This is a genomic window from Pseudobacteriovorax antillogorgiicola (assembly GCF_900177345.1).
Classification (GTDB): Bacteria; Bdellovibrionota_B; Oligoflexia; order Oligoflexales; family Oligoflexaceae; genus Pseudobacteriovorax; species Pseudobacteriovorax antillogorgiicola.
Genome location: NZ_FWZT01000035.1, coordinates 1 through 55,889 on the forward strand (window position 1 = coordinate 1; position 55,889 = coordinate 55,889).

The 55,889-nt window shown below is 44.2% G+C and carries 67 protein-coding genes; 54 read left to right on the forward strand and 13 right to left on the reverse strand.

All coding sequences use genetic code 11. The annotated features are described in order from the left end of the window. Nucleotides 1-480 precede the first annotated feature (480 nt). Nucleotides 481-792, forward strand: coding sequence for a hypothetical protein (locus tag B9N89_RS28990; protein WP_132325585.1), 312 nt, complete (start codon nt 481-483; stop codon nt 790-792). A gap of 112 nt (nt 793-904) precedes the next feature. Here B9N89_RS28990 and B9N89_RS28995 read toward each other — a convergent pair whose 3' ends face one another. The 3 genes from B9N89_RS28995 to B9N89_RS29005 all read right to left on the reverse strand — a co-directional run bounded on the left by B9N89_RS28995 (nt 905) and on the right by B9N89_RS29005 (nt 2,600). Next, complete coding sequence (locus B9N89_RS28995; RefSeq protein WP_143478296.1) at nt 905-1,138, reverse strand: hypothetical protein; 234 nt, start codon at nt 1,136-1,138, stop codon at nt 905-907. A 323-nt stretch (nt 1,139-1,461) separates the two neighbouring features. Beyond that, the gene (locus tag B9N89_RS29000) at nt 1,462-2,295 is read right to left on the reverse strand and encodes a hypothetical protein (RefSeq protein WP_234996193.1); all 834 of its coding nucleotides are present in this window, start codon (nt 2,293-2,295) and stop codon (nt 1,462-1,464) included. A gap of 116 nt (nt 2,296-2,411) precedes the next feature. Beyond that, nucleotides 2,412-2,600, reverse strand: coding sequence for a helix-turn-helix domain-containing protein (locus tag B9N89_RS29005; RefSeq protein ID WP_132325591.1), 189 nt, complete (start codon nt 2,598-2,600; stop codon nt 2,412-2,414). A 139-nt stretch (nt 2,601-2,739) separates the two neighbouring features. On the opposite strand from B9N89_RS29005, the gene B9N89_RS29010 reads away from it, so the two are divergent. Continuing rightward, nucleotides 2,740-3,966: a DNA cytosine methyltransferase gene (locus tag B9N89_RS29010; protein WP_132325593.1), complete on the forward strand. Its 1,227-nt coding sequence runs from the start codon at nt 2,740-2,742 to the stop codon at nt 3,964-3,966. A 260-nt stretch (nt 3,967-4,226) separates the two neighbouring features. Here the strand turns inward: B9N89_RS29010 and B9N89_RS29015 are convergent, their stop codons facing one another. The 4 genes from B9N89_RS29015 to B9N89_RS29030 all read right to left on the reverse strand — a co-directional run bounded on the left by B9N89_RS29015 (nt 4,227) and on the right by B9N89_RS29030 (nt 8,523). Next, nucleotides 4,227-5,909, reverse strand: coding sequence for a GmrSD restriction endonuclease domain-containing protein (locus tag B9N89_RS29015; protein ID WP_132325595.1), 1,683 nt, complete (start codon nt 5,907-5,909; stop codon nt 4,227-4,229). A gap of 232 nt (nt 5,910-6,141) precedes the next feature. Continuing rightward, complete coding sequence (locus tag B9N89_RS29020) at nt 6,142-6,744, reverse strand: tyrosine-type recombinase/integrase (RefSeq protein WP_132325597.1); 603 nt, start codon at nt 6,742-6,744, stop codon at nt 6,142-6,144. A 268-nt stretch (nt 6,745-7,012) separates the two neighbouring features. After that, entirely contained in the window at nt 7,013-7,756 is a 744-nt protein-coding gene (locus B9N89_RS29025; protein WP_159455722.1) for a cation efflux transmembrane domain-containing protein, read from the reverse strand. Between the two features lie 167 nt (nt 7,757-7,923). After that, nucleotides 7,924-8,523 carry a master DNA invertase Mpi family serine-type recombinase gene (locus B9N89_RS29030; protein ID WP_132325601.1) on the reverse strand — a complete coding sequence of 200 codons (600 nt, stop codon included), beginning with the start codon at nt 8,521-8,523 and terminating at the stop codon, nt 7,924-7,926. 175 nt (nt 8,524-8,698) lie between these two features. On the opposite strand from B9N89_RS29030, the gene B9N89_RS29035 reads away from it, so the two are divergent. Then, on the forward strand, nt 8,699-11,575 hold the full coding sequence (locus B9N89_RS29035; RefSeq protein ID WP_132325603.1) for a Tn3 family transposase: 2,877 nt from the start codon (nt 8,699-8,701) through the stop codon (nt 11,573-11,575). 363 nt (nt 11,576-11,938) lie between these two features. Further along, on the forward strand, nt 11,939-12,601 hold the full coding sequence (locus B9N89_RS29040) for a hypothetical protein (protein WP_132325605.1): 663 nt from the start codon (nt 11,939-11,941) through the stop codon (nt 12,599-12,601). A 50-nt stretch (nt 12,602-12,651) separates the two neighbouring features. Here the strand turns inward: B9N89_RS29040 and B9N89_RS29045 are convergent, their stop codons facing one another. Continuing rightward, nucleotides 12,652-12,990: a hypothetical protein gene (locus tag B9N89_RS29045; RefSeq protein WP_132325607.1), complete on the reverse strand. Its 339-nt coding sequence runs from the start codon at nt 12,988-12,990 to the stop codon at nt 12,652-12,654. A 614-nt stretch (nt 12,991-13,604) separates the two neighbouring features. Between B9N89_RS29045 and B9N89_RS29050 the strand changes: the two genes are divergently transcribed. The 5 genes from B9N89_RS29050 (at nt 13,605) to B9N89_RS29070 (ending at nt 18,368) form a co-directional block, all read left to right on the forward strand. Next, the gene (locus B9N89_RS29050; RefSeq protein WP_132325609.1) at nt 13,605-14,495 is read left to right on the forward strand and encodes a ParA family protein; all 891 of its coding nucleotides are present in this window, start codon (nt 13,605-13,607) and stop codon (nt 14,493-14,495) included. Beyond that, entirely contained in the window at nt 14,495-15,322 is an 828-nt protein-coding gene (locus B9N89_RS29055) for a ParB/RepB/Spo0J family partition protein (protein WP_132325611.1), read from the forward strand. The genes B9N89_RS29050 and B9N89_RS29055 overlap by 1 nt, the downstream gene beginning before the upstream one ends. An 89-nt stretch (nt 15,323-15,411) precedes the next feature. Next, complete coding sequence (locus B9N89_RS29060) at nt 15,412-16,449, forward strand: hypothetical protein (RefSeq protein ID WP_132325613.1); 1,038 nt, start codon at nt 15,412-15,414, stop codon at nt 16,447-16,449. 7 nt (nt 16,450-16,456) lie between these two features. Next, entirely contained in the window at nt 16,457-17,620 is a 1,164-nt protein-coding gene (locus B9N89_RS29065; protein ID WP_132325615.1) for a hypothetical protein, read from the forward strand. A gap of 478 nt (nt 17,621-18,098) precedes the next feature. Further along, nucleotides 18,099-18,368: an HU family DNA-binding protein gene (locus B9N89_RS29070; protein ID WP_268808948.1), complete on the forward strand. Its 270-nt coding sequence runs from the start codon at nt 18,099-18,101 to the stop codon at nt 18,366-18,368. Nucleotides 18,369-18,397: 29 nt separating this feature from the next. On the opposite strand, the gene B9N89_RS29075 is transcribed toward B9N89_RS29070, so the two are convergent. Together B9N89_RS29075 and B9N89_RS29080 are read right to left on the reverse strand one after the other, a co-directional pair. Next, nucleotides 18,398-18,715 (reverse strand): hypothetical protein, encoded by a 318-nt coding sequence (locus tag B9N89_RS29075; RefSeq protein ID WP_132325619.1) that lies wholly within the window; start codon nt 18,713-18,715, stop codon nt 18,398-18,400. Beyond that, the gene (locus tag B9N89_RS29080; RefSeq protein ID WP_132325621.1) at nt 18,712-19,506 is read right to left on the reverse strand and encodes a hypothetical protein; all 795 of its coding nucleotides are present in this window, start codon (nt 19,504-19,506) and stop codon (nt 18,712-18,714) included. The genes B9N89_RS29075 and B9N89_RS29080 overlap by 4 nt, the downstream gene beginning before the upstream one ends. A gap of 608 nt (nt 19,507-20,114) precedes the next feature. Between B9N89_RS29080 and B9N89_RS29085 the strand changes: the two genes are divergently transcribed. The 30 genes from B9N89_RS29085 (at nt 20,115) to B9N89_RS29220 (ending at nt 40,975) form a co-directional block, all read left to right on the forward strand. Beyond that, complete coding sequence (locus B9N89_RS29085; protein ID WP_132325623.1) at nt 20,115-20,360, forward strand: hypothetical protein; 246 nt, start codon at nt 20,115-20,117, stop codon at nt 20,358-20,360. A gap of 20 nt (nt 20,361-20,380) precedes the next feature. Beyond that, nucleotides 20,381-21,550, forward strand: coding sequence for a hypothetical protein (locus B9N89_RS29090; protein WP_132325625.1), 1,170 nt, complete (start codon nt 20,381-20,383; stop codon nt 21,548-21,550). A 629-nt stretch (nt 21,551-22,179) separates the two neighbouring features. Next, on the forward strand, nt 22,180-23,133 hold the full coding sequence (locus B9N89_RS29095) for a PD-(D/E)XK nuclease-like domain-containing protein (RefSeq protein ID WP_132325627.1): 954 nt from the start codon (nt 22,180-22,182) through the stop codon (nt 23,131-23,133). A gap of 2 nt (nt 23,134-23,135) precedes the next feature. Beyond that, complete coding sequence (gene bet, locus B9N89_RS29100) at nt 23,136-23,864, forward strand: phage recombination protein Bet (protein WP_132325629.1); 729 nt, start codon at nt 23,136-23,138, stop codon at nt 23,862-23,864. Beyond that, a complete protein-coding gene (locus tag B9N89_RS29105) occupies nt 23,848-24,264 on the forward strand; it encodes a single-stranded DNA-binding protein (RefSeq protein WP_132325631.1) in 417 nt (138 codons plus the stop codon). The genes bet and B9N89_RS29105 overlap by 17 nt, the downstream gene beginning before the upstream one ends. Continuing rightward, complete coding sequence (locus B9N89_RS29110) at nt 24,261-24,524, forward strand: hypothetical protein (protein ID WP_132325633.1); 264 nt, start codon at nt 24,261-24,263, stop codon at nt 24,522-24,524. The genes B9N89_RS29105 and B9N89_RS29110 overlap by 4 nt, the downstream gene beginning before the upstream one ends. A gap of 60 nt (nt 24,525-24,584) precedes the next feature. Next, nucleotides 24,585-24,860, forward strand: coding sequence for a hypothetical protein (locus B9N89_RS29115; RefSeq protein WP_132325635.1), 276 nt, complete (start codon nt 24,585-24,587; stop codon nt 24,858-24,860). 60 nt (nt 24,861-24,920) lie between these two features. Continuing rightward, nucleotides 24,921-25,721 (forward strand): hypothetical protein, encoded by an 801-nt coding sequence (locus tag B9N89_RS29120; protein WP_132325637.1) that lies wholly within the window; start codon nt 24,921-24,923, stop codon nt 25,719-25,721. Between the two features lie 26 nt (nt 25,722-25,747). Then, on the forward strand, nt 25,748-26,137 hold the full coding sequence (locus tag B9N89_RS29125; protein ID WP_234996194.1) for a RusA family crossover junction endodeoxyribonuclease: 390 nt from the start codon (nt 25,748-25,750) through the stop codon (nt 26,135-26,137). After that, nucleotides 26,119-26,409, forward strand: a complete 291-nt coding sequence (locus tag B9N89_RS29130; protein WP_132325641.1) for a hypothetical protein — start codon at nt 26,119-26,121, stop codon at nt 26,407-26,409. Before B9N89_RS29125 ends, B9N89_RS29130 begins: the two co-directional genes overlap by 19 nt. A gap of 79 nt (nt 26,410-26,488) precedes the next feature. Then, the gene (locus B9N89_RS29135) at nt 26,489-27,295 is read left to right on the forward strand and encodes a hypothetical protein (protein WP_132325643.1); all 807 of its coding nucleotides are present in this window, start codon (nt 26,489-26,491) and stop codon (nt 27,293-27,295) included. 98 nt (nt 27,296-27,393) lie between these two features. Next, a complete protein-coding gene (locus B9N89_RS29140) occupies nt 27,394-28,263 on the forward strand; it encodes a hypothetical protein (RefSeq protein WP_132325645.1) in 870 nt (289 codons plus the stop codon). 163 nt (nt 28,264-28,426) lie between these two features. Continuing rightward, nucleotides 28,427-28,621, forward strand: a complete 195-nt coding sequence (locus B9N89_RS29145) for a hypothetical protein (protein WP_132325647.1) — start codon at nt 28,427-28,429, stop codon at nt 28,619-28,621. 156 nt (nt 28,622-28,777) lie between these two features. Continuing rightward, a complete protein-coding gene (locus tag B9N89_RS29150) occupies nt 28,778-29,062 on the forward strand; it encodes a hypothetical protein (RefSeq protein WP_132325649.1) in 285 nt (94 codons plus the stop codon). Nucleotides 29,063-29,078: 16 nt separating this feature from the next. Next, nucleotides 29,079-29,228: a hypothetical protein gene (locus B9N89_RS31610; RefSeq protein WP_159455724.1), complete on the forward strand. Its 150-nt coding sequence runs from the start codon at nt 29,079-29,081 to the stop codon at nt 29,226-29,228. After that, nucleotides 29,225-29,497: a hypothetical protein gene (locus tag B9N89_RS29155; RefSeq protein ID WP_132325651.1), complete on the forward strand. Its 273-nt coding sequence runs from the start codon at nt 29,225-29,227 to the stop codon at nt 29,495-29,497. The genes B9N89_RS31610 and B9N89_RS29155 overlap by 4 nt, the downstream gene beginning before the upstream one ends. A gap of 115 nt (nt 29,498-29,612) precedes the next feature. Next, nucleotides 29,613-30,089, forward strand: a complete 477-nt coding sequence (locus B9N89_RS29160) for an AcrIF11 family anti-CRISPR ADP-ribosyltransferase (RefSeq protein WP_132325653.1) — start codon at nt 29,613-29,615, stop codon at nt 30,087-30,089. Nucleotides 30,090-30,124: 35 nt separating this feature from the next. Then, the gene (locus B9N89_RS29165; RefSeq protein ID WP_132325655.1) at nt 30,125-30,493 is read left to right on the forward strand and encodes an Aca2/YdiL-like domain-containing protein; all 369 of its coding nucleotides are present in this window, start codon (nt 30,125-30,127) and stop codon (nt 30,491-30,493) included. Nucleotides 30,494-30,505: 12 nt separating this feature from the next. Further along, nucleotides 30,506-31,171, forward strand: coding sequence for a hypothetical protein (locus tag B9N89_RS29170; protein WP_132325657.1), 666 nt, complete (start codon nt 30,506-30,508; stop codon nt 31,169-31,171). Then, on the forward strand, nt 31,143-31,778 hold the full coding sequence (locus B9N89_RS29175; protein ID WP_132325659.1) for a hypothetical protein: 636 nt from the start codon (nt 31,143-31,145) through the stop codon (nt 31,776-31,778). Before B9N89_RS29170 ends, B9N89_RS29175 begins: the two co-directional genes overlap by 29 nt. 805 nt (nt 31,779-32,583) lie before the next feature. Continuing rightward, nucleotides 32,584-32,709 (forward strand): hypothetical protein, encoded by a 126-nt coding sequence (locus B9N89_RS32215; protein WP_268808947.1) that lies wholly within the window; start codon nt 32,584-32,586, stop codon nt 32,707-32,709. A gap of 492 nt (nt 32,710-33,201) precedes the next feature. Continuing rightward, the gene (locus tag B9N89_RS29180; protein ID WP_132325661.1) at nt 33,202-33,762 is read left to right on the forward strand and encodes a hypothetical protein; all 561 of its coding nucleotides are present in this window, start codon (nt 33,202-33,204) and stop codon (nt 33,760-33,762) included. Nucleotides 33,763-33,850: 88 nt separating this feature from the next. Then, on the forward strand, nt 33,851-34,090 hold the full coding sequence (locus tag B9N89_RS29185; protein ID WP_132325663.1) for a helix-turn-helix transcriptional regulator: 240 nt from the start codon (nt 33,851-33,853) through the stop codon (nt 34,088-34,090). Between the two features lie 177 nt (nt 34,091-34,267). Next, a complete protein-coding gene (locus tag B9N89_RS29190) occupies nt 34,268-34,669 on the forward strand; it encodes a response regulator (RefSeq protein WP_132325665.1) in 402 nt (133 codons plus the stop codon). Nucleotides 34,670-35,074: 405 nt separating this feature from the next. Next, nucleotides 35,075-36,466 carry a trypsin-like peptidase domain-containing protein gene (locus B9N89_RS29195; RefSeq protein ID WP_132325667.1) on the forward strand — a complete coding sequence of 464 codons (1,392 nt, stop codon included), beginning with the start codon at nt 35,075-35,077 and terminating at the stop codon, nt 36,464-36,466. Nucleotides 36,467-36,480: 14 nt separating this feature from the next. Then, nucleotides 36,481-36,735, forward strand: a complete 255-nt coding sequence (locus B9N89_RS29200) for a hypothetical protein (protein ID WP_132325669.1) — start codon at nt 36,481-36,483, stop codon at nt 36,733-36,735. A 40-nt stretch (nt 36,736-36,775) separates the two neighbouring features. Next, nucleotides 36,776-37,735, forward strand: coding sequence for a hypothetical protein (locus tag B9N89_RS29205; RefSeq protein ID WP_132325671.1), 960 nt, complete (start codon nt 36,776-36,778; stop codon nt 37,733-37,735). A gap of 361 nt (nt 37,736-38,096) precedes the next feature. Then, nucleotides 38,097-38,735, forward strand: a complete 639-nt coding sequence (locus B9N89_RS29210; protein ID WP_132325673.1) for a DNA-binding protein — start codon at nt 38,097-38,099, stop codon at nt 38,733-38,735. Nucleotides 38,736-38,997: 262 nt separating this feature from the next. Beyond that, nucleotides 38,998-40,782 (forward strand): hypothetical protein, encoded by a 1,785-nt coding sequence (locus B9N89_RS31765; protein WP_200820818.1) that lies wholly within the window; start codon nt 38,998-39,000, stop codon nt 40,780-40,782. Continuing rightward, nucleotides 40,775-40,975, forward strand: a complete 201-nt coding sequence (locus B9N89_RS29220) for a hypothetical protein (RefSeq protein ID WP_132325675.1) — start codon at nt 40,775-40,777, stop codon at nt 40,973-40,975. The genes B9N89_RS31765 and B9N89_RS29220 overlap by 8 nt, the downstream gene beginning before the upstream one ends. A gap of 396 nt (nt 40,976-41,371) precedes the next feature. On the opposite strand, the gene B9N89_RS29225 is transcribed toward B9N89_RS29220, so the two are convergent. After that, a complete protein-coding gene (locus B9N89_RS29225; RefSeq protein ID WP_159455725.1) occupies nt 41,372-43,084 on the reverse strand; it encodes a methyl-accepting chemotaxis protein in 1,713 nt (570 codons plus the stop codon). Between the two features lie 568 nt (nt 43,085-43,652). On the opposite strand from B9N89_RS29225, the gene B9N89_RS29230 reads away from it, so the two are divergent. From B9N89_RS29230 to B9N89_RS29245, 4 genes are read left to right on the forward strand one after another with little or no spacing between them, the layout of a single operon-like run. Next, on the forward strand, nt 43,653-44,243 hold the full coding sequence (locus tag B9N89_RS29230; protein WP_132325679.1) for a hypothetical protein: 591 nt from the start codon (nt 43,653-43,655) through the stop codon (nt 44,241-44,243). Then, nucleotides 44,236-46,107: a phage terminase large subunit family protein gene (locus B9N89_RS29235; protein WP_132325681.1), complete on the forward strand. Its 1,872-nt coding sequence runs from the start codon at nt 44,236-44,238 to the stop codon at nt 46,105-46,107. The genes B9N89_RS29230 and B9N89_RS29235 overlap by 8 nt, the downstream gene beginning before the upstream one ends. Further along, complete coding sequence (locus B9N89_RS29240) at nt 46,104-46,310, forward strand: hypothetical protein (RefSeq protein ID WP_132325683.1); 207 nt, start codon at nt 46,104-46,106, stop codon at nt 46,308-46,310. Before B9N89_RS29235 ends, B9N89_RS29240 begins: the two co-directional genes overlap by 4 nt. Then, the gene (locus B9N89_RS29245) at nt 46,307-47,764 is read left to right on the forward strand and encodes a phage portal protein (RefSeq protein WP_132325685.1); all 1,458 of its coding nucleotides are present in this window, start codon (nt 46,307-46,309) and stop codon (nt 47,762-47,764) included. Before B9N89_RS29240 ends, B9N89_RS29245 begins: the two co-directional genes overlap by 4 nt. Before the next feature lie 37 nt (nt 47,765-47,801). Here the strand turns inward: B9N89_RS29245 and B9N89_RS29250 are convergent, their stop codons facing one another. Together B9N89_RS29250 and B9N89_RS29255 are read right to left on the reverse strand one after the other, a co-directional pair. Continuing rightward, nucleotides 47,802-48,350 carry a hypothetical protein gene (locus B9N89_RS29250; RefSeq protein ID WP_132325687.1) on the reverse strand — a complete coding sequence of 183 codons (549 nt, stop codon included), beginning with the start codon at nt 48,348-48,350 and terminating at the stop codon, nt 47,802-47,804. Continuing rightward, nucleotides 48,322-49,251, reverse strand: a complete 930-nt coding sequence (locus tag B9N89_RS29255; protein ID WP_132325689.1) for a hypothetical protein — start codon at nt 49,249-49,251, stop codon at nt 48,322-48,324. The genes B9N89_RS29250 and B9N89_RS29255 overlap by 29 nt, the downstream gene beginning before the upstream one ends. 525 nt (nt 49,252-49,776) lie before the next feature. Here B9N89_RS29255 and B9N89_RS29260 point away from each other — a divergent pair. Genes B9N89_RS29260 through B9N89_RS29310 form a run of 11 tightly spaced genes read left to right on the forward strand, consistent with a single transcriptional unit; the run spans nt 49,777 to nt 55,830 of the window. After that, entirely contained in the window at nt 49,777-50,937 is a 1,161-nt protein-coding gene (locus B9N89_RS29260) for a S49 family peptidase (protein ID WP_132325691.1), read from the forward strand. Continuing rightward, entirely contained in the window at nt 50,927-51,337 is a 411-nt protein-coding gene (locus B9N89_RS29265; RefSeq protein ID WP_132325693.1) for a head decoration protein, read from the forward strand. The genes B9N89_RS29260 and B9N89_RS29265 overlap by 11 nt, the downstream gene beginning before the upstream one ends. Further along, the gene (locus B9N89_RS29270; protein WP_132325695.1) at nt 51,338-52,390 is read left to right on the forward strand and encodes a major capsid protein; all 1,053 of its coding nucleotides are present in this window, start codon (nt 51,338-51,340) and stop codon (nt 52,388-52,390) included. Next, on the forward strand, nt 52,391-52,681 hold the full coding sequence (locus B9N89_RS29275) for a hypothetical protein (protein WP_132325697.1): 291 nt from the start codon (nt 52,391-52,393) through the stop codon (nt 52,679-52,681). Next, a complete protein-coding gene (locus tag B9N89_RS29280) occupies nt 52,636-53,094 on the forward strand; it encodes a hypothetical protein (RefSeq protein ID WP_132325699.1) in 459 nt (152 codons plus the stop codon). The genes B9N89_RS29275 and B9N89_RS29280 overlap by 46 nt, the downstream gene beginning before the upstream one ends. Further along, nucleotides 53,069-53,629 (forward strand): phage baseplate assembly protein V, encoded by a 561-nt coding sequence (locus tag B9N89_RS29285; RefSeq protein WP_132325701.1) that lies wholly within the window; start codon nt 53,069-53,071, stop codon nt 53,627-53,629. Before B9N89_RS29280 ends, B9N89_RS29285 begins: the two co-directional genes overlap by 26 nt. Nucleotides 53,630-53,632: 3 nt before the next feature. Continuing rightward, nucleotides 53,633-53,821: a hypothetical protein gene (locus B9N89_RS29290; protein WP_132325703.1), complete on the forward strand. Its 189-nt coding sequence runs from the start codon at nt 53,633-53,635 to the stop codon at nt 53,819-53,821. Then, nucleotides 53,818-54,138, forward strand: coding sequence for a hypothetical protein (locus B9N89_RS29295; protein ID WP_132325705.1), 321 nt, complete (start codon nt 53,818-53,820; stop codon nt 54,136-54,138). Before B9N89_RS29290 ends, B9N89_RS29295 begins: the two co-directional genes overlap by 4 nt. Then, the gene (locus tag B9N89_RS29300) at nt 54,138-54,956 is read left to right on the forward strand and encodes a baseplate J/gp47 family protein (RefSeq protein ID WP_132325707.1); all 819 of its coding nucleotides are present in this window, start codon (nt 54,138-54,140) and stop codon (nt 54,954-54,956) included. Before B9N89_RS29295 ends, B9N89_RS29300 begins: the two co-directional genes overlap by 1 nt. After that, nucleotides 54,953-55,357: a hypothetical protein gene (locus B9N89_RS29305; RefSeq protein ID WP_132319591.1), complete on the forward strand. Its 405-nt coding sequence runs from the start codon at nt 54,953-54,955 to the stop codon at nt 55,355-55,357. Before B9N89_RS29300 ends, B9N89_RS29305 begins: the two co-directional genes overlap by 4 nt. Next, complete coding sequence (locus B9N89_RS29310) at nt 55,354-55,830, forward strand: phage tail sheath protein (RefSeq protein WP_132325709.1); 477 nt, start codon at nt 55,354-55,356, stop codon at nt 55,828-55,830. Before B9N89_RS29305 ends, B9N89_RS29310 begins: the two co-directional genes overlap by 4 nt. Nucleotides 55,831-55,889: the final 59 nt, after the last annotated feature.

The window sequence follows — 55,889 nt, forward strand, 5'->3', positions numbered from 1 at the left end:
TGGAAACCAAAAGCCGGCTGCTAACCGATGGCTCGATGGTCGCACCTGTATTCGTCAGGAGGAAAAAAAAGTTACAGACGCGCCACCAGGGCTTATCATGTTACTTTCACCAGAAGGATTTCAAAAAATCAATTTCCCTCTCATAGCCTGATCTGCGACAATCCACCAATCTCATAATATCACCCAAGATTTCGAGGATTCAAGGATGAACCCTCCGGTCTCATCTGTGCCTTCGGCAAGGAAGCTATGACGATCTACGGATTCACTTGAACCTATAAAACAAGCTACTTTTCTGCTATCCTGATATCATTGGGAATGGTGGTGTGCGCTCAGATTTCTAGTTGAGTGCTGGTTTCGGACCAAAACTAGCAGCATATCGAGACCCCCACCACTGATCGATTGAAAACAGATTTTTTCTCAAGCTTCTCGATCAAAAGTGGAATTTCTAATGGTGAATCTCAGAAATAAGGTTCTAGTTCAATGATAACACTTTTTAGAAAGAAGCTTTCTCCTAGCTCTATCAGGGAGCTGAGCGAAATCTTTGATACTTGTATTCAACATCTTGAGTCATCTACGGATTCAGATTGGTCAGAGCTGGGCGTTAAAGAAATTATTAAACTAGTACACAAGTCAAAGAAGATTCTTGCAAAAGGCAAAGCACCTTCTATGTCATCAATAAACTACCTATTCATGCCCACAGGTCCTCTGCAAGAAACAGCAATGCAGAACGGCTGGGTTGACGAATACCTAGCTCTAGCAGGTAAAGTTGACTCAATTGTTGAAAAGATCTAGCATAGGTCGAGGTAGTAATAGTTACAGTCACCAGTTCGGTTTCAAAAATCGATGTTCCTCTCCCAGCCTGATCTGTGATAATCCACCAATTTCATAATATCGCTTAAACGAGCTAGCGATCAGAGTTCAATTCTAGAAGATTTGGAGTGGGTTTCACCCAGTTCATCTCGCACCAAGATTCATTCATCTCATAAATTGAGCTGTAGTAGGTCCTTCGCTCGACTTCGCAAGCAAAGCTAGTCTTGCATAGTGGGCAAACCACAATCTTGAAGATGATGCCTTCGTGGTCAAATTCTTGTCTAATCTCTGTGTCGCATATAGGGCAATTAGTATCAGCGTAGTCCATATTCACCTCAGAGGAAGAAATCAGCCGTAGCTGCATCATCACATAACCGGCTGCCTTTCACCATATATGGATACGCCGCCGTTACAAGCAAAATCGATGAGGGGTGTGTGGTTACTACCATTTATCCGGCCTTCAGTGTGAATCGTCACTCCTATCGCTCCGGATTCACTTTTCAGAAGTGATCACTAAACAGATGTTATTTGGAAGCCAAGGCGACACGCTAGACGATCAGCAGCGAGTAAGCCCTCCCGCCTTTCGACCAAGAAAATCTGGCTAAGTTCTCAAAATATCTTGACAAATAGTGGAATCTATATTGACAAAACTCAGTTTAAAGACTCTAGTAAATCTGAAGACCACTTGCCTTCCTCAATGAAAAATCTATTTGTATATCTATCTTCGTAGGTCGGATGTTTTTCAAAGTGCTTTGAGTGCCCAAAAATAAACTGCCATTTCATTGTTCTAGAGAAGAGACAAGCACCAACGACATCAATCTCATCAACTCGATAAAATCTTTGTTTTTTGGTATCACCGTCTTCATCTGTGGAATTGCGAGTTCTCTGAAAATCAATCGAAAGCTGGTGAGAATCAAATTGTGAGATAAAGGTATCGGTGTGAATGTTATTCACATTAGATTCCTTGACTAGAGATGCGCTAAATTCATATCGAGGAACACCAGACTCTCTATATTCCTGGGGTAAGCATTTGTAAAATTCAGTGGATATTTTTGCTTTCCCTTTACGTATTGCTTCTAAAAGCCCTTGCAAGGAATCTACTGTATTCTCGGGTACAAGTCCTTTCTGAGTTAAACTCTTAAAAGAGTCAAGTAACCATTCCTCTTCTAAATATCCAGAGTCTACTAGAAAGCTAATGTACTCAGGTAAAACCCCTTTTGTCTTCGTGTTCAAGACTTGGACATTTTTACATTCCAAAGACACTTCTTGATTACTATTAAGAGTGACGTAAAAGTCTTTTTCGAAGTCTCCGGAAGCTGCTCTAAAGCCTGCTATCCTCCCATCTCTACAATAAGACTTTAGTAGTAGCTCTAAATGTTTCTCAGCAACTGCACCTTTTACAGCCATATAAGCTCTTGGGTTTTTAGAAAAAACGTCCGCTAAATCTTTATCATCTAAACCCGTCAGCTTCTCTAGTGTAATCATTTCCAGAATTTCCATGTTTTTGTCTAAATGGTCGTAGTAGCACAGCGATATCTTTCTGCTTCCTGCTTGCTCATCATACTAGGTAGGTCGAAAAATATAGTTTACGAAGCATCACTTCAATCATCGTCAAGCTCCAGAAGTTCCTCAATGCGGACGCCCAATGTTTTGCATATGATCTCAACTTTATCCAAGGTTGCGTTGTAGCCTTTTCTACTCGACATTGAATCGAGCACACTCTTCGATATGCCTGTAAGATCAGATAACTCTGATACAGTGATTTTATTGCCAGTTCTGGCTTTATACATTTGAATGCAGCTTTTTAGGTGAATCTTCACTTTTTGTATTGACAGTACAATTACTGAGGTCTATTATTTATATAATGCGGGTGTAGTATATTCTATGTTTTCATAACTTCAAGAAGATTCAATATATGTGGTTGTCAAAATGCTAAAAGCTATTAGCTTGTTTTCTGGCGTAGGCGGTTTGGACTTCGGATTCGAAGCTGCAGGCTTCAAGACTTCAGTTGCTGTAGAAATGGATAAGTACTGTTGTCAGAACATGAGGGAAAACCAAGGCTGGGTAGTCCTGGAAGAAGCAATCGAAAATGTTTCAACAGAAGACCTACTCAAAGCAGCCGATCTCAAGGTAGGAGAAGCTGATGTCTTAATCGGCGGCCCACCATGTCAACCTTTCTCAAAGATGGGCTATTGGTCTACTGGAGATTCCAAAAGGCTGTCTGACCCCCGAGCCAATACTTTGATTGAGTACCTCCGGGTCCTTGAAGAAGCACAGCCAAAAGCTTTCTTGTTGGAAAATGTGCAAGGCATGACCTTTTCTAATAAAGACGATGGCTTTAAATTTCTATTGGACGGAATCGAGGAGATTAATCAGCGTGCTGGAACCAACTACTCTAGCAACTTTAAGGTACTCAATGCAGCAGAGTATGGTGTGCCCCAGCATAGAAGTCGTTTCTTCTTGATTGGCTGTAGAGAGGGAACAGAGTTCTCGTTTCCCGAGATTACACATAAAGATCAATCTAAAGGAGAAAATGAGCTTCTTTTTGAGGGAAAGAATTTGAAGCCTTTCAATACAGCTTGGGATGCGATTGGCGACTTGCCTGATCCAAAAGACCCTACTTTAAATTTGGGAGGCAAATGGGCTGATTTACTTCCTAGTATTCCTGAGGGTGAAAATTATCTTTGGCATACCGATAGAAAAGGTGGTTTGCCAATCTTTGGTTGGAGAACTAGATATTGGAACTTCCTACTAAAGCTTTCAAAAAAACTACCTTCTTGGACAATTGCAGCTCAACCAGGTTCCGCTACCGGGCCTTTTCACTGGAATAATAGAAGACTTAGCCCTGAGGAGATGGGAAGGCTTCAAACCTTTCCAGATGGATTAACTTACTCATGCCACCTTAGAGAAGTCCAAAGAATGATTGGTAATGCGGTTCCATCTCTAATGGCAGAGATATTAGCATCAGAGATCAAATATCAGTTTTTTGGAATGAGCAAGCGTAGAAAGTACAAGTTAATGCCGAAGAAAAATGAAAAGAGGGCTATATCTACAGCCGTCCAACCTGTAGATCAGAAGTATCAAGATCTAGTGGGTTGTCATAAAGCTCATCCAGGAACTGGAAAAGGCCCAGGTGCTATTAGGCAAAGCTCTTGAAAAAGATACTAGTTGCAAGGCTTGTGAAGTGAGATAGAACTCTATCTCGAACTCCTTACTGGTGGATTCTTCTTTTATGGCTCCTTCTTTAAAGGTATTTCTCCTCAGCTCTTGAAGATTTGTTTGAGGAGAAAGCCCGCTAATAATCTTGCCAATCTCCAATGTCTTTGTAGGATCACCCTGCGTCTTTAATTTTTCGACCTCACCCCATTGGACAACCAGCCTATAAGGTATTAGGATTTAAATAGTCTAGTAGATGATCATTCTAGCTTACCGTATACCCACTTTTCTAAAATTCTACACAGGGTATCAGATCGCTTCTCAATATCGAATGTACTCACTTCCCCTTTCAGCGAGGGATCTAGGAACTCAGGAAATGAACTCAAGGATGTGAGTTTGTCCCTGATAGGCTTATTACCCAGATTCTCGTTGTTTAGCTTTGCCGGGAGCAAAAGCAGATTACCTATACTCTGAAATCCTTGCATTTTTCGAGATTCCGGGAATAAGTGTTCTATAGTCATCGATTCAAAATCAAAACATGATTCCGGTCGTAATTCAGTAAGTACTTTTTGGAGAATATATCTGACAGTCTTTTTTTGTTTAGTATTTGCTGAAGAGTACTCCAGATCTTTAAATCTAGACCTAAACTCCTCCCTTGAGGGAAGCTTCTCAAGAAGCTTTTCTTCTAGCTTTGAAACAATGACACCTTTCGAATTCGTTCCTTCTGCATCCCTAAATGCTTTTGCCTGGGATGCGTACATCTTTGATACCCCACCTGACGATTTTACCGAACAAAGTGCCGTTGAAGCAAAGTGATATCTTTCAATCAAGGAGATCGATTTTTTTGCTAGTTTTGATTTGATGTTTCTACGCTCATACTCAGCCAACACAGCCAACACAAATGGATGAGGTTGAGTAACATTAAACACATTTACTAACCCATTTAGAGATTCTTTAATTGATGAGTCTTCTTTACTCCACTCTACTGACTCAGGATTAGAAATTTTCTTGTAGATTTTTGATTCATATTCTAGACGATTCAAAAGGTCCCTTGCAGTCTCGAAGCAGCTAATTTTGTCCTGAACAGCCTTAAAAAGTTTCTTACCAGTTAAGTACGGATTGGATGATATCCAAAAATGCAACACAAAGGAGTTCACATCAAGTTTTAGTTTTGAGATTTCAGTATTGCTCTTGATAGTATTCCAAGCATCCTTAACCTCATCAAGCTTCGGATTCTGATTTGAAAGATATCGAGTTAGGTGGTTTTTTACCAAGTCTGCTGCGTCTAGAGGCATTCCTCTCGCATTTAGCGTCTCAAATATCAAATAAGCATCACCAATAGAATCTAACTCAATAAATATTACTGTGGCGTTAAGAAATTTATCTCTAATACTCTTTAAGACATTTTCTTCTTCTTCTCGATTGAAGCCCGGCATTTCTATTTGACTATCCAAATATTCACCAAGCAGCTCTACAATAAGTTCAAAGGCAATTTTTACTGTACCTTCCTCTTTTCCCAACCTTCCAGAGAAATTTGGGCTACCAAATCTCTGAATATGCTGTTGGAAATAAGGATACGATGTTTCAGTTTGCACAACAAAAGTTAAAACATTATCGATGTCTGGCTTTTCTATTAAATTATGGACACCTTTTGCAAGATTTTCATTTCTATTAGAGTTGAGCCTATTTCGAATCGCTGCCAGCATCATAGTGATTGTAGTAAGCCTTTGCTGACCATCAACAATTCCATATCTATTCCTACCGTCTCGATATACGACCATAGTACCTAGAAAATAGTTCTCCTCACCATTCCCCAGGACATCGTTCCACAGCTCCTTTATATTTTCCTTACTCCAAGAATACGGCCTCTGAAATGTCGGTATATGATAAAAGGCACTATTGAGTATTTTAGAAATCTGTCTATCCTCACCTTTGATATACAAACTAACCCCCAGTATCGGTATTAAACAGAGATATTAGGCCATCTGCTTCTCATCTACCATTATCATCAGATAACTAGAAAAAGATTATATTCAATGTTCGGGTCCTAATATCTAATTCTAAAAATGCTAGTTTCCCAATCCACACAAAGATGAGTCAATAACTTTATGATTAATAGATTTCAAAAGTTGGCCTTTTCTGACTTTATCTGGACCGCGCCACCTACTTTTCTAATCACAGCGAATTCATAAAGGCGGCCTCCACCTCGCTGTCCTGGATACCAAGATAGGAAAGCGTCTGTTTCTGACTCGAATGATTGAAAGCTACCATCAAAATCGGAAGCTCGGTTTTGAAAGTTACTCGCTGATGATAACCAAACGTCTTGCGAAGGGTGTGGCTTCCGTAGTTTCCCCGAAGTCCAATCTCATGGCACCACCCCTTGACGAGTCGATGGAGAGACTGGACCGTGAGCCCAGAACTGCTTCCTTTCCGAGAAAGAAAGAGCGGTTCCTTTTTCGAGGTGGATCGCCTGACGGCAAGATACTTTGTGAGCGCATCGAGAACAGATTCGTTCATCGTCACATGCCGTAGCTTACCAGTTTTTTTTTCACGAATTTCAAACGAGTCACCAACGCCGAGACTCTCAACTTTACCAACTGGAATCTCAAGAAGGTCCGAAGCCCTTAGAGCACTGTTGATACCGAGAGTGAATAGAGCGAGGTCTCGTGGGCTGTCTTGGAGCAGCGATTTTATCTTAGTAATGTTACTCAAAGAGCGAATCGGGTCGACTTTGATCTGACTGCCGAGCTTCGGGTGGTTCTGATTGAAGTTACTCATAAGCGATACCTGCTGATAGAATCGATAAGCGAGAACAGCTATTTTTTATTACCTGATTTAGGAACGTTATTTCAATAATTACCCTCCTAGAATCAACGCAAGCCTTGACGCCCTAGTGGTGTTATCACATCATAGTGGGGTATTTTGAGCTAGGCTGCTCTCAGCGGAAAGATAAGACGTAAGTCACCGTATTCAAGACTAAAATGAGCCACACCCCAACCCCTAAATAAGTATCCAAATATATTAGTATGTTACCTAGCCTGTAATTTCAATTTCGCCTTTTGGATAGATTCAAAATTTGTACAGCCCCCCTCATTACTATTGCACTAATGATCGAGCCCATAATGAGGTCAGGATAGTTCGACCCAGTCCAGCTAACTAGAGATCCAGCTACAATAACACCGATGTTTGCTAGAACATCATTAGCTGAAAAAATCCAACTAGCTCTCATATGCACTTCACCTTTTCTATGGTTCATTAATAGAAAGAGACACAAAATGTTCACACAAAGGGCAACTATAGCAACACTAGAAATGATGCTACCTATCGGCTCACTTCCGTAAAGAAATCTTCTCACCACTTCTACTAGTAGTCCCGCAGCCATAATAAATTGCAGATATCCACTTAATCGAGCGACGTGCTGTTTGGATGTTTTAGCTTTTCCGACTGCCATGAGACTTAGGCCGTACACACTTGCATCTGCGAGCATATCCAATCCATCAGCAATCAAACCCGCTGAACGCGAGAAGTAACCACTTCCTAATTCTACGAAAAACATAATCAGGTTAAGGAGGAGAAGTTGCTTTAGAACTTTTGACTCTTTCGCATTTTCCGACGTGAGCTCAATATTCTCAGATTCCACACTTACAGAGTCCAAAATAGTCGCTCCAAACTTTAAAGGGAGCAGTCGGTCAAGAATAATTTGAGGATCTCCACGATGAATTACCATAAGGGTGCGATTACCTAAATCGAAAACCATTTGTTCTAATTGTGTACATTCTTCGAGAGCCATTCTGATAATCTGTTCTTCTGAAGGACAGTCCATCTTTGGTATGCCAAATTTTGTCCTAAATAGATCCATCTCTATCCTTTGAATTATTAAGGTGGCCAAGGAGCTGTTAAGTAAGCTTGAGGGATTGATGTGTGAGTAGCAGAAACTCTCATCTGTTTTTTATTGGCTTAGCCAATACCTCTTGTTTTTATAAAGTTATGTACCGTCCGCCTATGTACTTCAAAAATTTTAGCAATCGATGCTATGGGAACTTTTTTCTGAAGAAGAGTACGGATTTCATTTTCTTTTCCTGATAGCTTCACGACCTTTGATAGACGACCTTTTGGACGACCAAGTTTCTTACCCTCACTCTTTTTCCTGGCAAGAGCTTCTTTGGTTCTCATTGAGATCATATTCCGTTCTATCTCCCCTGAAATCCCAAAAGCAAAGGCAAGAACTTTGGAATTGATATTATCCCCTAACTCATAACCTTCTTTGGTAGTCAGGACCCTAATATCTTTCTTCATCAGAATATTGAGGATTGCCATGACTTCGTAGAGGCTTCTCCCAAAACGGCTTAATTCAGTAGCAATGAGACTATCACCTTTTTTTAGCGAGTCAATCAACTCACCGAGCTCTCGTTCGCTTGATGGAGTCGATCCGCTAACAGCCTCTTCGACCCATTGGTCAATAGTGAGCTTTCTCTCATCCGCAAATCGCAAAATCTCGAACCTTTGGTTTTCGACGCTCTGCTTGTCGGAACTTATTCTGATATAAGCACAAATCATTTTTTGCAAATTCTCAACTAAATTGATTGAATCTTCGATTGCTCAAGTAAACCTATCAGAACTAGTTTTTTACGCCATATATAGTATAAATTTAAGGCTATTTTTTTGAGCATATAGTTGCTAGTTTAATCGAACATTTTCTTTGATCATTTTTTCCATAAAATCAGGCGCTTATATGTCGAGTGGACTACATTTATCTGATCAGGAACTTCGACTGGTTAATTCTAATAAGAAGCCAGACAGCAAATTAGGCTTCAGCATACTACTTAAATTCCTCCAGCTAAGAGGTTACTTTCCTCAAGATCACCATGACGTTCCGTTGGAAGTCGTAAGCAATATCGCTGACCAACTTGATATCAATGGAAAGCTGTTTAAGAAATATGATATTGGCAGTCGGTCCTGTCGTAACCATAAGGCCCAGATTAAGAAGTTCCTTGGCTTTCGGGATATCACAAAGCCTGATTACACTGCTCTAAATAAATGGCTCTGCAAAGAACTAAGTTTTGAACACGGTATCAATGATTTTGTCTCCGAAGCAAACAATAGGCTACTAAAGCTTAAAATCGTTGCCTCCAACCAAGATCAAATAATTAGAACAGCTAAATCTTCTCTCAATAGTTGCGAAGACGCCTTCTTTAATAAGATACATCGTAAGATTCCTAAAAGATCAAAATCTGCCATCGATGAGATTCTATCTGCAAACAGTGAGCTATCCTTGACTGAAATCAAATCTGATCCTGGAAAAGTAGGTATAGAAAGCTTGATTAAGGAATCCAAAAAATTAGCAGTTCTTCGTGAGATAGACTTACCCGATAGTCTATTCACTCAATCTATTTCCAAAAAGCATTTGATCAAATTAAAGCGCAGGCTCTCATCAGAGAGTTTGCACGAGATTACTCGTCATCCACCAAATATCAAATACAGTCTTTTTGCTGCCTTTACCCATGTTAGAATCCAGGAAATCACCGATGGCCTAGTGGACCTTCTCATTCAGATCATACACAAAATCGGTGCTAGAGCAGAGAATAAGGTTACCAAAGAGCTAGTTCGAGACTTCAAAAAAGTTAGGAACAAAGATTCCATCTTTTGTAGGGTCGCCGAGGCTGCGGTGAGCAACCCGAAAGGAAAGGTTGAACAGGTAATTTTTCCTGTCGCTAATGAAAATGTACTGAAAGACATCGTCAAAGAGCTTAAAGCTACAGGACCATTTTATAGATATAAGGTCCAAAATGTCATGAGGGCATCCTATGTTCATCATTATAGAAAGATGGTTCCTGTAATCCTCGATTGCTTAGACTTTTGTTCCAACAATAGCCGCCACAAGCCGGTAATAGATGGCATAGAGTTAATCAAGATTTATCAAGATAGTACCAAACAGATGTACTCTGATTCTGATGATGTACCGATAAACGGAGTCGTGAAAAATGAATGGATGTCGTTTGTATTGCAAGGTAATCGTATTAACAGAGCCAACTATGAATTAGCGTTGCTAGATTCCCTTAGAAGTCGGCTTAGGTGCAAAGAAATCTGGGTTCCAGGATCGTTCAAATATTGTAATCCAGATGAGGACTTACCCCAAGACTTTCATAAGAAAAGGGTTGCCTACTTTGACAAGCTTAAGCTTGACCTAGACCCAAAGGTCTTTGTAAAAGACCTTGAAAATCAGATGAGATCATCATTAACCAAGCTTAATCAGCAGATGCCCAATAACGATAGCGTAAAGATTCATAACAAAAAAGGAGGCTGGATCTCTGTCTCTCCCCTGGTTGCACAGGAAGAACCACCAAACATACTTAATCTCAAAAGAGACGTCATGGCTAACTGGCCTATGACTAATCTCCTAGACATTTTAAAGGAGACAGAGCTTAGAGTTGGCTTCACCGAAAAGTTTGAAACCGTGGGTGTCAGGGAAAGAATGGGCAAGGAAACCTTGCAGAGAAGACTGCTTCTCTCACTTTTCGGACTTGGGACCAACATGGGGTTAAAGAGGGTCTGCACAACAACGTCAATGGAGAATTTTCAAGACCTCTCATATATCAAGAAAAAGTTCATCAATCGTGACAACCTTCGGAATGCCATATCATCGGTCGCCAATGCCATCTTCGATATTAGAATGGCTGATATATGGGGTGAAGGAAGCACAGCTTGCGCCTCTGACTCCAAAAAGTTTGGTTCTTGGGACCAGAATCTCATGACCGAGTGGCACATAAGATATGGTGGGCGTGGAGTTATGATCTATTGGCATGTTGAAAAGAAGTCTACCTGTATCTATTCCCAGCTAAAAGCCTGCTCGTCATCCGAAGTAGCATCCATGATCGAAGGCATCCTAAAGCACAATACGGCTATGGAAATTGACAAGAACTACGTGGACTCCCATGGGCAAAGCGAAGTAGCCTTTGCGTTTTGCCATTTGTTGGGTTTTAAGCTGATGCCAAGGCTAAAGGCTATCAATCGTCAAAAGCTTTACCTTCCAGGGACAGGGGAGTCCGGTAACTACAAAAACTTGAAAGAAGTTCTAACACGTCCGATCAGGTGGGACTTGATTGTCAACCAATACGATGAAATGATCAAGCACATTGCAGCACTTAAGCTAGGCTTCGCCGATGCGGAAACTATCCTAAAAAGGTTTACTAGGAACAATCTGAAGCACCCGACCTACCTTGCATTTTGTGAGCTTGGAAAAGCGATCAAGACAATTTTCCTCTGCGAATATCTTGGGTCTATGGAGCTGAGGCGAGAAATTAATGAAGGACTGAATGTTGTAGAGAACTGGAACAGTGCTAATGGCTTCCTTTTCTTTGGCAAGAACAGCGAAATCGCCTCCAACTGCATTGCTGATCAGGAAATTTCTATCCTAGCCTTGCACCTGCTTCAAATATCAATGGTCTATGTGAATACGATTATGATCCAGCAAGTTCTGGCCACTCCACAATGGAATGATATAATGACTAAGGAAGATTATCGGGCATTAACACCGCTTATCTACACTCACATCAATCCCTATGGCTCGTTCCATCTCGATATGGGAAAACGAATAGCTCTGGCTGCTTAACATACTAATATATTTGGATATCTATTTAGGGAGTAAAGTCAGGGTGTGGCTGATTACAGTAGTAAATACATGATGTTACGTCTTATCTTTCCGCTGAGAGCAGCCTAGCTCAAAATACCCCAATTACAACATGTTACTGATCATTAAACAGTAGTTTTTTGTCCACCCAAAAACCCGAATATTATTCAGGACTTACGCATAAGCAAAAAACCAAGCATGCCTAGTGATTTCAGTGGGTTACAGCTACAGCAATTGCCTAAAAATCAAGCAACTTGCTCAATGCTGGTTTCCTAGTATTTACAGAAAAAATCTATAAGTATATGATTATATATAATATATAGATATTTCACCCCCGGGGGTAAAGTGGACGGAATCGAGCTTATTGCAGCAGCCAACCAGATCAGATTTGAGCCCAGAAAGCTAACCCAAGCCCAGCTCGCTGAGGAGTATGGACTCTCGCAGCAGTGGATCTCGCGTTTAAGATTCATCGGCAAGGCAGACCTCAGAACCAGAAACCTACTCCAGGCTATGACTAAGTCCACCATCAAGCGGCTTGTCGATTTCGTTCGAGGAAAGACCAAAGGCAGAACCCTCAAGACCAAGCTCGCCCTACTCGCTAGAGTTGTCCAACGGCCGAGGTCCATATCTATATATAATAGGGGGACCAAAACGCTGCAGAGATCACTACAGTCAGCACGAAACAAGCTAGCCGAAGCCATTACCGACAGGCAGTCCGCAAAGGTAGATGCTGTAGCAGCGCGAAGGGAGACTGAAGAACTGGGGCAGAAGTATCGCAAGGTCGCACGATACGCGAAGCACCTGAAGGTGTCTCTTCACAATGCACTGAAAGGTGTCGGTAGGCCTTCAGAGAAACCTTCATCTCCTCCCGACCCTAACCTACTTCGGTATGTCGATACTCTTCGACAGAAGTTTGGAGTCAGAGTTGAGCTTATCGAAAATCAAATCATTTTTGACTGCATGAAGCCAGACACTACGTTTGGGACATTAGAGAGGCTGTCTTTGTGAAAGAGTGGTTTGACAATAGACCTTCTTTCATATCTCCAAGTATGAAACGCCTACTCGGGCAATGTCCTGTCGCTTCCTGGGTGTGCAGAGAACCACGCTCTCCCTTTTCTCCAGGCCTCCTGTCTTGATCGATTGTCTGGATACTTTGCATAGATTCTTTTGGCCGTCTCATCTATGAGTTCAGGAAGTAAAAGCTCTGGGTCTATTGTTGGGTCCATCATGAGTAAGTCGAAAGCGTGGTTGAACCACCTTTGGTACTCACTTGACTCAATATCAATCGCGTACGGTGCTGTATCCAAGGTTTCATCCATGACTTCAAGAAACCTTCTCTGAAGCCTACGTCGTTCTTTAACTTTCTTCTGCCTCATTCCTTGATCTCCAAATGTCATTTGAGCTTCCTACACAAACCATATTCTACCATAGCGGATAGGGTGTTCTGATAGATAATCTTCTTGTTTGAAGGAAAGAATGGGAGGTCATGCATCTGGAATCTAGTCCGAAGCATAATTATCTCTTCCGGCTGGCTCTATGGAGGAGAACTAGGGTCGCTAATCTAAAGGAGGTCGTATTAAAGCAACCATCGATTTCATCTTTTGTTCGTGTATATAGCCTCATGACAGCAGGGACAGCCCAACTTACTCGTATCATCCGACCTACAGATGTTCACCTTTCAATCACCTAGCTCCTTATGTTCGCTGTTGATTTGCATAGTGTTTTAAGCGCTCCGTTAACCCTATGCAGCGATTGTGATGCATTGATTGAAACCAATTGGATTTTTACATGCAGATTCAGGCCAGCACTACCTAAGAGTTGGTACACGGTATACCACTTGTCAAATTGGCAACTATCTGCGGTTTGGCTCAACATATATAAGGGATATATGAGATGGGAATAGGAACTTGAGACAACTCACTATTTGAGTGCAAATAACTCGAAGTTATATTGAACTAGCTCGTTGTTTAGTTTACACTAGAAACTATCTTAAAAACTATAGGGATAGCCCATGAAAACTAGCATTATAGCGATTACGAATCAAAAGGGGGGAGTGGGCAAGACGGCTACTACGGTAAACGGCGCCGCAGCTTTTACCGAGATTGGTCTTAAGGTCTTATTGATCGACCTAGACTATCAGGCCAACGCAACTTCTTATCTCGGGTTGAAACACAAAGCCAAACAGAAAGGCCGTACAGCAAGCCAAGCTCTTCTAAAAGACCTACCCTTAGATAGAGTTGTATCGACCACCTCAAATCCAAACCTAGATGTAATAGCCGGCGATATGGGGCTTTCAAAATTATCTAGGGAGAAAATCTTGGATCCCGGTGCTGCTATGCTGTTAAAGCAGTGGCTAGAATCGAACTCAATTAGCAAGTATGACATTATTCTTATCGATACACACCCTAGCTTGGATTTGCTTTTCCAAATGGCAATGACAGCGTCGCACTATTACCTCGTTCCAATGTTTGCTGAAGCCGATCCATTTGATGGTTTGGAGTATATGTTTAACGAGATATCCCAGATCAAGATGGGGCTCAATAAGCAGCTTTTCTTCCTAGGCCTTGTGATCACAAAGTTTGATAAGGCAAATGCAACTCATAAGAAGTTTCTTTCCCTTCTAGAGGATTTTTGTAAGGAACATAAAATCAAGATTCGAGGGATTATTCCAGACTCAAAAGCAGTTGCAAGCAGTTCGAGCCTACAGAAGCCTCTTGTATGGTCAAACCCGAAGCTTCCCATAGCAAAGTCCCATATTCAACTTGCAAGAGAGCTTAAGCCGGAGATGAAAGGCGTAAGAATGGGTAGAACGCAAAAAACTCCTGCTATTGTAGAAACACCAGAGCACATTGTTGCACTCTTCGACGAAGAGCCCGTTAGCCGAAATGTGGAGGTATTTTAATGAGCGAACGCTTTAACAGCACTGCCTCGGCAATTAAGTTGTCACAGGCGATAGAAAAACTTTCGAAACTCGACTCAGGGACAGTAGTTCCCATTCCATTAGAGTACATTGATCGTTCCGAAAATATTAGACGAGAGCTGGATACTGACACAATCGAGTTTTCACAGCTTGTCGAGTCAATTAAGGAAGTTGGACTACTACAAAACCCAGTTGTCACTGTTAGCTCAGGTAAGATTTTGTGCGTATCTGGCCACCGGCGTATAGCTGCCATCGAACACTTGGGGCATAAGAAAGTTGAATGCACACTGGTCCACTTCGAGAATCTTGAGTTGAAGGACGTAGCCCAGATTGTAGAGAACACTGCTAGGAAGGGCCTTGAACCCTTCGACTTGGCAGATCAACTTCTTAACCTAAAGAACAGAGGATACTCACAAGTTAAACTCCAATCACTAATTGGAAAAAACCGGCAGGTAGTCGGACGTTACCAAAAACTAGCTCTATGGCCGAAAGAACTAAAAGAGATGGCTAAGAGCAACCGTGAAAAGTTTAATGTCAAAGCATTAATGCAGCTTTCAAGTATTAATGACCATGATGAACTCAGAGCCAGAATTGAAGAGATATTAGGAACTAAAAAAGCTTCTACTAACAAAAAGGCCAGAGTGCAAAGACTGAACGAAAGCGGTGTCCTGGACTATTGCCAAAGCCAGTCATTTTCTGAGAGTCAGACAGAGTTCCTGTTTTCCGCTCTTAGAGATCTCGGCATTATAAAGAGTAAAGCGACCGACGGAAAGTCACAAAAAGTGGTACACGGTGTACCACTTCAATGATCAGAAATGGCATCTCTGGCTAGGTTTGCCTTCGAAACTTCCCTAGCCAGAGAATATGTAAAACCCTCAAGGATGAGGATGAATACAGAATGAGTTTACACAATACAGAGTCGACATATCCAGTAGATTTTCAAAACCTCTATAGATCTGCGGACGAAAAGACAAGAGGTCGGTTCCGAGCAAGAAAGTCTTACTGGCTAAATAAGAACCACTCGGAAGAGGAAGCAATATCAAAAGCGCTAGAAGTTTTCCAGACTTCAACCACTGTGGAGATCAAGCCTATCACTTCCAAGTACGAACCAACTGAATCTGAAGTGAAAGCTGTTGTAAAACAACTCATGAGCATTCAAAACTCTGCGAAGGTGATCGACTTCCCTTCGAAGGATCAAAATGAGCAAGAGCTTCCTTCGAATCACTTTTCACTATCAAAAATACTTTCGAAGGTCACCCGATACACATTCATTAAGCTTGCTCTATATTCACTCATTGTTCCTGTGACAGCTGTAATGATTCAAGAAGCTCTAAGGTCGGCCTCGCTAGAAGAAAACTTCCTTACTTTGGTCTCTTGGGTGCTAGCAATAGTTACCGACTATATTGCTCTCGACCACTTCTCCAAGGCGAAGGAACCAATGAAGAGAGGGGAAGACCTTCTCAATCTCTCTATCGCATCGCTTATCCTTATTGCTAACTTGGTTGGGGCTTACCTTCTCTTTGGCAAGCAACTTAACCTTGAAAGTACAGCTCTCAAGTCTTCAGAAATTTCCGCTGTAGAAGCTGACCTTCAAAAAGCCGAAGGTGAAGCATCGCAGGCTGAAGCAAACTACCTTGTTAAAAAATGGCCGAAGGCAGTAGATCCTAAAACCTGCGAAGCCGGATCTTCATCGAACTGTGGGCCTATGTACGCCGCTGGCTCCAAGCAGGAAAAAGTTGCCTACATTGCTGCCAAGTCTCAGTTGGAAAAACTAAAACAAAAGCAAGCTAGCTTAATCAATTCCCACCCTAATAACTCTACCAAGACAGACTTCTGGTGGCACCTAGGCTACTACGCATTCATCTGGTTCCTTCTGTTATCTGTCATTCGACTAGAAAAGATTTCTCGTAGACGTTCCAACGCTGTTGCTGCTTGAGGTTACTATGTCTGATGAAATTCAGTTTACAAGTATAGACTTCGCTAAAGCTTATGGAATACTTTTAGATCGTACAGGCTTGCCCCACGCGATGACGACTGGCTTCCTTTTGCAATTTCTGCAAAATCCTCGCAACTATCGCGGTCGAGGCTATTCGGTAGATAGCTGCTGGGAGATATCAAATGCAAAGCTCGCAGCAGAGCTTCATCGCCGGGCCGCTTCAACTGGCTCCAACTATAAAGATGCTTGGCTGGCATTCAACTTTGTTGAACTGAACGACAAGGACTATAGCTCCTCAGTCTATATGCAAAACGGTGAGTACTTCAAGCACGGCTGTTCCAATACACATCAGATTCGGATTACCAAAGCTTTCCGTGATTTTCTCATTGCCGTGAAGAACGGTGAGGAAATCCAAGATGAAATGCTAGAGGCTTTCATACCGGGCAAAGAATATGGCAAGCGCCATTATAGAAAAAGGCGGATGAACAATGCTAATGCCAGGACATCGACTCAACGCAGATACGCGCAAGAAAATGGAACAGAGGTTCCCCCCGATTGCCTGCTTCTGACTCCTGAAGAGAGGAGGAAAAGGCTTTACAAGCGTCCTGATATTTACATTGAAAATCTGAAGCAAACCCGTCGCCCCACTCGTCGTCAGCGCAGGGAAATCAAAGGTTGGAAGCATAAGTTTCTAATTGACTACAACGTTTATGGTCTCGAAGAAGCTCTTCGAAGGCTGAAGAGATCTATGAAAGCTGCAGGCTGGGCTAGGGAGGACTATATTATCGCGGTCCTCAATATGCTTAGCAAACGTGGTACCGAGAATGATCAGCTTTTTGCGATAAACTTTGTTTTCAATAAGCCCTTCATCGACCTTGTCGATACTCTCACAGAAGAGCCTAATAAGTTGCCCGCTGCACTATCAAATCACGTTGATATGCTTCAAAGTGCAAACATTCCATCGATGGTGATCCCAAAGGTATTCTCATACTGGCTATCAAAGGTTGCGTATTCGTCCCAGCTTAAAGCTTCGATCAAAGGCTTTGTGAATCAGCTGATTCATCAAGGGCAAGCCAACCAATGGACCGAGGAGGAGCCAACGCCTCAGGCTCCAACAACTGCTCCAGCTCTCGATTTCGGTGACCTCGAATCAGGAATCCCCGACCCTTGACCAAACCGAAATCTTGCCTTTCTTTTAACTGACATGTCGTCAGCTCCGCTTCCTATTGCCTTTTTCAGACTCAGCTCTCCATAAACAATAATTTAACCCTCAAAAAGTGCCTAAGAAGCACAAAAAATCTAGCCTTGTCTCGATACCTATCAATTAACTGACAGGATCTATCAAATAGCTGATAGAAACTAAGACAGCTAACTGATAAGAAGCCATCAATTAACGGATAGGCTATGGTCAGATAAGCGATAGATTTCTATCAACTAACTGTTAGATCGATCACGTGAAAGTGTTGTGTGGTGGGGCTTTTGCAACAGTACTAAATGGTAAAGCTCGATTAAAGGCTAAATATCCGTGTAAATGATATTAAAAGCTAAATATCTCATTGCGACTGGCTGGTTTCTAAATCTAGAATTATATCTCTAACAACATTTTGTCAATGGAGAGAATTCTATGACACAAGCGGAGCTTATCCAGGATATCGCATGCTACAGGTATGACCAAAACGGATGTCAAAAAAGTTTTCGATAGCTACAAGGAGATTGGCTATGCTCATATGAAAAAACTGAAAACAGACGCTGACTTTGCTCTTCCTGGGTTTGGTAAATTCAAAATTTCACAGAGGGCGGCAAGGAAGGGGATTAACCCTCAGACTGGCGAGGCTGTAAAGATTCCAGCACGGAAGGTTCCAGTCTTTAAACCTGGTACTGAACTTAAAGAGCATATTCAGCCAAAGAATAAAAAATAGTGGAGGCCAGCTTTTGCTGGCATTCGTTGTTACATAGCTTTCAGTTGATCTACTTTTTTACGTAGATTGACCATCGCCTTAACATCTTGGGGTCGTTCGTGACCCTTAGCTACGACTAGCTTATCTTCGTCTACTGTTCGAATTTCTGTATCTAACCTGTGAGCAAGGATGTTTGTTCCTGGAATGGTAGCCTTTGCCTCTCCTGTAGCCGCTCTGAGTGTCAGCCGTCTGTCAAGGTCTCGGTATTTCTGGATACTTACCGAGAACTCCCCACCACCTACATCGCCCGCAATTGCTGCGGAACAAATACAGGATAGAATTAATGAATACAGAACAAGTAGCCTCATATGTTTTCCTTATCTCTTAGGGTTTTTATTTCATCTTTTTGTTCTTTGCTAAGGCCAAAGGCTATACACATCAAACTCATCGAAAGATCAATTCCATCTCTAGACTCATGTAACAAGGCAATATCTGTAGCTTCGTCAAAGGCCTTCCAGATAATCTTTCGGATCTTGAGAAAGCCCTCTAAATCTACCCTTTCTACCATATCCAATACTGGGCCTGAAATATTACGTTTTTCGTAAGCTAGAAAAACATCAAGCCTGGCCTTGGCAAGTTTCATACTTACTAAAGGATCTTTCCGGTCATAAAATGGACAAACAAGGATACCTTCTTCGTTCGACTTTTCAAGAACTCCGCTTTCATAAAGGAGATCTACAGTCTCACTATGATTAGGAAAGCGCTTTAGATAAGAGTCTACTTTTAAACCGCTAAATGAATACATCAGTATATGCTGAAATACTGGATCATAGAAATCTTCATTGGGGGTCCGCACAGGTCTATCCTTAGCGAAAGCCTTTGCTTTTTCTACAAGTTTTGTTAGTGATTTTGTCGAAAAAAACTTCCTGGCGATGTCCCATGCTAAGGTAGGGCATTCCAATCCTGCAATTATTGAATATATAGTTTCTTCTGATGTGTCAAAGTCTTGTCTCTCAACTGATCTCAGTGTGTTTATTGCCAACCCTGTCCTTGTTGAAAGCTTAGCCCAAGAATTGGTCTCTTTTTCTCGATGAACCAGTTCAATAGCCAACTCCAGAGGAGTCTTTTCCATAATCAGATTCCAATCCATTTTTTTCATATCAATAAAGCCTAAGTTCCCAAGGGATCGATAGCATCTTCTCTACAAAATGGCCAGGTTAATGTATCAATGGTGGGAAAATCGTGAGGTCGTTGATATAAATAGCCATATAGCCGTATTGCAAAGACTCTTCTTGCTCTCTAGAGTAGCGAAAGATAATGGGATTTTGCAGCTGTTGAAGTGAAATCTCAGGAAATCTTTGAGAAGCTCAAGCGGCGGAAAGCAGAACGAGTTGTTACTTTGGCGAGTCACTTCGAATTGCCTTCCACATGCCGCTTCCTAGGACGCTCTGGCGAGCGTTCGGAAAAGCACAAGAGATGTGCTTTCCTGAACACACACTAGTGCCGTCCGGCTGAAAATACAATCCGTCAAACAGGTTACAGACATAGTTTGACATGCGTAGTGAATACTTTTGGAGTTGTTTTACATTGCCCGTTATTCACCATGAGCAATGACGACCCGTTCTGGTTGCATGAAACGTCGCTATAGTGGGTTAAGTTCCCTCTTTGGCGTAAATCCAAAGCGCTCACCCTGATGACATTTATTTTCAGTCAAAAAATTTTTTGTTTCTCGAAAGAGTCACTCAAACTTTATGGCACGAGGCCCCTATGCAATTGATTGAGAAAATCAAATCTTGGAAAGAGTCCCACCCGTCCCGTTCACTAGCTGTTCTCGAAAGACGCACCAACGTGTCGAAAGAAAGTCTCTCGAAGCTCTTGAACGGCAAGCGTCAGGCGAGGCTTGGAACTGCAATTACGATATTAGTCGCTATCTGCGAAACCCGAACTGAGGCTGATGAAATCCTTCGCTCTGACTACGAAGAATTCGACGCGCTACACAATCTATCTGCTTAATTCCCACCACCGGAGACCCTATGGCTGCTGTTGCCACTACTGACACCCAGGCGCAAACCTTATACACCAACATTGATTTTATGAAAGCCTATGCACTTCTTTCTGAGAGGACTGCTATCTCAGATGCTGTTCTTATGAACTTCTTTTTAAAGTTCCTTCCAAGGTCGGAAAACTATAGGGGCAAAGGCTACGCCATCGCAACTAGTTGGCATATCTCAAACTCTAAAATGGCTAGTATCTTAAACAAGAGCTCTCCTACCACGGGTTCGAATTATAAGGATCAATGGCAGGCCTATGGCTTCATTCTTCTAAATGGCCTTAGCTACGAAGAGTCGGTGTATGAGCATAATGGGGAAGTCTATAAATATGGCTCTTTTGCTGCCCACAATGTTCAGCTTTCAGCTGGCTTTTTGAATTTTATGGAGAAGATCAAGGCTGGTGAAGATATTAGTGATGACGAGCTGGAGGTGTTCTTCTCAGCTCCCTCCTACGGCAAAAGAATTAGGCGTAAGCGAAGGCTTAACGTAGTTAACGCGACGAACTCCATGATCAGAAGGCGGCATGAGCAAGACGGTAGTGAGATACCAAGCAACGTTCGCTATCTTTCTCATGAAGAGCGAAAAGCTAAGCAGTTTGTGAGGCCAGACTCCTACAAGAAAAATCTCAAAGAAACCAAGAAACCAGGCCGAAGGCAGCGCCTTGCACAGGATAATTGGGAAGTTCGCTTTGCTGAGCACCTTAACGTCTACGGCACTGAGGGAGCCCTTAAAAGGCTTAAAAAGTCGATGAAGGATGCCGGCTGGGCGAGGGAAGACTACATCATCCCCGTGCTCAATATGATCAAAAAGCGCGGCGGTAGCGAGAACGATCGATCCTTCGCCATAAACTTTATCTATAGTAAGCCCCTAATCGAGATCTTTGAGACTGTTGCCGAGAAGCGAAGTGAGGCGAGTGGGGTCCTCGCGGGCTACCTTGATACGATGACACTGGCGAATATCCCAAAACCTATCATCTCAAATGCATTTTCCTACTGGCTTGAAAAGATGCCATTTAAAAGAGACGAACAGACTTACATCTCAAACTTCGTGTCTAGAAAGCTCGAAGCTGAACCTAGCCCCAAGTCTGATAGTATGCCTTCCGATCTAGTGAAAGCTCTAGACTTCAGTGATCTTGGTGTTCCGGACTTCTGATCAACCTAAAAAATGAATAGCTTTCCTGTCACTGGCATCCGCCGGCTACCTCTCCTATTGCCTAAAACATAATCCAAGCCTAAAATTTCCATAAGATCCGTCTGCCATGTGGATAAGTCTGCAATTTGTACTCGGTTTCACTGTTCTCCTTGCCAATTAACTGGCAAGTCCTTAGGACTTAACTGACAAGCCCCTATCAGTTAGGTGGCAACTGACCTAACACTTAACTGTCAATCCTAAGCCAACTAAGTGGCAAGTTCATAACAGTTAACTGGCAAAGTCATCGACCAAACCCCATAGTCAGTAAGGACTTTGTTCTCCACTAAATCTCTAAATCACCTAAATGGTATAAATTCTCTCTAAAAGATATTAAATGCTTCTCCAATATCTCTTGAGGGTAACAAGGTGATTCTCTTTTTTTGATAACAGCATTGTGCTTGCGCGAAAGGTTGTTGGGCAGGAATAGGGAATCTCAAGTTGTTCGCACTTCAACCAAATTCCGCTACCAAGTGCATGTTCGCCACTCTTCATAAAACTACTGCGACCAAATCTATAGAACCAGGGTCAACAGAAATACAGATAGTAAAAGGGTTTGAGCTTTTCAACTAAACCATTAGCTCGTATCTTCGATGAGCCATGACATTTTCTTTCTTACTTACTTTATCGAAGGAGCGTATCAATTGAGTAAACTGAGTAATTTGAAAGTCTCAAACAGCGATGTTGATACGCTTTCTCGAATACGTATGAAGGAAGGCGTCTATCGGGATCTACCCATTGAAAGCTATCATCAATCGCCAGGCTATTCAAAAACCAGCCTTTGCCAGATTGATAAAGCTCCCATCTATCTCAAAACAAAAGTCCCGCAAAAATCGACAAAGTCCCTGAATATCGGAACTGCTTTCCATGAAGCTATGGAAGGCGTTTTCAAAGATAAATATGTTGTCCATCCAGATCCTGGTGTGAATAAGACAACCAAGAGCTGGAAGGATTTTGTAAAGCGCTACCCAAAGCATATGCCTCTTAAAAGGTCCGAATACGATCAAGTCCTAGCGATGTACGATGCAGCGCGAAGCTACCGTCCATTCCAAAAGTATCATCTATCCCGAGGCTTCTATGAGTCTTCTTTCTACTGGCATGACGCTGTTACTAACTCTCTGATTAAGTGCCGTCCGGACTATATCACTCCGGACGGTATGTCTGTCATCGACTTTAAAACTACGGTTGATCCAAGTCCTAAGGGTTTTCAATACCAAGCCTATAAATATCACTACTATGTCTCAGCAGCCTTGACCCTTGAAGGAATCGAGGCTGTCACGGGCATCCGTCCGAAAGAGTATCTTTTTCTCGCCGTGTCTAACTCCGCCCCCTATCTCACCGCATTGTATCGGGCCTCGGAAAAGGAGATTGCTCTTGGCGATCACTTTATCCGGCGGTCCCTACTCACATTGAAAACTTGCCTTGAAAGCGGCAAGTGGCCGGGGCTTCAGGAAGAGATCCTGGAGCTCGGGCTTCCCTTTTCTGGACTGAAAGAGCTTCGGGAGGAGCAGGAAGTGGAAGATGAATTTATGGAATTAGTGGGGTAGCGATGGGGCATTTAGTATCTAAAACAGAGCAAGACTACATCAAGCAGCACTATGCAAAGGGGGCGACGGACCAAGAGTTTGAACACTTTATTGGTGTTTGCAGGGCGCGAGGCCTGAACCCAGCAGCAAATCAGATCTATTTTGTGAAGTATCGGAGCAAAGACGGACCTGCAAAGCCCGCCTTTATTCTCTCGATTGACTCCTTAAGACTCATTGCTCATCGAACGGGTGACTATGCTGGTTGCTCGGAGCCAATCTTTACCGATGGTGGCAAGGCCTGTACGGTTACGGTCCGCCGGAACCTAAAGAGTGGTGAGACTGGAAACTTCTCTGGCATGGCCTTTTATGACGAGCAGGTTCAGCAAAAAAACGGCAGGCCCACAAGCTTTTGGCAATCCAAACCAAGGACCATGCTCGAAAAGTGCGCCGAGGCTAAAGCCCTTCGCAAAGCCTTTCCCCAGGACCTAGGCCAGTTCTATATCAGAGAGGAGATGCCTCCTCAGTATGATGAACCAATCCAGGTCCATAAACCAAAAGCTCTAGAAGAGCCAAGGTTTAGCAAAAGCGACCTCAGTCGCAGGAAGGGTCTCAATAGAAAGCTTTCAGCCCTTGGTGTCGATCCTAGCCGCTTTGATGAAGTGGCTACCTTCCTCGATGGAACCCCTGACCGTGAACTAGGACAAAAACTAAAACTTTGGCTAAAGGAGGCCGGCTATGGCGTCAATCAATAAGGCAATCATTCTTGGCAATCTGGGTCAAGATCCAGATTTAAACTACACCGCATCGGGAGCTCCGGTGTGTACTCTAAGCATTGCAACCAATGAGACGCGCACCGATGCTGCAGGCAACCGCAAAGAAGCTAGCCAATGGCACAGGGTTATCGTCTGGAATAAGCAGGCTGAAAACTGCGCAAAGTACCTGGCTAAGGGCCGCACCGTCTATGTCGAGGGTAGAATCCAAACCAGAAGCTGGCAGGATAAGCATGGTCAGAAGCGTTACTCGACCGAAGTCATAGCTCAGACGGTTCAATTTATTGGAGGAGGGCAAGCGGAGGCTAAAGACACTGCAGCGAACTTTAATCCGCCAGCTGATGTTGCTCCAGGCGGCTACGATATGGATGTACCGTTTTGAGAAAATACTACTACTATCACTACAAGTATCTAGATAAGGTCAACGCCGCAGTTAGTGCTGAAGGATATGGTATCAGAGCCTCAGAGGGTGACTTCCCATTTGCTGATGTTCTAGGTGATTTGATGAAGCGGAAACAAGGTGGTGGCTATCCAATCGTTTGCTTCTTCTCTAAGATTTCAGAGGATGAAGCGGTGCGGATGGATTCACTTATAAGAAGTCACCAAGAAAGCAAAGTCGTTAATACTTGGTCGAATAGATAGAATAATCTAATGCAATAATAGAATAATTAAAAATCCAATGCGTGATTTGGGAGCGTAACTATGATCAGCTACGAGAAAATATGCGAGCTTAACGATGACTTTAAGCAGATCAGCGAAGAAACTATTTACGATTTCAACGAAGACGAAATCAAGGATCACATTGTTTCCATCGATGGGCAGATACAAATTATCACTCGGATCAAGAAAACCATTGGCGATGAATTCACTTCGTATATTAAGAAGCTGCGAAAGCAGAAAGAGAATATTCAGGCTGAGAACCTTCGTAGGAAAAAAGAAGAGGATAACGTCGAGATCCTAGAACTGAAAGCCTCTTGATGGGCCTATTGCGTAAGAAACAAGGCCTCGGCCTCACTATTTTAAAGGATTAGGATAGCTATGAGTATTATTGAAGTTAACGCCAAGTCAGTGCAGGTAGAAAACGAGAATCTACTCGTTGACCTAATCAAGCTGGGCGATGAAGAAGGAATGCTATTAACAGAGGCAGCGAGAATCTTCGAAGTTCAAGAGACTGCGATTTGGCAACACCTCAAAAGACACAATTTGGAATCCTCACAGATTGTCAGGACCAAGCTAAAAGAGTTGAGAAATCTAGGGGTTATAGGGCAAAGGATCAACCGCGCGACCTTTCTCCCCAAGGAAACCATAAGGGCGTTAGCTAAGGTCATCCATTCCGATTCGGCCTGGGCAATTTACAATCAACTGTGGGCCGTGGCAGAAAAAGCCTACGAGTTTCATACAAGACCGACAAACAATATTGAAGTCCTCAGGGGAATGCTTGATGAGATATCTAGCCAGAACCAACGCCTCTCCAATGTAGAGCATAGAGTCGAGGTCGAGACTCCAAGATTGGTTGAGTCTAGGATCGAGCAAGCACTAACTGACCATCAGACTTTTCCTGATGACTGCATAAGAGTTGGTGAGATCTTAACCGACTATTTTCCTGGGGTGGCAAGGGCTAAGGTCATGACCTATCTCAATGCTCTTGGCCATCCGAGGGGCAGCCATGTCCATATTGATGACAATGGCCTGCGCACGGTTTCCCACCCTTGGAAGGAGAGCGGTCTAGGTGCAGCTGCGGATAAGCTTTTCTCTGAGCGAAAGGTCTTAAAAGAAACCGCCAAAACCATCATATGGCATCACCCTCTGGCGGGGACGATGCGAGAATACAAGTATTAGAGTCAAAAACCTATTTGAGGAACCTGTTGCCTGATATCTCATTTACTGTTCCTGTCGAACCAACCCCGAAGAACTCCACCAAGTGGGGTAGGGGAAGGGCCTACACTCCAGCAAAGGTCCGAAACGCGGCGCAAGCCATTAGAGATTACATCAAAGAGAACTACCGCGGAGCCCCACTAGACGGGCCCCTTGGCTTAGATGTTGTTTATTACCGTCGTAGGCCTGCTTCGAAAAGAAAGTCCAAGGTTTGGGCAGATACCAAACCCGACGAGGATAACTATACGAAGCTCTTCAAAGATGCACTAGAGGGGATTTTATGGACGAACGATTCGCGTATCTCAGATGGGCGGTACCGAAAGATGTTTACCGATGGACCGGGAAGGATTGAGTTTAGACTATGGCAGCTTCAGGAATAGAGACGTTTCTTTCTACCATTCCCGGTGGAGTTTTCACTCTCGGCACGACGGGTCTTGGGACTGTGGTCCTAGTATCGCGGCTTGTTGTTCAGGATGTTCTCAGACGTGAGATCGATGAGGTAACCGAAGAGATCAGTGCGCTCAAGCAAAAGATCGCCGCTGCTGAACCAGTCTTCAATGCGATGGCTGGTGTGATCGAGTCTCTTCAGACCCTCAATGTTCAGGTTGCTGAAATTCGCCGCGAGATGGCTGTTCGGAATGAGCGGCGATAGATACGCCTTATGTTCACAACCACTGGTTGTGAAGTTCCTAAAAAACTTTAAAAAACTTTAACTTACAGTGAGAAGAAACATGACAAGTTTAGAAAAATCATCATTTATCGAACCCAGCCCCAAGCCTGAGCTTGATGGGAAGCTTGGCCTTTATGCTAGTGAGATTGCAGCTAGCCTAGGAATTTCAAACTCAGACTTGCGAAGGAAGCTAACTAAAAGAGGGCTTCTAGATGAGCTGGAGTTGAATAATTTGACAGCCCTGACATTTGTCAGGGCTAATGATATTAATGGCTTGCCCTTCCAAGAGTATGTCTTCACTGTGGACGCGGCGAGATTTATTGTCGCTCGTTGGAACAATGCTTTGGGCAGTGCTTATCTTTCTTTTCTGGTCCGAACACATAGTCAAGTAGAAGCTTTGGAAGAGCAAGCACGGCATGATCCGGTCTCGGCACAGCTAGCAGCTATGCTTCAAATGCGAAAGCATCAGCTGGAGCAAGATGAAAAGATCAAGCAAATCCAGCTGAACACATCGGACGAGGCCATTGATGTTAAAGTCAGAGCGGCTCTCTCCAAGGAAGACGAATTTCCTAGCGACTGCATGACGATTTCCGAAATAGCTGCAACTCACTTTCCTGGGATATCGAAAGAGATCGTTCGAGGTGTATTAAGCGGTGCGCACCATCCAAAAGGTCATTTCCAGCATAAAAATGAGAAGGGTGAGACCAATATGTCTCGGCCCTATAAAAAGGCTGGGCTTGAGTTTGTGGCTAAGCGTTTTTTCGATGAGGCGAAGATTGTCGAGGAAACACCAAAAACAATTATCAGAGTTCATCCAAGGGTGGGCGGTAGGATCTTTCAGTCAAAGGCGAAAATGAGAGCTGGTTGAACCGACAAGTCTCTCAATATGGCAGCGGAAGCATTTGGTGCCCTGACTGAAAACCGACATCAACCCTAAGCAGAAATATATTAATCAAAGGAAAAGCAATGGAAGCAGAAATAGTATCGGTAGATTTTGTGAATTCAAAGCCAATCAATCTTGACGACAAAGTCAACCTTAGGGACATCTATCAAACTCTAGCAGAGAAAGGTGGAATAGCGACAAGTATCGACTTCAACAAGTGGGCTCACAGGAAGCTTCAATACTATACTGAAAACATTGATTATTTCTCGTTCGACAAAAATGTCGAACGAGAAATTGGAGCCTCTTATCGAAAGGAAATTTCTACCACAGTTCAAGTTGCAATGGAGATCATTGCCAACGGCCATAAGGAAGCAGGGCATGAGATGCGCCGATTTTTGACTGAGTGTATCAAGCTATCGATGAAGGAGAGAAACGGTAGTTCACTCATCGACTCGGACTTGCTGTTAGACCTTGAGAAAGAGTTAAAAGGCCACTCTGTTCCTGTGGAAAGCATTTCAGAACTATTGTCTTGCTACAATGCCAAGAAAACCGCCGAGAAGAATCTTAAGCTTGTCCTGGCTTCACTCCCTTTGTCGCCTGTTCTAGACGGTTACATCAAACCCAGGCTATCTAAAGGATCGAGCGGATCAGGAAAGCCGATGACTATTGGTGCGATTTCGAGAATGTATTTTGAGGGCTTGCCAGAGTTTGTTGTTGGCGCCTTTCTTCGCGAGAGCAATCAACCCAAAGCCTCAGATGGCCCGAAGGCTCGGTATCTAGATCTGGATCTTGGCGAGGCAGCTAGTGTCTTCTTTGATGATGTCACCTACCTAAAGGAGCACAAGGGCAGGCACTACTACTTTAGCAGCTGGATCGGCAATTTCAGTGCTCCTATCAGAGTTAGTAGAACATGTGACCGCGATCCCGTTTGGGCTTCTGAACAAAAACGATAGCTTAGCGTCTACTGGAGTCCATGCCATCAGTACGGGACAGATTGTCCTGTCCACCCGAAAAGAGCTATTAGAACATCATGTTATCCATCCAAAGTCAGTCATGACTGCGGGACAAATTGTCTCGAAGTCCCAGTAAATAAGCTTAATAACAAAGGAAAAAGCAATGAATAGTCTGATGCAGTTTTTCACATACGATCACCTTCCAACACGATTGCAGAGAATCTCTAAACCGTTCTGCGATCTCGCCCAGGAGCTGGAAAAGTTACCTCGCAATCCTGAATCGACGGCTGCACTTCGAAAGCTTCTTGAAGCTAAAGACTGCGCGGTTCGGGCAACTCTCTTTGTAGAAACCAAATAGGAGGCGCGTCGTCTGGTCACAACCATTGGTTGTTAGCAAGCGAAAATACCCTAAAAAACAGAATGTTATATCGAGTAAGGAAAGAGAAGTAATGACAATGCCACCCAAGAATTTCCCAGCCCCAAAGCTGGCTTTTAATAACAACATGGAGAAAAAATGGTTCAGAAACACGGAACAAAGGAGTTAACCGAAATGCTATCACTGGTTGCTGCGATTACAAAGTTCATCTACGAGGAGGCAAGGGGCGACGGTCTAAGCTACACCGATATCGCAAAGCTCTTGCTGGATGGTGACTTCCAAAGAAAGCTTGCCGTTGCTGTTTCGGGAATTACACTAGTAGATGATGAGATTCTTGACCTTGATGGGATCGAGGGTATCGGCTTAGCCAGATTCCTGCTCGATACTGCTGAAGACATCATTTCCACACCAATCGCAGCTTAACCTAAGGAGCTACCAGATGCTGTCACCCATTCACAAATCCTATCGATCCAAACGTAAGTTTGCAGCACTGACACCATTTGCCTGGAAGATGTTTGGCTTTGGTCTTGCGATTGGAGTGGCAGCATCCTTAGCCCTTTTCAATGTGTTCATGGGAGAAAGTAATTGAACCCAATCATCGCGGGGATCGACCCTGACGAGGAGTTTGACCTGGTGGAGCGATTCACTAGCCGCTTTGGGCTTAGCGGTTACCATCGACTCGTTCTGGAGTATCTGCTCCATGGGTATCAAGACACCGAAATCTCGAAGGCTCACGATGTCCCTCGACGTAGAGTTCGTGAGTGTATCAGGGAGGTCCGGCAGAGGGTTGGGGCAAAGAACCGGGCAAGGATCATTGAGAAGTTTCGGCGGTTTGCTTTGAATCAAGTCTGGATCTAGCCAGACCCTTCAAACACCATAAATATACGTAGTCTCGAACTTTTCTCAGAAATGACTTGCAAATGGTCGCAATTGCGACCATGATGGTCTGTAGGTTCTCAATACCGGAGAGAATATGGAAGTCCTTCACACATCGCCACAGGTAATCGAAGAGTTTCACAGTAAAGGCCTATTTGGTGAATTTCTATGCTTTTCACAAGATGAATATCTTATGGGCGATGTCAAAGCTGTTTACTCAGTGGAGCTTGACGACTCTGACGTTATAAGAGCAAGGTCTTTGTTCTATGTCGATGAAGCAGATAAGCTTGATGCTATCGTCAAGAAGGTCATTGATGCTTGTCCAATCGAAATAGACGAAGAAGAAGCTCAAGACCTACTCGACGAATCTTCTAGCTATTACGATTTAATCTCAGAGAAGTCAGAATCGCAAGACTATGAAAGTACCGCCGAGTTTAGCTGGTGGTTACAACTAATGACGGCGCAGTGTGCCAAAGCATTGGGTTATAAAGCTTGTTTAATGGAAGATGAGCAAGGCGCAGTGTATTTTGTGGACGTGACTCAGGTGCAGCCAACATTAAAAGAGCTTCGGTAGTAATCCCCCGAAATCAACTCTAATACGGAGATCCAGTGACTAATTTAGAACTAAAACAGATAAGAAAGTTGCTATTCCTCGAAGTTAACGAAGCTGCAGAGATAGTTGGTAAATGTGAACCTAGAACGTGGCAGCGCTGGGAGAAGGGTGATCGCAAGATACCTCTCCATGTTATTGAACACATGCAACAATTAGCTTTGATTCGCCAGGATCTGCTCGAAGTAGAATATGAAGAAGGCGATCCTATGTATACCTACTTTGAAGACTTTTCTGAGTTTAGAAAGAAGACTAAAGCCGGTCCTCTGAAATGGAAGATTGCTCAATCGGTTTCTGCGCAGATTGCAGCTGAAGATAATGCGCTCCGCTGGAAGGAAACTGAGATAATTGAGCAAGATCAAACTTAGAGAGGATGTTCTATGCCAGTACCTGGAGATACTTATTCAAGCTTAACTCTGATTAGGGAAGTTGGTTCGGTCAAACATGGTCGAAACAACGTAAAGGTATGGCTATGTCAATGCACTTGCGGAAGGCAGCTTGATGTCAATCAAGCCTCTCTAGTAAAGGGAGAGGTCCCTGCATGTAAAGTCTGCCGTCGGGGACCTTGTGTGATATGTGGATCAGAGATCGAGAATGAATCATTCAGTGTTAAGCGAAATACGTGCTCTGAGGAATGTCGAAAAGAGCAAGCTCGACGAAAGTCTCTTAAGGCCTATTCGAAAAAGGTATTAAAAGCTCCAGCTCACAACCGAGAGATTTACCAGAGACGCCTCGAAAATGACCCAGCTCATAACAAAGAGCGTTACGCCCGTATGAAGGAGCGAGAAAAAGATCTCTCCCAAGAAGCAAGGGACGCTATCCGAACTAAAAGGAACCGCGATAGCAATAATTGGAGGAGATTGTGGCTAGAGGAAATTAAAGAGAAAGACCCTAAGAAGTATCAGGAGTGGCTAAGATCGAGCCGCAAGCGCAGAAATGAGCACTATAAGAAGAAAGAGCTTCTGTCTTTTATGGCGTTGTCAGAAAAACTAAAAAGCAAAGTAAAAGGAGATCAAGATGAAAATGACGTTACGGAAAGTCGGTAAAGCTAGGCTTGCATCAATGTCTACTGATGACCTCAAGAAGCATTTTTCTAGGGCCCTTGAGGTAACTGCTGATCATCTGAATTATTTAGCATCTATCTGGCAGGAGCTTGAGACAAGAGGCGAGGATCTTAGTGATTTAAGGTCCAGCTTATCAGTCTACATTAAAATGATTGCCCATAAGAAGATTGACGCTCATGCTGTCGTTGAATTTGCTGGACAGAAAACACTTTTGAATGCTCTATCGGGCCTGCCACTTGATCAACAAAAAAGCCTCCTCGAAACCAAAAGGGTGGATGTCCTCAATCGCGAGACCCTTACCAAGGAAAAAGTACCTTTAGCTGAGCTTTCATCTGCTGATGTTAATATGGTTTTTGGCGGCGGCAAGATTCGATCAATAGCCGAGCAGAAAAGTCTTGTAACCTCTATCGCGAAACCTGCTAAAAAAGGTCGTCGACAACCTAGAAAAATTACCAAGGTGGGAATGGACATCGAGAGGAATGTAATCGAGGTCAATGAAGGCAGGACAAGAATAGATCTAGATGCGATTTGTAGCACTCTCAAACATAACTTGACGAGAAGCGAACTAAAGGATCGGTTAGGGATCTAGGGGGTAATATCGTGAGTGGATCCTCATTCGACAAAAAAGTCGAACGAGCAGACTCTAAGAACGCTAACAGGGGAGCTTCTTACGAGTGCTAAAAGAAACACGCGTAACAGAGACGCTTCTTACGATTACCAAAAATGATAATTGTAAATTCTGCCAACAAGAGACTCCAAAATGTCTTCCCTAAAATTAAAGTATTGTTCTGAAAATATTGACTGTTTTACGATCCACAAAAAAGTGGACGTAAATTATCACCGGGTTTAGGCAACATAATCCTCATTCCGCAAAAATGCGGAACGAGCAACCTGACAGTTCAGATGGACTTGAGGATGCTGCCAAGAATTTTTTTGACGAACTAACGCTACTGAAGGAAACCCCGAAATGCTACTTCTGGCATCACCCAAAGGTCGGGACGATGCGAAAGGATAAGAGCTTGGCTGTTGTTGGGTAGTCGGAGGCCAGCTCCTATTGTGACTAGCAATAGTATGAACTCGAATGGTTCCCATCGCAATCTTTTTGCACAAACCTTCGGCTGTATGGTGTCTTGAGTTGGGATTGTTCGATAAAAAATGGAGGCCAGATAGCCTCCACTCGTGAATCATCTTGGTAAATGATTGGTAATGACGCCTCATTAATCGAAATCTGTCTAAAGAAATTTAGACTTTAGTTCTTACTTTAGAGTAAAAATGCTAGAAAAAGGAGGCTTGAGAAACCTCCAAGAACTAGCCTGATGACCATGAGCAGGGTTCGTCGGTCTTCTCCTACAACAAATTTATTCTTGAATTATTGTGATATAGTAAGGTGATAAGTGATTAAAATCACACCTCAAACCGATGATCTATCAGACATCAAAGAAGACATCACCAAGGACACCGTCTCAGCCCTTTCAAGGGAGGCAGCCGATGCTGCTTGCTGTAAGGAGGAGACTCTCTAAAAACGGTGAGATGCTAGAGCGAACGTTTTTAAAACATTTATCTCTAACCTTAAGTCATAACACTGTGCATCTCTAGCAACAATTCATAGGTCTTATCCACCATAATAGAAATGCAACTGTTGCATCAGAAAGCGTATATTAACAGATCGAATCTATAGTACCAAGAATACTAGAAAGCATCTTTCACTATTCACTCGTGGCTTTGATGATGAAAATGCGATAGTTTTCTATGTATCTGAAATATTTGGTAGGTACGAAAGTTGCTTACAATATAAGTAAGAAAGCTAGTCCCCTATCGAGCTGAGCTAATCTCATATTCGCCCTAATAGTAAACTCTAGGCATCAAGTCCCAAATGTTCTAGAGTTTGCTCAATCTCTACTTTGACCTCTATCACTGCGCACAATCTCCGATCGAATGTCATCACCTGAAACGAAATATCAAAGTAATATACCTTCTCAAGTCCGCTGAATCTTGAATACTAAGGAAAACCATTGGTAGTTGATACTCCAAATCTTAACGAACTCAAGGAAGAAATCACCCGCGACACAGCCAAAGCCCTTTCAAAAGCAGCAGCTGATGCCGCGCTTGCAGTCAGAGAAGAACTCCCTAAGAAGTTCACCCTCCGCAATGGCTATGTGAAACGAGGCATTCGCTACCGCAAGGCCTATCCTGATCGCCCCTTTGCTGAGGTCTATTCTCGTGATGCCTTCATGACAAAACAGGAGGATGGTGGAGCGTTCTCCAAAGGTAGCCACCGCTTTGCGATTCCTAAGGGGGTGCGGAGTTCTGAAAAGTCACTGGTCCCAAGAGCTAAGAAACCGCGCTATATCCTCAATAACAAGGACCGGATCTTCAAATCCTCGAAGAATGATCCAAGGAACCCCAATCCTGGGACTGAAGGCATCTATATGAGGATCAGGAACAACAAACGTCTGAAGCTTCTCTATCTGCTCACAGGTAAGAAAAGCTACAAGCCTCACTGGGAGTTTGAGGAGACGGTTGAGAAGGAAGCGATGAAGGGCTTTCGCGAGTATATGGAGTGGGGAGTCTAAATTTTGAGGATTCAAAACCTATTGCATCCCTTTCGCAGAAAGTATAATCATCCTCACTCTAGGCGATCAACCACCACGAGGATTATGGATGGATCTGAAGTATCATGATGAAGTCGCAGTTTTTTCTACCAAGTATTCATTAACTAGGCGTGAAAAAGATGTGCTACTACATCTTGTCAATGGGGTGTGCAGCGGAGAGGAAGTTTCTGAAAGCCTTGGTCTTTCGCCGAATACCGTTAGGATTCATTTTAAGAACTTGTTCTTAAAGCTTGACGTTAATTCTAAGCCCGAGGTTCTTGTCAAGTTTTTGCACTTCGTTGTACGTTAGAACTCACCATAACCAAGCCAGATCAGGCCAGCAACCTCACTTCGAAAGCTTGCTTGAGAAGAACCGAGACGAATCATTACCCCGTAAACCTATAATCTCAATGTATGCTAAAATTCCCAAAGAGTCTAACGTACTACATGAAAACTATATTTAAGAACTCATAAGGAGTCCTCTGCAATGAATTTTCTTGTCGTAGACGATGATGAGGAAGTTGCGCTAGTCATCTCTGAGATGTTTAGAGATTTAGGTCATGATACATATATTGTTGCCACTGGTATGGAAGCTATCCAGGTTTTAGGGGATGAGTCTTGTTTCTTTACGGTTGATGCAGTATATACAGACATCATGATGCTTGAAATGAACGGAATTGATCTAGCACATGAAATAGTGGCTATAGATCCACATATGCCAGTGATAGCTGTCTCAGGGGCTAGCTTAGAATCAATTGAAAAATTCGAATTGAACAACGATTTGTTTTTTCATCTACTGAGAAAACCACTATCAGAAAGTGACCTGAAAACTTCGATCCAGAAATTAGTGGCCTTTTACCCCTTGACCCAAAAAAAAGATAAACGTTGAGATCAGTAGTCTATTAGGTGGAGATTGACGATGTAGAGAGTGGCTTTTTGGAGCGTCAATACCCTCTTTAAGGCTAGTTGCTACCTCAAGTGACCTACTGAGCGACTCAGAGCGTCGGTGACTTTAGAAACCTACTAAGTTAGCTTGACCATTCAAACCGGTACTACGTCTAGTGCCCGATGAGCTAATCTCCTCGACATCACCGTCATCTCCTGACCTAGCATTGGTTTAGAAAAGTTATCCCTAGTTACTCTCAATCAAAAGATAGTCAATATAATCAGTTGCATGCCAAATTCTCACCATAATGGTTTGTTTTTGAGACATACCAAATTCCCCTAATTGCTCTCGTAGCTTGATTCTATTATGCCTCGTTTAGAAATTCTGGTTCTACTTAACGAGGATAAGATGTCCAAGTCTCTCATACTGCTAGGAAGCATGTTGTTTAGTGGGTCCTTGATGGCTTCAGTTGGCACCATCAGTAGCGAGCTTCGCTGTACGGCCTTTGCGGTCTCTAACAACGAAGTCATGACAGCAAAGCACTGCTGGAGCCCAGACGTTGGTGGGGTCTTCACCTACGACGAATACGAACATCGTATTGTGGGAGTTACAGAAGATTACCCGGAGTCTGATGTAGTGCGGCTTGAGGTCGATGGCTACATCTGGGAGTACCTAGAGCTCGAAACTGAAGTTCTGACTGTAGATAATCAAATCTCTATGATTGATCGGCATGGCAATGTTCAACAGTCAGAGAAATACGGTTTCCTTAATGTTGATGTAGATGGTGAGGTCACCGTTCAGGATGGTGTCTTTGCTCACGGTATTCCAGCCGTTCCTGGCAATAGTGGATCTCCCATTTTGAAGGACGGAAAAGTTGTAGGCGTTCACCTTGGCAAGGTCGGGCAGGGCATGTTTTATGCTGCCGATGTGTCAACGCTTGGGTATGTGGAACATAAGTTTGCTGCTGATAAGCAGGCGATTCAGGTGATTCCCTTCATACTTAAAGCCGGTAGGGCATGTTATTCAGCCCCGCAATGTTGGGGAGCTGTCGCTGGCGCAGCGGGCTATATTGCTGGTTTAACGAATACAATGATTGATAACTATCAGCAAACACAAAGAGAGCTAATTCTTCAGCAAATGAAGAATGAGGAAGGTCAAAAAAATAGGGATCACGAACTTTTGAAACTTGAGAAACAACACGGTTACGATCTCCAAAAAGAGATTTTAAAGGCTCAGTTGGCTCAGAAAAACGGTAAAGGTAAAGATAAGGCAGATATTAAGCTCGATAAGCCGATACCAGGGCAAAATGGTCACACAATTTTTATCGTGCCTCGCGGTGGTGGCAGTGCAGGTAATGAACCTATTGGACCTATTAATGGCGGGCCCGGGACGATCGTCTACGAATGCGGATCTCAAAGATCAATTTGGAATGGTAAGAATCCAACAGTCTACTACGACCGCGATTGGTGTGTAGTGATTCACGGCGAATCCGAATACTCATTAAGCAATGACGAATTTCTAGCATCTCTGATGGGCGGCTCTATTATGAAAATATGGGGCGATAATTGGCGTGTGCATGGGATACCAGTTGTACCTGGTCAGCAAGAATGGCCTAAAATCGAGGCTTATCTGAGAAAGGCAGGTTTATACAAATACAATCTAAAAAGATTGAGAGCGAAAATTTTAGAACATCAGGGTCAAGTAGTTCAGGAATATTATAGACCCACGCCCCCTGGCAGTGGCGGTGGTATCGTTTCACCGCCGCCCAATCCAGACCCTGGAAAAGTAGCTATTCCATAGGAGATTCTTAAGAAGTGAAAAAGAACCGTAAGAAGATCAGAAAAGTATACATCGAAGGGCCGATCTACATCATCGGCTTTGGATTGATTTTTTCATTGTTTTCAGACGCCTATTCATGGTTTGAGAGCCTTACATCTTCGTTGCTAGTCATTCTTGGCTTGTTTATTGGCTACACAGGACGCGATATAGAGGTTCTCGATGGCGATACCGATCCAGTCTTGGGCGATCTGTTCAAGAAAGGCGAAACAGTTCCTGAAGAGTCCAGATAGACCATGATAGAATAGTTCAAAAAAGCACTTAGAGGTCTAGGTGAAACTATTCAATCGCTTCCTAACAAAATTCTCAAAAGACACCGCTCCCGGCCAAGACTCTCTAGATGAGAGCGATGGCGAGGAGCTTCTTCTTTTCTATCTCCGCACCAAGAGCGGTTTCGCTTCTGCAAGAAAATATGTAACCGCTCTTGATAGACCACGCCTTGTCGCTATTCAGTTCCTAGTTATTCCAGGGGCGCCATATGCCTCTATAGTTTTCGATCGTGCGATTCTTCTGATCGGCAAGCTTGATGAGCAGGCGAGACGTCACTACAAAGAACTTAGGTTTGCAGACGCCTCTGACGGAGAGAGCTTCATGAGTTCCCTAGAGGTCTTTATCGAAGTCATTGGGTGGACTGATGAGAAGTTACCTAGTGAGCACGAAAAGGCTCTTTTATATCGAGCATGGAGGGCCCACAGAAAAATGGGACGGGTTAGTTTACGTCGTCCCATTGATGATCTAGATGGCAAGAACCGCATCTTAAGCTTTGGTAGCCCTGGCATGTTCCCATTCACATTTTCGGAACTCAAGAAGCAGTTTGACCTAGAAAAACGGTGGTTCATTGCTGGTCGCTATCTGATGTTTACTTTTGCAGCCCAGAAGGATGGAAAGGTCTTATACTACACTGTACTTACGATCACCGGAAATGACCTGTTCGTGCTGAACTGCTTTAGCAACGATCGAGAAGTAATGGTTCATCGGGGTATTCTAAACGATATTTTCGAGAGCTTGACCCCAAATGGGTTCAAAAAGATATCTGATTACATGGTGCACTACGGTCGAAAGTTTCAGCTTTCTGGGCCTGAGAAGGCTTATTTGGTAAGCTACGTGGGAGATCTTTTCGATGTGGCCCGTGACGACCTTCTACTGAATCAAGCCAATAAAGCTGATGAATCGATGCTAGAAGAGTTGCGAGGGCTTCAGAAGGAAACCTCTTGGGAGCCGCTTATAGGATAGGGTGCTCCATAGTTGAAAGGTTTCCCCTCAGGAAGGTTGAGATTTAGCGAAGTACTTATGAAGTGAAGCTTTGGTTCGTTGCATACAATCCAAATCAGTAGTTTCTCAATTCTTGAATTTACGTTTCTAGCCATTCCGTTGACCCCCCTAAAACTTATAAGGGTGCTTACTTGGCATCTTATTGCAGTACATCTGAAACAACACGCCAAAACCTCCCCATAACAACCCACCGAACCCCCTAGGATCAACTAGCCCTCAAGCCAGTCTCCACCGGCCTTTCACGACAAAAGCCTTGACAATTCTGCATACTTATATCATAACATAACGTATCGTTATGAAACATTATTGAGTTACGTTACATATGAGAACCGGAATCAGCTTTGAAGACGTGGCAGCCGTCGCAGCTCAATTACGCAACAAGGGCATCAACCCAACCGTGAGACTGGTCAGAGCCGAGCTCGGCACCGGATCTTTTGGGACAATCACCGCCCACCTCAACGCCTGGCGTCACGGCGAAGACAACAAGGCCGACGCCAGCTATGTGGATACGCTCTCGGCGGGTCTTAAAAATGCCATCGCCAACGAGATCAAAGTCGCACTGGCGAAAGCCAAGGAAGATCTAAAAGCCCGGATCGAAGAACTCGAAAGCCATCTCGAACAATCAGCGGATGAAATCTCGCGCCTTGAAGATGAGCTTGATGGGGAAAAGAGAAAGCGCGGCGAGCTTGAAGTGGGGCTTAAAACCACCCAAGGGCAGCTCACAGCCCAGCAAGAGGAAAACCATAAGCTCCGCGATCGCATCGAAACGGCTACCGATGTCGCATCATCAGCAAAGATCGAAGCAGCAGAATCAAATGCTAGGTTCGAGACGCTTAAGGAGAATCATGATCGCTTATTAACGGAGAATGGCGAGCTGAAGGGTGAAGTCAAGGAGTTAGCCAAGGATGTATCGCGCCTTGAGCGAGAAAAGGCTGTGGTTGAGGCTAGTGCTAGAAGCTAACCGGGCTCTAAGATGCATAATTCATCTTTGCACTTAATCCTGATAATTTTGATCGAGAGTTTCGATTGTAACTCACAGTCAAAAGTCCAATAGATTAAATGATTAAAGACCTAATCATATGCCATATTTGCTTGTGAGGGAAATATCTCAAACCAACTCTCGAATTTCCTTGCCTTGCTCGTCCCTTTAGATTAGAAAGCCTTCACCTGCCCATTCTGACGGGTAACAGCAATGTATTTCTTAGATCCAAAAAGGAATGATAATGAAACGAGCTATGGCAAGCGCACTTGCTTATCTTATTTTCTTTGAGCCAGTTGTTCGGGCTGCACCAAATTTTAGACTAGCAGAGGAAAAACTTAAAAAGTTTAATCTTGGGGATCTTGATATTCATAGAAAACTGAACGTGCCAGGCGATAAGAGCCTGCGTATCGAAGGTTCATTCATCGGCACAAAGTCTTCAGGCATTGGCGGAGGACGAGGGCAACCCAATATCATCAATATCGGCGGTGGCTTTCCATCTGATGGACTCCCTGATTGGAGAAAACAGCCAAAGATATACAATAAAGGCTATAATCTAGGGAAAAGTGTGCTGGACGCCCTATACGAGGGGAAAGATCCTACTATCGCTTGTAATGCTCGACTAAAAGCAGTGGACCCCAAGAGATTTGAAAGGCTCGAATGGGAACTAGGAAAGAGTCTTCCAACTGTTGCTCCTTCACAACTTCCACTTGCTAGTTTAGGGTTGACGGCAGTAAAAGCTCCAGTGATGCGAGATGTAGGACAATGCTCAAACACTCACAAGAATGCTTGCCAAGAACTTCTCCAGAAGTCCTTGAACAACCCAAAGCAGATGGCTCTCCACTCAAAGTGCGATTCGAGAACAGTATCAAAGTTTGATAAACTGGTCGAAAAGTACGGCAAGGAAGTCGACGTATCCGACAAGATTGAATATCTTGAGCCATACATTCAGGACAATATAGAAGAGTACAATGATCTTGTAATTGATTCAGAAGGCAAGTTTCATTCCTATGAGACCTGTGATAATCAGTTAGAAATGACTAGGGATCTCATCGACGCTTTAGATGGAAATCCCAGCGCAAAGCTGGCTGATGTCGACTCCGACAAACTTTTGAGTATGCTCAAAGAGGTAAACCCCTCAGCCCACGAAGCCGTTTCTTGTCTTTCAAATCAGGATGGAAATCAGCCAATCGACTTAAAAGGCCACAAGGAGCCGACGGGTAGTATTACAGGCTCTTTGACTGGGATCGTCTATAGAGAAGACCACAAGAAAGAGGGCGGAATTTTCGCTGCCGGCGCAGCTTTTTGTGCTGCCAATGCAACTGCGTGCCTTGCGGCAGGAACTGCCATTGCTACCGCTTTGATTGGTGGGGCCACTCATATTTGGGGGGTTTATGTTAACAGAAACGAGGCACGAGCTGACCGAGAAATGCGTGACCAGCAGTTTCGATTTTCGAACGGGCTGGACTCAATCTACGGAAATAAGAAAGACTTGAACAAAGCATCTGATAACAAAACATCTGATAACAAAACATCTGATAACAAAACATCTGATAACAAAACATCTGATAACAAAACATCTGATAACAAAACATCTGACAAGAAGGCTAATAATCCTACCGATACCAAAGACACAACCGTTATAACGTTCGATCATCCCGATTACAGCAAACCGAGCGATGATACAGCCGTTAATTTGCGACAGCCAAAAATTAATCCCGCTGATCCTGGATATGATCCTCAGAATGATCGACCAATTAATAATAACCCGAACAACCTGCACTTTGCTAAAGGCACTACGAAAAAGGTTTGTGAAAGCGTCTACAGTGATTACTCAAACTCTAAATTCAAAGACATAAACATAGGCATAAGCGCTGTGGGACTTAAAAACGCGACTTTTAATAAAGAGTATTACCGCTCTATTGGGTTAGAGTCTGCCCCCGATGATTTCAAGTCTAATAGCTTTAAGTCTAAAAAATCATTCAACAATAAAAGTGCCTGTAAAAAGATAAGGACAACTCGTGGATAAAGCGATTGTTTTAATTGGCGTACTTGTTGCGACAAACATAATATTGGTCTCTTGTCTTATTGGCAAGAATATGGAAATTGCTTCTCTGGAAGCTGACAAGTCTCAGCTAGAGCAGGAGTCTCTTTGGGAGAAGGGGTATGATTCAAAGTACGGCATCAAGCCAGGCTGTGATGGAAAAGGTAACTGCAAGTAGATAGTTTACGCTCGATGGGAACTTCCCATCGAGTTTTCTTTCCAGGTTAATTTTGTATCGAAACTTCACTCCCACTACTCCCCCAAAACCTCCACATCAATAGCTTCAAGAAGCTGACGCAACTCTTTCTCTCCAAGGTCACGAAGCTTGTGATCCTAAAATAGAATATGGATTTTGTTGGACAGGATTGTCTATGACAATCAAAAATGACGTCTGATACTGTTAGCGAATGATATTCTACCTGTTGCTACCCGTTCAATGTCGCTTTCTTAGTGATAGAGGCAATTTGAGCTGAGGAATCCCTGTTGAATCTGTACACAGCTAGCTTCTTTCTCTAACAAGGCTTTGGCAGGCTGGCAGGCTGGGGTGATCTACTACCCCCCCGCATCAACAGCATTACGCCGCTTCTTGGGAAGGGTTCAGATCACCAGATACCTTTTCTTCATTCGGGTTGTCAGATCTGTTTTTAGCTGCAATCAGGCTTGCGATATTCTTATTGGCTTCTTGCAATTTTATATAACTACTGGTTACACTTTCCGAGACTTTATCGACTTCAAGAGACAGATCAATTTCTCGAGATGCAATCAGATTCATTTCTTGAAACGACGCTTCAACAGACTTTACTCCAACATTTTGTTCCTCTAGCGCCTGAAAAGCATCGTCAGTTGAGGATACCAGGGCTGAAATCTCCGCATTCATATTTCCAAACAACTCAGCGGCTGCTTGGGTAACACTTACGCCTCGGTCGATACTATTTAGGATTCTTTGAGAAATATTTTCAACATGCCTTGTACTCTCGCTCAGCAAGTCATCAATAGACTCGGTGCAACTGCTGCTAAGGTTAGCTAGTTTCGATATCTCATCCGCAACGACGCTAAAACCTTTTCCTAGCTCTCCAGCTTGCGACGCTTCAATCGAAGCATTTACCGATAACAGTTGAGTTTTAAAAACAATCTCGTGGATAGCTTTAGTCTCTTTGTCGACCTTGTTCATAATCTCACTAACGTTTCTGATCTCGCTAGCTGCGCTTTGAATCGTCTCAATAGCAGAAAGTAAGCTATCGATATTTCTATTTGATTCGGTGACCTTTACTTTGAGACTTTCAGCTCTGGTCTGCATATCTTTAAATTTTTCGAAGTTACATTTATTAATGGAGCTTATTTCAGCCATAGCACTGGTCGTATGGGAAAGTGCAGCCTTTGTGTCGTTGGACACGTTTCTTAGAGAGCTACTAGAATTAACCAGAGAATCAATAGCGCCCCCCATTTGCACCGTAGTTTCATCAAGATATCTTGCATTTACTTCAAGTCGTGTATTCAGAATGGAGGAGGATATTTTTACTATACCTATGGCCATCAGTAGAGATCCAAAGGCAATGACCATGATTTTCATTTCAGCCTTCTTCTCGTAGTTTCTAATTTTTATGCCAGTCTGTAAAGTATAGGTCTCAATGTCAAAAAGTATGTTTTTTGCAAGCTTACTAAACTCCCCTTGGGATGCGTCAAATCTATCTAGATCCTCTCGATTTAATGACTTACGCTGAGATAGGCTCTCATATATCTTTTCAAGTTCTCTTTTTGAAGCACCTAAAACTTCACCTAAGTTCGATAACTTTTTAACCAACCCGCTATATTCTGCCAGTGCAGCTTCGTTGTGAGCAAGTTCAACTCCTTCTTTTGAAAGCTCCAAAGCTGCTAGTATCAATTCCTCTATTTCGCTAGATAGCCTTTTGGATTCAGCTACCGCTTTTGAAAGGCTTGTCTCGTCTCCCAACGATTGATAGATGATTGCTCTCTCCAACCAGACAACTTTTTCCAAGTGCTTGAGTTCCATGTCCGATATTTTCTTGATTAAAGGAATATCTTCTGTAACGAGTTCGTTGATCTGGATGCCTAGGCGATTCATGTAGAATTCTGAAACTATACTTGTGGCAACAAGAGCCATCAAGAGGCAGGTTGCGATCAATGAAAGGTTAAACTGTACCGACTTCTCGACTAGATACAGTTTTATCCTAGCCCTTTTTAGAAAAAGCCCAACTAAAATCGCCACGATTGGAATTAGGACAACCGCTAAGTCTTTGAGAATATTCCAGGTAGAGAGATCTTCCATCATCATTTTCCTTTTATTCGCTGATAAACAATCAATCCAAAAATAAATGATCTTTGATCGTTATCAGCGATTTCTTCAGAAGTTGTTTGCGTGTATATAGAAAAAAGTTGATGGCAAATTCTATATCAACGAGTCTCCGCTAGACTAAGTGAAAGCGTATGATATCGATCAACAATACCATCGGTAATAATCTTTAAATGTTTATAGTTGGAAGATGCGTCTATTATTGGTGGCTCCATTTCTCTGCTGCACGCGCTGCAAGCTAGACAACTCTAGATCATAGGTAAAATTCCGAAAAACATATTATTTTATTCCAATCGCTTGACTTCCAATATACCCTATACTATAAATGCTATTGGGTCCTTCTATGATGCCTGCCTCTTGGGTGGATGGCCAACTCAATCCTCTCTCTCAACAAGCAAAAAATTTTGACTTAACTACTTAACAAATCGAAACATGCATATTTTGCGAAACCCTTTCTACGACTGTGCATATCTCGTTTTTTCTACACTGAAAAAAGTTAAGTAGAGAGTGTTTTGCCTTAACCTTTTTGAGAGGACATTTCTTATTGCAGAGGGACGTAAGTCAGGCCGAATTTGCCAAGCTTATTGGTGTTTCTAAAGCTGCTATTACCCAGCAGATATCCAGCGGTAAAAGGCTCAATAAATCGATCAGCAGATCCAATGGCAAAGTATCAATTGATATTGTGAAAGGTATTTTAGAGTGGTTCGGCAATGCCGATCAAACCAAGTATCGCAAGGGACAGCAAAACCATTCCGATCTAACCAAGCTCTCCGAAGGCATCATGGATCCTAAGGACTCCAATGCCATGAAGATTCACTATTCCGCACTTAACGAAAAGCTCGAATACGAATCCGAAGCGAAAATTCTAATGCCCAAAGAAAAAATTAGGAACGAGGTGTTTCAAAGCTTCAGAGGTCTGAGGGACAATCTCCTCAACACACCCAATGAAATCAGTGGTGACCTTCGTCGCTCTATCGATCGTTTTCTTGATGATGAGTTCGGAGATAACACATCGACCAGGCTATCGAAGGATGTGGAGACGATTATCACTGAAGCTCGTCGGTCCATGGCTGGAGAGATTAAAAAACTCCTATCAAGTCTTTCAGATGCGATTGAGGAGGTGAGTCGTGCTTGATCTCAACTTCAAATTTAAGAGCGACGAATACGGTTCAATCCTACCTGATATCGCTTATGCCCTAAGACCCAATCCCGACATCACCATTGCCGAGCATGCTGAGAAGAACTTATACTTGATCCCTGGCAAGAACCCCTTTCCAGGTCTTGTGGACTTTGACCGAACTCCATATCTGTACGAGATCCTTTCAGCTCTGATGCCTGATAACGGCATTGAAAAAGTTGTTCTCATGAAGGGCTGGCAAACTGGTGGTACCTTAGCAGGTTTGGCCTGGATGCTGTGGGTTATGGATGCCGCTCCTGCGCCGATGCTAATCGTCCAGCCTAATGATGAACTTCGAAACAAGTTCTCAAAGCAAAGAATCAGCCCGATTGTGAGCAACTGCAAATCACTGCAGGGAAAGATCGAAGAGCTTGAACGTTACTCAAGTAAGAAAGAGGCCAAGGACACCCTGATTACCAAGCAGTTTCCAGGTGGATTTTTAAACCTAGGGACTGCGAAATCGGAGGTTTCTCTCCGATCTGATACGGTTCAGTTTGTGATGTTTGACGAGGTGTCGGCCTACGATGATGATTGCCAGGGACATGGCGATCCGTGTGGCATCGCCCTTGGCCGCACCTCTCATTATGATGGTCGAAAAAAGATCTTCTACATCTCAACTCCCACCATTCATGGCTCTTGCCGGATTGAAGAGGAGTATAACTTTTCAGACAAGCGCAAATACTTCATTAAATGCCTTAGCTGTGGGGAACCTCAGATTTTTGAATGGAAAAGGTTCTTCTTTGGCGAAGAAAGAGTCCACTATCGCTGCATAAAGTGTGAATACAAGCATTATGAGGAAGATAAGCCCGAACTACTAAAGCGGGGAAACGCCTCATGGCAGGCGACCGCTAACCCTGTAAACCCCAAGTCTGTGGGCTTTCATCTGCCTGCCCTCTATGCCCCCCTCGGAGCATGGTCTTGGGAGAGTTCTGTTGAGCAGTTCAAAAAGGGAAAAACCAACCCCCAAGAGCTGAAGGTCTTCGTCAATAACGTCCTAGGCGAAACCTGGGAAGATCGAAACATCAAAACCATCGATCCAGAAGACATCATGACCCTTGCCGAAGACTATAGCTTTGGTCCAGATGATCCACTGCCCCAAGGCATTGGAGCCATCACAGCAGGTGTTGATACCCATCCGAGTCACGTAGATATCGTGGTCCGCGGTTGGGGGCGGGATCTTGAAAACTGGATCTTAGACCATGTGGTCATCGAGGGCGATTCCAATAAGGATGAGATCTGGAGTCAGGTCTACCGCGTCCTTAGCCAGACCTATACCCACCACACCGGAGTCAAACTTAGGATCGCTGTAACCTGTGTCGATACGGGCGGCCACAACACCGAGGCCGTCTATAACTTCTGCCGGGGACGGCTTCCGGAGTTTATCTTGGCCATCAAGGGATCGAGAAACCCTTCAGCCCCCGTCATTGGCAACTCGACCAAGGTCAAGGAGCGGACGGTTGATCTTTTTCCTGTGGGAAAACTGGCAACCCATGGTCGTCTTTACTCCTCGATCAACCAGTCCATCGATAAAGCCAAAGAGATCAAGGAGGCCTTAAAAAATGGCAATCAGCTTATTTCCTATTCCGGGCCACAGGTTATGCACTTTCATAAGGGGCTTCGCGAGAGCTTTTATCGCCAGCTCACAGCCCCAAAGGCCAAGTGGGTAAGACAGGAGGGACAGATGATAAGAACCTATGTCACAACCGATCATGTGGCTGACCATGCCCACGATGCCATGCGCTATGCAGATGCGGCGTTTTGTTTCTGGGCTCAGGATATCAATTCCGTCTGCGATGATCTCGATGGGAGGGCCCAATCATGAAAAGCTATCGGGAGCAGCTAGAAGCTGTTGAGAAGGCTATAGAGGCTGCAGAAAAGAATCAGGAGTTTGAAATCGAAGTTGGCGGCAATCGAAGGCGGCACAAGAAAGCCAATCTTGCTGACCTCTACAAACGCGAGACCTTCCTAAGGCGCATGGTTGCAAGAGAAGGTGGCCGTGACATCATCTTAGGAGTGCCCGAGTGAACTACGAAGAAAGCCCATCAGGGCTGCTGCTGCCTCAATCCATGAGTCATAGCTATAAGACTGCCAATCCCTTCAATCGGATCGTAGAGAACTGGATGCCAGCCTCAGGGGATACCGACGAGGCTCTTCTTCCATCTCTTGAAGTGCTCCGGGATCAGTCCCGCGATCTTGACCGCAATGAATCCATTGCTCGGGGCGCCATCGAAAACATCACCAGCAACGTCGTGGGTGAGGGGCTTTGGCCTCAGGCAAAGCTAAATCATGAGATCCTTGAAATCTCTGAAAAGGAGGCTCGGGGATTTGAGGCGCGGGCTGAGAACCTCTTTAGGCTCCACGCAGAATCCACAGCCCTTGACTTTACAGGTAGGTCCACATTCCCCGAGCTCCTGGATCAGGTGCTTAGAAGTCAGTTCGTTGATGGCGACATTCTTGGGGTTCGTAGGGTCAAGGAGGTGCGAAAGCATGGCCTTCTCGCAACTGCCGTCCAGCTCATCCCGGGTGCTAGGCTTACTGATCCGCTCGACTATCAGGGGCGGCAGGATCTAAGGGAAGGCGTTGAGCTTGACCTTAATGGCGAGCCCATTGCCTATCACATCTTAAATCGCGGCAAATACCTTGGCGATCGCTATGCAGAGCTCAAGACTATGAGAGTTCCCCGCTACTCGAAAAGTGATGATATCCAGGTGCTTCACGTTTTCCATAGAAGAATGTCAGATCAAACCCGCGGCGAACCACTCCTTGCCCCAGCCCTTGAAAAGTTTAAGCAGCTCAGCCGCTACGCTGAGGCAGAGATTGCTGCCGCCGTGATCAATGCCTTCTATACGACATTTATCACGACCGAGGGCGTGAGCGTCCTCGACCAAAGAAGCTATGCCAATGAATACAGCGCCAAGGCTCCAAAGCAAGAAAGGTCAAGGGCTAAGCTTGGTCCCATGACCATGCTGAATCTTCTTCCTGGAGAAAAGGTCGAGTCACCGACGCCAGGCAGGCCTTCGCCCCAGTTCGAGGCCTTCTTTCAGTCAGTACTAAAGCAGATCGGGCCATCGATCGGTCTACCGTATGAAGTGTTGCTTCAGCATTTTTCAGCCTCCTACTCGGCAGCCCGAGCTTCACTGCTTCAGGCCTGGCGATTCTTTAAAATCCGCCGAAAGTGGCTTGAAATCCAGTTCTGTCAGCCTGTCTATGAGTGGGTGATTGAAGAGGCGATCCTTAAGGGGTTGCTTGATGCTCCGGGGTTTGAGGATCCACTTAAGAGAGCTACCTACCTAAAAGCTACGTGGATCGGACAGGAGATGCCGAGCATTGATCGCCTTAAGGATGCCAAGGCTGATGAGGTGGAGCTCGCGAATGGGACGACGACTCGTCGGGAGATTGTTGAGAGTAAGGGGAAGGATTATGATAAAATCGGTATTGAGACAGCAAAAGATTCAGCTCACTCAGAAAGGTTAGACTGAGAAGTATTGATCGCCTACTATAGTTTGCTCTTATGAACTAAGAGTCTAAAGTAAAGTAGGCTTTGCTAATTTCTAGATACTGCTCTTCCCCACCAACTCTAGCTTTTCCGCGCAAAGAAAATCGAATCTCAGATTGAGAAGCGCCAGTGACAGCAGCTTGAATCATTTCAAAGAAAAGTTGAAATACACGAAAGAATAGAAATATCGAAGCAATAAAGAAAAGGTTTGGGACAAATATCAGATAAGCTTGTTGGGTTTCCGAGAAAAAAAGTAGTGTTACATAGCAAACCATCGATACTATAAGTAACGCTTCAAGAATAATGTAGTGACTAATAATCTGCTGGGCGATTTCGGGGTTACCAAAAATCTGTGACAACCTTCTATTGTTCATCCCGACCATTGTGGTTAAGGGAGTAATGCCGAAAGCAAATAGGGTTGCTGAAATTCCGGCACATAAAGTGGCTATCGTTGAAAGAGTTTTTAGATGCGCTGCCGATGCGTAGTGAGCAAAAAGCAAGTTTAAAGGCGCCAAAAAAACGGCAATAAGCAATAGAGGCTTAACTATGGATACCAAAGTTTTCTTCATGCTGATCACCTTTCCTTGACGAGGAAAAAAGTAACGAAACAATTCGTTCTCTTATGTCATCATCGTCAAATTGATCATCAGTTATCAGAATCTCTTCATCTTTGAACAGATGTCCTTTGAGAAGATCAATTACCTGAGGAACCTTATCATAAACAACGTCTACTACTAAACGATTTTCTTTCTGATTAAGAATGGATTTCATGATGTAGCAATCGGTTCCTGTTATGTTTTTTAGCTCTCGTTCAAAATCCATGATTGTCTCTTTAGCTAATCCAAAACTGAGGTCAATATAGTCAGGAGCATGATCAGTAGAGAACCTACGAATGACTTCTAGGAGAGGAAGGCTTCTTTCAAACATGGAACGATCTTGTATCTGATTGCGAAATACCTTTACTCGAAGATTGATAAAGCGAGTATCTTTACTGCTAAGAATATTATGGATATCATGCCGGAGAATGGGGTGGAGTTCTATATAGACATCTTCTTTTTCTACCTGCTTTACTATATGGCTAAATAGTTTTCTGACCTGGCGTAGTGATGGCCCTCCTGAAACTTGCTGAATTATTACATCTGTGTGCTCGGAGGACTGACGTATACCAAAATACGACTTCTGAATGACTCCTTCACCACTCTCAAACTCAATTGGTTCCTCTGGAATTCTCGGCTTTCCCCGATAAAGGTTTGGATCAAGCTCGCCTTTCCTGATAGTTCCTGTGATTGAAGTTCGGTGGTCTTTGAGCTGATGTAAGTCCAGCCATCTTTTCTTCTGTGAAATGTAGGGAATATCAAATTTGAAGTTGATATATCGATCAAGGTATTGCTCAAAGGATCGGTACTCAGTATTGACTGCCAACGTTAATCTATAGAACTCAAAACGAACTTTCTTTGTAGTTTCAGTCATCGCATTTACCATTATGATAATTGATTTTTCGGTGACTTTTATCGTGATTGCCTATCTGTCTCAATACCAAACTTCTAGTTTTAAAAGATAGTGTTCGCACTTGATCGAAGAACTCAGAGGTTATGTGTATCAATAAAGCATAATCCTAATGCAGTCTCTTAAAAACGTAACTTAGGATCAAAAATCGCTGTTGTAATTTCACCCTATCTGCCTTATCGGCATTGATATCAATTGGTGCCTTGAGCTATACGCCACAATCAGTTGAACCAGGGTCAACAGTAATTGCCTCTCACCCCTTCCTTGGGCTTGAATATAAATCACTAGCTCGCTATCTTAGATCTGTATCGAGAAGGCTTGAGTTGATCATAGAAGACCCCGTGATCAAGATTTGAAATTTCAACAACAAAATCACTCCAACTAAAATTCGTGGCTCAACTTTGAACCACAAATTTCAAAACGAGCGTATTATCTCTTGAAAGAAAAACCATTCATAGTCTATCGTTAGAAGCGTTGAGAGGAGAAGCTTTGATCTTAAAAAAAGCGATTGAGTCTTCTTACTGGGCTATGAGAGAGGAAGGACTATCGGCTCTTATAGCTTCAGTAAACGGAGAAGGCGATTTTAAAGCCCTAGAGAAACGTCTAGGCGAAAAACCAAAGTATACATATAAAGCAACGGTAAGAGATGGAATTGGAGTCATTCCCATTGCTGGCCCCCTATTTAAAAGGGCCAATCTTCTTACAGAGGTCTGCGGCGCCACAAGCTACGAACTGGTTCTAAGAGATCTTCACGGCTTTTTAGAAGACGATAGCATCTCGTCTATCGTTTTCAATATCGATAGCCAAGGCGGCGAAGTTAGCGGCTGCCAGGAACTTTCAGAACATATCTATAGGGCAAGGCAAAAAAAGCCCATCCTTGCCTATATCGATGGAACGGGAGCCTCGGCTGCCTACTGGATTGCAAGTGCAGCAGATAAGATCTTTGCCTCTAAAACTGCCATCATTGGTAGCATTGGTGTCCAATCAGTTCTAAGTGCTGATCGAGCTGAGGGCGAATTCAGATTCATTAGCTCTCAGTCGCCCTTGAAGAATGTGGACCCAGCAACGGAGGAAGGACGAAGCGAAACCCAAAGACTTATTGATGACCTTGCTGGAGTCTTTATTTCAAGTGTTGCAAGGAACCGGGGCGTTACAGACGAAACCGTTTTAGCTGACTTTGGAAGAGGAGCTGTATTTATTTCAGGAAACGCAAAACATAGGGGAATGATTGATGAGATTGCAACTTTTGAGGATGTTATGAGCGAGCATAAAAAAGAAAAGGAGGCTTCCAAGCTTGGGGAAACTAGGGGTGTAAAAGCCGCTAAAGAAGCCTCTAGGTCCGAAAGTACTGATCATATTCTAGCAAGAGGTGTAGCCCAAGAAAGAGCAAGAGTTACCGAGCTGTTCAAAACCTGCAGGGCTCACGTCGATGATCAAACCCTCCTAGCCTTTATTGAGGGCGGAAAAAATGCCAAAGATGCTGCCTTTGACATCCTGGCGAGCGGGAGCATTGCCCCTAAAAGCCCAACCCCCTACAAAGAGGATGAGAGCCTTAAGGGCCTAAGCTCAGTTCCTATCGACTCTCCAAGCAGCAACGAAGATCTTGTGGCCTTGGCCCGAGCTGGTGGATGGGGGGAGAATGAGCTATAAGTTTGATCCCCACTATAAAGAAATCGCAAGCTGGGAACCCGACCATTTTCTAGGTCGACAGTTTCCGGTCCGTATGCCGGCCGAAGTCATCATCGAAAAGGGCCAGAACCTAGCTGAAGGCTCAATCCTTGGCAAAAAGCCAAACGGCAAGTATGTGCTCTCCGCGAAATCTGTGACCCAAGAGGATGGCACCGAAGCACCGGTCGATGACGGTAGCGAGATTCCAAGCAGGATACTTTCCTGCCCCGTTGATGCAAGAGCAAGTGATATGAAGGCTGTGGCCTATCGGACAGGCTCATACATCAAAAGCGGCCTAACCATTGGTGAAGGTCATACCCTTGACGATATGGAAGAGGGCCTTGAGCTAAGAAATATCTACTTTGAGGAGGACACCGACTAGATGCCCACCGTTACGGGAAGCCTTCCCCTCTGGAAGGACGTTAAAAAGCTGAACCTTCTGGCAAGAGATCTCTCAAAAGCCATTCAGCCACTCTATTTCTCATCGAATTACTTTACAAAAAAGCTCTTTCACAATACCGATGAGATTCACTTTAATAAGGAAGATTTGACCGAGGGGGTATCGGCCTTCTCTCATCCACTGCTACCTGGAAAGCTTATCAAGCGTCAGGGGCTAAAGGTCAATTCTATGAAGCCTGCCTATGTCAAGGAATCCATGGTCCATAATTCCATTGATAACCTTGAAGTCCTCCCCACAGAGGATTACCTAGGCTCTATGAGTCCAGCAGCTAGGGAGCGGATGATCATTGGTCAAAACCTTGTTCGGCTTAGGACGAGGCTTAGGAACCGAATCGAGCTCATGGCGATTGAAGCCATCAAGTTTGGCCGAGCTACCATCGAAGGCGAAGGGGTTTCTGTCCTCCTCGAATTTGAGCGGCACAAAGACCTTGTGAGAAAAACGGCTAAGGAGGATGAAAAATGGTCCAACCTTGATCATTCGATCCTCTCTCAGCTTGAAGACTATAAGATGAAGATCAAAGATCACTCTCGGGTTGGCGCCATCGCTCGGACGGTTCACCTTAATCACAAGACCTTTAGCCACCTTCGGCAGAACAAAGAGATCCGCGAGATGTATGACATCCGCCGGGGCGTAAGGCTTGGCATTGAGCTGACGCCGTTTCAAGACTTTAAGGATGTCGAGTATGCCGGAAACATCGGCGGTTTTCAGTTCTATATCCACTCAGGCCGCTACCGGGAAAAGGGCGTTGAAAAGCCAATCCTAGAAGATGGCGAAGTCCTCCTTACAGCTGATAGTATTGGCGGCACCCGCCACTATGGGCGTATCATCAGTGAGATGGCAGGCTATCGGGCTATGGAATACTTTATTCGTCCCTATCGCAACGAGCACCTTGAGTCAAAAAACTACGAGCTCCACTCAGCTCCTCTTTTGATTCCCCACGATGTCAATGCCACAGCCTACTTTAAGGCCCTGTAGTTGGATGACTTAGAGTTAGAAGATAGGATCACCCTGGAAAGCGGTGATGAAGTCCCGTGTTGGCTGACAGAATACACCGTCATCGATGGTGCTATCGATCATGATGTCGAAAGCCTAAGAGCAGAGGTGTTTTTAGAAGACAGCGTTCAGCTTAAAAAAGGCGACAAAATTAAGAACAAAGATAAGACCTACTATGTCGATCGCGTGATCGATACAGGTATCGGTGTGACCGAGGTGCGTTTAAAGTGCGTGAGAGAACAAAAATCAGAAACATCGCTCGGAAGGTTCTAAAGGATCTATCTTTAAACGCATTCTCGGGCCGCACCAGCGGCATTCATATCCAAGACCTACCGGCTGCTCTGATCACATCAGAGCGCGATGAGGTGACCCTCGATTCTGGAAATCACCTAGAGCATGAGCTTGAACTAAAGATTGAACTGATCATCATTCCCAAAGCAGATGCTGAGACCGAGATCGAGCAGCTATCGGAAGACGTCGCCAGAGCCCTTTGGCGCTCAGAAGAGCTTCGGGCTGCAATATCAGACCTTAAGTTCGTAGGCGAAGAGTTTGTGATTGAATCCCACGGGGAGTATGTGATCGCAGCTTCCGAAATTACCTTTATGATTCACTACTGGTCCCTAGACCAGGAACCTGACGGACAAACACCTGAAAAGATTTATGCAAATCGAACGAGAATTGATTGAAATAAAGAGGCGAACTGCCAATGCAATCCGCCCTGGAAAAGTCGAGGCCGTAGATCTCGAAAATGCGTTCGTAAGAGTCAAGTCTGGGGATATTTTAACAGATTGGCGGCCCTATTTTACAGCTCATTCTGGTAATCGAAGAGACTGGTCCCCTCCAGCAGTTGGGGAAAGCTGCCTATTGCTGGCCCCAGGAGGAGACTTAAGTCTATGTTTTGTGCTCCGTGGCCTGTATTCAGATGCGTTCACACCGCCCTCTGATAAACCAGCTCAGCATATTAGCGAATTCGTCGATGGGACCAAATTAATCTTTGATGAAGACGAAAGTCGCTGGAGCATCAAGACCAAGGAGATTGTGATCGACGCTGAGAAAGTCTCGATCACCGGCAAGAAAGGTGAGCTGATTAAAGCCATCTCTGACGCCTTAGCCATCATAGCCGAATCAAAGACCCCAACCATGATGGGTCCACGAGAAGCCTTAGAAGATAAGACAAAACTGCCAGAGATCAAATCCATCCTAGATTCATTTTTGGAGTAGCCATTGCCCCTAGCTGGAACAGAAAAAGCCCTAGCGAGTGAAATTGCTGGAGCCATTAAGAGTGCGCAAAATGAGACGGAAGGTTGGGAGATGGTGATCACCAAAATCCTTCAGCACATCACAAAAAACGCCCTTGTCACAGGGGTGTGCCCATCTAATGGAGGACCACTTACAGGCGGCAAGATCACATGATCGGCACAGACGAAAGGACCGGAAAACTTATCCGGGGGGCGCCGTATCTTCGCCAATCCATAAGGCGAGTCATTCGCACCCCTAGAAAATCGATGCCCATGCATCGCTGGTTTGGGACCGATCTTCTAGCCTTTCTGGGAGAAGTGATCACAGAAGAAGCGCTCCTTGATTTGACAAGTGCCGTGACGGACTCCCTATCAAAAGCCCTTCCAGGGCTAAGGCTTGAAACCCTAAGCGAGGTTACTGAAGAGGGCCTCACAACATTTACCCTTAGCGGAAACTACCAAAACCAACCCTTTACCATAGAAGGAATTTAATGACAGAACCAAAAATCTACGAAGATCTAAACTACGAGCAGATCCTAGGTGAAAAGCTTGATCGGCTGACAAGAGCCTATCGAAGGGAGGTGCCTGACTTTGAAAGGCCAACCGTGGTGGATCCGATCTACCACGCGATGGCAGAAGTAACACTTACAGAAATTGTCACTAGAGAGCGGGTAAATTACGCAGCCCTCCAGCAACTTCTAGGGTTTTCGGAAGAGCTCGACTTTATTTTACAGGGTAAGCGGCGGGATGGCGAGAGTGACGAGAAGTTTCGCCTTCGCATCGCTGCTGATATTGCCTCAGCCTCCTCAGCGGGAAGCCTTGCCATGTATGAGGGGCTAGCCTTTGCTGCAGGTCAGCTTGATGAGGTTAAAGTCCTAGATACCAAGGCCCGAAGTGAAAACGGTAAAGTCGCGGTCTACCTTCAAGTGGGTAGCGATAGCGAAGAGCTAAAGGCTAAGGCTGTCACGGCGGTAAGCGATTACCTAAACCGAAAAGACGTGAAACCCGCCCTCGATGAGGTTGAGGTAAAACTTGCTAGCCCCCTCGACCTTAAAGTCACGGCAACCCTTGTCCTTGAGCCCTTCACCTCGATTAGTGTGGTCTCAAAGATCAAGTCAGCCTTTGAAAAGGCCCTTAAAGAAAGGGCAAGACTTGGCTGGGGACCATCCATGAGCTGGATTACGGCTAAGCTCCAGGGGCAAGGGGTCTACTCAGTCCGGCTAAGCTCACCCACCCAAGACATCGATCCTGAAGACTATCAGTATGTGAGTCTTTCAAGCGTTACATTAACGCCGGAGGTGAAGCAGTGATTGCGTCCTATATTTCAGATCAAGCCCCATCTCTATCTCCTGAGCGTGTGCTTGATGTTCGCCTTAATCCAAGCCCTGCCTTTGCAGGGGCAATTCTAAAAGAGTATGGCCTAGAAGCTATTACAGCATATGCCTCAGACTTTAAAAAGATAGTCTCTGAGGCTCCAGACTTTCTTAAGATTCGTGGGACCGTAGCTTCAATCGAAAAGGCCCTCGAATGGGTTGGGCTTTCGGATGCCAAGTTCATCCGCCTTTCCAACTGGGAGTACGAACTAGACCCTGGCCTTAGGCCCAGTGAGCTTGACGTTAAAAAGATCCTGGCGGCACTTTCTATCTCTGCTCCCGCTCGGGGAAGGCTCAGCCGAATCTTCCACGGCGACTATGAAAGGGTCTTTTCGTGAGCGAATACGTTAACGGGATCGTCATCGAGGAATCCTCTGGTGAGATCAGAACTATTACCACTGGCTCTCAAAGCGTGATCGGATTGGTTGGAACAGCCCCCCATGCTGCAGCTAGCCTTGAGGCAAACGTCCCGAAGGCCTTTCGCTCAAGAGCCAAGGCTCTAGCTGACGTGCTGCCCCCAGGAAAAGAGGGGGAGACGGATAAAGGGACCCTTTACGGGAGCCTTCTTCAAATCTATGAGCAGGGCGGCGCATCAGTCGTTGTCGTAAGGGCGGCCTCTGATAGCAATAGCGATGTCATGACAGCCATCGAGGCCCTTCTTACAGCTGAAAGCGCGACGGGGCTTAAGCCAAAGATTCTGGCAGCTCCCGGTCATAGCGGGATCATTCCAGCGGCAGTCAATGAGCGTCTTGGTAATCCAGAAAGGATCAAGCCAAAACCACCAGCAAACAGCCTTACAAAGGAGTCTTGATGGCCATTCTAAAAGATCCAGTTCTTGAGAAGCTAAGAGTCGTCGCTGAACGGCTTAAC

What these genes read in the sequence shown, in the direction of transcription:
- B9N89_RS28990 (WP_132325585.1), top strand. Translation starts at nt 481, where the DNA reads ATGATAACACTTTTTAGAAAGAAGCTTTCTCCTAGCTCTATCAGGGAG.
- B9N89_RS28995 (WP_143478296.1), bottom strand. Translation starts at nt 1,138, where the DNA reads ATGGACTACGCTGATACTAATTGCCCTATATGCGACACAGAGATTAGA.
- B9N89_RS29000 (WP_234996193.1), bottom strand. Translation starts at nt 2,295, where the DNA reads ATGATTACACTAGAGAAGCTGACGGGTTTAGATGATAAAGATTTAGCG.
- B9N89_RS29005 (WP_132325591.1), bottom strand. Translation starts at nt 2,600, where the DNA reads ATGTATAAAGCCAGAACTGGCAATAAAATCACTGTATCAGAGTTATCT.
- B9N89_RS29010 (WP_132325593.1), top strand. Translation starts at nt 2,740, where the DNA reads ATGCTAAAAGCTATTAGCTTGTTTTCTGGCGTAGGCGGTTTGGACTTC.
- B9N89_RS29020 (WP_132325597.1), bottom strand. Translation starts at nt 6,744, where the DNA reads ATGAGTAACTTCAATCAGAACCACCCGAAGCTCGGCAGTCAGATCAAA.
- B9N89_RS29025 (WP_159455722.1), bottom strand. Translation starts at nt 7,756, where the DNA reads ATGGCTCTCGAAGAATGTACACAATTAGAACAAATGGTTTTCGATTTA.
- B9N89_RS29030 (WP_132325601.1), bottom strand. Translation starts at nt 8,523, where the DNA reads ATGATTTGTGCTTATATCAGAATAAGTTCCGACAAGCAGAGCGTCGAA.
- B9N89_RS29035 (WP_132325603.1), top strand. Translation starts at nt 8,699, where the DNA reads ATGTCGAGTGGACTACATTTATCTGATCAGGAACTTCGACTGGTTAAT.
- B9N89_RS29045 (WP_132325607.1), bottom strand. Translation starts at nt 12,990, where the DNA reads ATGACATTTGGAGATCAAGGAATGAGGCAGAAGAAAGTTAAAGAACGA.
- B9N89_RS29050 (WP_132325609.1), top strand. Translation starts at nt 13,605, where the DNA reads ATGAAAACTAGCATTATAGCGATTACGAATCAAAAGGGGGGAGTGGGC.
- B9N89_RS29055 (WP_132325611.1), top strand. Translation starts at nt 14,495, where the DNA reads ATGAGCGAACGCTTTAACAGCACTGCCTCGGCAATTAAGTTGTCACAG.
- B9N89_RS29060 (WP_132325613.1), top strand. Translation starts at nt 15,412, where the DNA reads ATGAGTTTACACAATACAGAGTCGACATATCCAGTAGATTTTCAAAAC.
- B9N89_RS29065 (WP_132325615.1), top strand. Translation starts at nt 16,457, where the DNA reads ATGTCTGATGAAATTCAGTTTACAAGTATAGACTTCGCTAAAGCTTAT.
- B9N89_RS29075 (WP_132325619.1), bottom strand. Translation starts at nt 18,715, where the DNA reads ATGAGGCTACTTGTTCTGTATTCATTAATTCTATCCTGTATTTGTTCC.
- B9N89_RS29080 (WP_132325621.1), bottom strand. Translation starts at nt 19,506, where the DNA reads ATGAAAAAAATGGATTGGAATCTGATTATGGAAAAGACTCCTCTGGAG.
- B9N89_RS29085 (WP_132325623.1), top strand. Translation starts at nt 20,115, where the DNA reads ATGCAATTGATTGAGAAAATCAAATCTTGGAAAGAGTCCCACCCGTCC.
- B9N89_RS29090 (WP_132325625.1), top strand. Translation starts at nt 20,381, where the DNA reads ATGGCTGCTGTTGCCACTACTGACACCCAGGCGCAAACCTTATACACC.
- B9N89_RS29095 (WP_132325627.1), top strand. Translation starts at nt 22,180, where the DNA reads ATGAGCCATGACATTTTCTTTCTTACTTACTTTATCGAAGGAGCGTAT.
- bet (WP_132325629.1), top strand. Translation starts at nt 23,136, where the DNA reads ATGGGGCATTTAGTATCTAAAACAGAGCAAGACTACATCAAGCAGCAC.
- B9N89_RS29105 (WP_132325631.1), top strand. Translation starts at nt 23,848, where the DNA reads ATGGCGTCAATCAATAAGGCAATCATTCTTGGCAATCTGGGTCAAGAT.
- B9N89_RS29115 (WP_132325635.1), top strand. Translation starts at nt 24,585, where the DNA reads ATGATCAGCTACGAGAAAATATGCGAGCTTAACGATGACTTTAAGCAG.
- B9N89_RS29120 (WP_132325637.1), top strand. Translation starts at nt 24,921, where the DNA reads ATGAGTATTATTGAAGTTAACGCCAAGTCAGTGCAGGTAGAAAACGAG.
- B9N89_RS29130 (WP_132325641.1), top strand. Translation starts at nt 26,119, where the DNA reads ATGGCAGCTTCAGGAATAGAGACGTTTCTTTCTACCATTCCCGGTGGA.
- B9N89_RS29135 (WP_132325643.1), top strand. Translation starts at nt 26,489, where the DNA reads ATGACAAGTTTAGAAAAATCATCATTTATCGAACCCAGCCCCAAGCCT.
- B9N89_RS29140 (WP_132325645.1), top strand. Translation starts at nt 27,394, where the DNA reads ATGGAAGCAGAAATAGTATCGGTAGATTTTGTGAATTCAAAGCCAATC.
- B9N89_RS29145 (WP_132325647.1), top strand. Translation starts at nt 28,427, where the DNA reads ATGAATAGTCTGATGCAGTTTTTCACATACGATCACCTTCCAACACGA.
- B9N89_RS29150 (WP_132325649.1), top strand. Translation starts at nt 28,778, where the DNA reads ATGGTTCAGAAACACGGAACAAAGGAGTTAACCGAAATGCTATCACTG.
- B9N89_RS31610 (WP_159455724.1), top strand. Translation starts at nt 29,079, where the DNA reads ATGCTGTCACCCATTCACAAATCCTATCGATCCAAACGTAAGTTTGCA.
- B9N89_RS29160 (WP_132325653.1), top strand. Translation starts at nt 29,613, where the DNA reads ATGGAAGTCCTTCACACATCGCCACAGGTAATCGAAGAGTTTCACAGT.
- B9N89_RS29170 (WP_132325657.1), top strand. Translation starts at nt 30,506, where the DNA reads ATGCCAGTACCTGGAGATACTTATTCAAGCTTAACTCTGATTAGGGAA.
- B9N89_RS29175 (WP_132325659.1), top strand. Translation starts at nt 31,143, where the DNA reads ATGAAAATGACGTTACGGAAAGTCGGTAAAGCTAGGCTTGCATCAATG.
- B9N89_RS29185 (WP_132325663.1), top strand. Translation starts at nt 33,851, where the DNA reads ATGGATCTGAAGTATCATGATGAAGTCGCAGTTTTTTCTACCAAGTAT.
- B9N89_RS29190 (WP_132325665.1), top strand. Translation starts at nt 34,268, where the DNA reads ATGAATTTTCTTGTCGTAGACGATGATGAGGAAGTTGCGCTAGTCATC.
- B9N89_RS29195 (WP_132325667.1), top strand. Translation starts at nt 35,075, where the DNA reads ATGTCCAAGTCTCTCATACTGCTAGGAAGCATGTTGTTTAGTGGGTCC.
- B9N89_RS29210 (WP_132325673.1), top strand. Translation starts at nt 38,097, where the DNA reads ATGAGAACCGGAATCAGCTTTGAAGACGTGGCAGCCGTCGCAGCTCAA.
- B9N89_RS31765 (WP_200820818.1), top strand. Translation starts at nt 38,998, where the DNA reads ATGAAACGAGCTATGGCAAGCGCACTTGCTTATCTTATTTTCTTTGAG.
- B9N89_RS29225 (WP_159455725.1), bottom strand. Translation starts at nt 43,084, where the DNA reads ATGGAAGATCTCTCTACCTGGAATATTCTCAAAGACTTAGCGGTTGTC.
- B9N89_RS29240 (WP_132325683.1), top strand. Translation starts at nt 46,104, where the DNA reads ATGAAAAGCTATCGGGAGCAGCTAGAAGCTGTTGAGAAGGCTATAGAG.
- B9N89_RS29250 (WP_132325687.1), bottom strand. Translation starts at nt 48,350, where the DNA reads ATGAAGAAAACTTTGGTATCCATAGTTAAGCCTCTATTGCTTATTGCC.
- B9N89_RS29255 (WP_132325689.1), bottom strand. Translation starts at nt 49,251, where the DNA reads ATGACTGAAACTACAAAGAAAGTTCGTTTTGAGTTCTATAGATTAACG.
- B9N89_RS29265 (WP_132325693.1), top strand. Translation starts at nt 50,927, where the DNA reads ATGAGCTATAAGTTTGATCCCCACTATAAAGAAATCGCAAGCTGGGAA.
- B9N89_RS29270 (WP_132325695.1), top strand. Translation starts at nt 51,338, where the DNA reads ATGCCCACCGTTACGGGAAGCCTTCCCCTCTGGAAGGACGTTAAAAAG.
- B9N89_RS29285 (WP_132325701.1), top strand. Translation starts at nt 53,069, where the DNA reads ATGCAAATCGAACGAGAATTGATTGAAATAAAGAGGCGAACTGCCAAT.
- B9N89_RS29295 (WP_132325705.1), top strand. Translation starts at nt 53,818, where the DNA reads ATGATCGGCACAGACGAAAGGACCGGAAAACTTATCCGGGGGGCGCCG.
- B9N89_RS29300 (WP_132325707.1), top strand. Translation starts at nt 54,138, where the DNA reads ATGACAGAACCAAAAATCTACGAAGATCTAAACTACGAGCAGATCCTA.